This is a genomic window from Burkholderia sp. BCC0506, from assembly GCF_902833145.1.
Lineage (GTDB): Bacteria > Pseudomonadota > Gammaproteobacteria > Burkholderiales > Burkholderiaceae > Burkholderia.
The window spans coordinates 56,982-114,233 of record NZ_CADFEN010000007.1; the positions used below are offsets into that span (position 1 = coordinate 56,982).

Sequence of the window (57,252 nt, forward strand, 5' to 3'; positions counted from 1 at the left end):
CGCCGTCGTGCTGTGCGACGCGCAGATCGATCACGTGACGGGCCTGCTGATGCTGCGCGAGCGTTCGACGCCGCTGCCGCTCTACGCGAGCGCGCCGGTGCTCGACGACCTGTCGAGCGGCTTGCCGCTCGTGCCGCTGCTCGGCCATTACTGCGGCGTCGCCGCGCACACGATCGTGCCCGGCGAGCCGTTTGCGGTGCCGGCGGCGAGCGGGATCCGTTTCACCGCGATCGCCGTCGACAGCAAGCCGCCGCCGTATTCGCCGCGACGCGCGTCGGCCGTGCCCGGCGACAACATCGCGCTGTCGATCGAGGACGTCGCGAGCGGGCGGCGCGCGTTCTACGCGCCGGGGCTCGCGTCGGTCACCGACGACGTGCGCGCGGCAATGGACGGCGTCGATCTCGTGCTGGTGGACGGCACGTTCTGGACCGGCACCGAGATGATCGATCTCGGCCTGTCGGGCAAGCACGCGGCCGACATGGGGCATCTCGCGCAGTGCGCGGAACACGGGCGGCCCGGCATGATCGACTGGCTCGATACGTTGCCCGCGCGCACGCGCAAGGTGCTCACGCATATCAACAACACGAACCCGATTCTCGACCCGCATTCCGTCGAACACGCGCACCTGCGCGCGCACGGCATCGACGTCGCACACGACGGCATGCAATTCCAGGTCTGACGATGAACGCACCGATTTCCGCTACGGCGTTGCACGCGACGCCTTGGACCGCGACCGAATTCGAGGCGCGCCTGCGTGCGCTCGAAGCGCGCTATCACATCCATCATCCGTTCAACCGGCGGCTCAACAGCGGCGCCTGTTCGCCCGCGCAGATCCGCGGCTGGGTCGCGAACCGCTTCTACTATCAGATCTGCATCCCGCTCAAGGATGCGGCGATCCTGTCGAACTGCCCGGACCGCGATACGCGGCGCCGCTGGATCCAGCGGCTGATCGACCACGACGGCCAGGGCGACAACGAAGGCGGCATCGAGGCGTGGGTGCGGCTCGGCGAAGCGTGCGGTCTGACGCGCGACGAACTGTGGTCGCTCGAGCACGTGCTGCCCGGCGTGCGCTTCGCGGTGGATGCGTACGTGAACTTCGCGCGGCGCGCGCCCTGGCAGGAAGCCGTGTGCTCGTCGCTGACCGAGATGTTCGCGCCGCAGATCCATCTCGACCGGCTCGCGGGCTGGCCGTCGCATTACCCGTGGATCGAGCCGGCCGGGCTGCATTATTTCCGCAGCCGCGTGCCGCTCGCGCAGCGCGACGTCGAGCATGGGCTCGCGGTCACACTGCAGCATTTCACGACACCGGACGCGCAGCAACGCGCGCTCGGCATTCTGCAATTCAAGCTCGACATCCTGTGGTCGATGCTCGACGCCGTCGAAAAGGCCTACCCGTAATGAACGCGATCGAAGCCGCCAGCGGCGTGCCGCTGCGCCCCTGCCTCAGGGGCATGTACCGCCTGCAATGGGAGGCGGCCCAGGATGCATACGTGCTCCTCTATCCGGAGGGCATGGTCAAGCTGAACCCGAGCGCGGGCGAGATTCTCGCGCGCTGCGACGGCACGCGCGAACTGGACGACATCATCGGCGAGCTCGAACGCCTGTTCATGCAGTCGGATCTCGCGACCGACGTCTATCGCTTTCTCGATCATGCGCGACTGCGCGGCTGGCTGGACTGACATGGCGCCCGACACTTCCCGTCCGTCCGCGCCGCTGTGGCTGCTCGCGGAACTCACGTACCGCTGCCCGCTGCACTGCGCGTTCTGCTACAACCCGGTCGATTTCGCGACGCACGGCGCGGAACTCGACACCGACGCGTGGCGCACGGTCATCGGCGATGCGCGCGCGCTCGGCGCCGCGCAGATCGGCTTCTCGGGCGGCGAGCCGCTGCAGCGCGGCGACCTCGAGACGCTCGTCGCGCATGCGCGGGGGCTCGGCTTCTATACGAACCTGATCACGTCGGGCATCGGGCTGAACGTCGCGCGCATCGAGCGGCTCAAGGCCGCCGGGCTCGACCACATCCAGTTGTCGCTGCAGGATTCGACGCGCGAGCTGAACGATTTCCTGACCAGCACGCGCACGTTCGAACTGAAGCGCGACGTGGCGCGGCTGATCAAGGCGCACGGCTACCCGATGGTGCTCAACTGCGTGCTGCATCGCTACAACCTGCCGCACGTGGGGCAGATCATCGAGATGGCGCTCGATCTCGGCGCGGATTACCTCGAACTCGCGAACACGCAGTACTACGGCTGGGCGATGCTCAATCGCGACCAGTTGATGCCGACCATCGAGCAGGTGCGCGAGGCCGAGGAAACGGTCAACCGCTATCGGAAGCTGATCGGCGAGCGTTGCAAGATCCTGTTCGTCGTGCCCGACTATTTCGAGCGCCGCCCGAAGGCCTGCATGAACGGCTGGGGCTCGGTGTTTCTCGGCGTCGCGCCGGACGGCACCGCGTTGCCGTGTCATGCCGCGCGGTCGCTGCCGGGGCTCGCGCTGCCGAACGTACGCGACCGGTCGTTGCGGGACATCTGGTACGACAGCGATGCGTTCAACGCGTTTCGCGGCGACGACTGGATGCGCGAGCCGTGTCGCACCTGCGACGAGCGGCATGCGGATCACGGCGGTTGCCGATGCCAGGCCTACTTGCTGGCCGGCGACCCGAAGGAAGCCGATCCGGTGTGCGCGAAGTCTGCCCATCACGGCCAGGTCGAACAGGCCGTGCAGTTCGCGCGGCGTCATGCGCCGCGCGACGAACGGCCGCTGGTGTTTCGCAGCAAGGAGAATTCGCTCGCGCAATGCGGCGCGGCGTGCGACGGCTGACAGGACGCCGTGCGCCGCATGTGGAAAACGGTGCGCCGCCGCCGATGCGCGCGCGTACCGTTCACGTTCGATTTCGATGAATGACCGCGCAGTTGCGCGGCATCACCCGTCATCCGCCTTCGCCTGCAAATCCTTCAGCCCCTGAATCACGACCAGCAGCGCGCGCCCGTGCTCGTCCGAGCCGTCCCACGCGTCGACGATCGCGTCGCGCAGCAGGTCGTTGTACCGTCGGCGCGACGGTTGTGTCTCGACACCATAGAAACTGCATAGCTTGTTGAATGGCGCGCTGCGGCGCAGCCGGCGCCCGTTCGACAGCCGAAGGCGCGACACGGTGGGCTGGCTGACCCCGGAAAGTCGCGCGATTTCGCTAGACGAGCGTGTATCTGCCATCAGGCGGCGCAACAGGTCTTGAACGGGAAAATCGTGGTCCGGGGCTTCCATGCGATGCATTATACCTATACAGTTACGGCTGTTGAATGGGCTTGCTGTCACCGGCGAGGCTGTATCGCGAGAAAGTTGATGACACTGAAACACCTCCCTCCCACGTTCTGCTGGACGAAGATCGGTACCGAGTCCGGCGAGGAACTGCCGACCGTCGTGCTCCGCAAGGAATGGGAGCGCCGGCTCGGGGGCGGGCGTTTTCTGTGGGGCATCAACCAGCCGCTCGGCAGCAGCGCGCAAGTCGCCGCGCATCGCACGGGCTCGCTGCTCGCGCTGTTTTCGCCGGTCGCGTCGCGTCCGCGCACGGGCGCACGCAAGGACGCGCTGCTGTGGAATGCGTGGATCGACGCCAGCGGGCAGGTGCGGCCGTTGCCGCCGCATACGTTCATCGCCAGCCGCTCGACGTTGCCGTCGGGCCGGCGTCGCGAGCAGCACTACGCGCTCGTGTGCGCGTCGTCCACCGCGCTGACGGTCGGCACGCAATTGCGCGTGTTTCCCGATCACCTGCGCAGCGTGAGCACCGGCAAGCCGCTGGGCGCCGCGCAGGGGGCGGCCGTGGTCGACTGCATCGGGCGTGCGAAGGAGCAGACGGGCAAGAGCTACCCGCTCGCGCTGTCGGTCGAGCTCGAGGCACCGTATTTCGTGCGGCTTGCGCAGCCGTGCGTGCTGAAGGCGCGCGATCTCGCGGAAGTGAACAAGGCCACGCGCGCGGGCGATTTCGATCGCTTCGTCGAGCTGGTCGCGTGCCTGCGCGGCCGTTCTCCGACGGACGCCGTGCGCGGCGTCACGCGCGATCTGTTCGACGTGCCGCCGCTCGAAACGGCCGCCGCGTATGTGGCGCCCACGCATGTCGCGCGCCTGCGCAACCGGCCGGCGGCCGAGCATCCGCGCGATCTCACCGGCGATCTGTTCGACCTGTCGCCGGGCGAGGCGGCCGCGTTCGCGGGGCTGGCGCACCCGCGCGTCGGGCGCGCGTGACGCCGCACGGGAAGCCGTTCGCGCAAGAATTTGTTGCAATCTCGCCGTAGCGGATCGACGAGCGCGGAGCGACAATCGGCACGAAGCCCGCGGTGCGGCGGCCGGTGCGTCGACACGCGGCGAGCCGCGGTTCACGCCGCCGACATGCGCACCACGCACACTGAGCGTCGGCGTGCTTCACACTGCAATCCCGAGGGAGGAGTGTCGATGTCGACCCACACCTGTTCGCCGGAAGCCCGGGCCGCACAACGCTTCGTCGAAGCGACGCGCAACGTCGATCAGGCGTTTCGCGCGGTGCGCGGCGAAAGCGACGACGACGGCTCGTCGGCCGAATACGCACGCGCGATGTCGCGTCTCGATCGCGCGCTCGACGAGCTGGCGCGTGCCCAGGAATTCTTCGATCGCGTCGTCGGCGCGGACACCACGCACGGCAACTGACCGATTCGTCGCTTTCGTTTGCCGCGCGCGTCGGGCGACGCGCGTTCGTCTTCCTGCCGGGCGCGCTGCCCGGCATGCCGGTTCGTCATCCCGTTTCGATGCCCGACGTCAGCCCGCGCGCGTCATGCCCGGCGCGGCGGGCGCGGCACGATACGCGTAGCCGCGATGCTGGAACGACGTCGCGAAGAACCGCATCTGGTAGCGGATCGCATTCGCCCAGTAATCCCACGTATGGCCGCCCGGCCGCTCTGCATAGTCGTGCGGCACGCCGAGCGCGACGAGCCGTTCGTGCAGCGTGCGGTTCGAGTCGACGAATGCATCGTCGCGGCCGCAATCGATCGTCAGGTCGAGATGCGCGCGCACGAACGCCCGCGCGCTTTCGACGATCACGTTGCGATTCCAGAACGACGGATGGCGGTCGGGATCGCCGAACACGTGGGCGATTCCCGGCTCGTCCGTGCAGCAGCGCGGATCGACCGCGCCGCTGATGCTGCCGACCGCGCCGAACGTGTCGGGCCGGTCGAGCGCGATGCGCAGCGCGCCGAAGCCGCCCATGCTGAGCCCCGTGATCGCGCGCGCGTGCTGGGCCGCGATCGTGCGGAAATGCAGGTCGACGTAGGACACGACTTCATCGCCGATGAAAGTTTCGTAGCGGCTGCCCGAATCGAACGGGCTGTCGATGTACCAGCTTTCGTGTCCGCCGTCGGGCATCACGAGGATCACGCGGTAGCGGTCGGCCAGCGCGGCGATGTGCGTGTTCGATGTCCAGTCGGTATGGTCGCCGCCGGAGCCGTGCAGCAGATAGACGACCGGGTAGCGTTCGCCGTGGTTGTCGCGCGCGTAATCGTCGGGCAGCACGATGGTGGCCTTCAGCGTCTCGCTCATCGCCGCGCTCGGAATCGCGACGACCCGCGCATGGAACGCGAGGGCGGGGCTCGTGACCGCGAGCAGCAGGAGTAGCCAGAAGGTACGTGCCAGGTTCATCGATCCTTGCATGTGTCGGTCCAGTCCGGCGCGGGACACCGGGAAAACCCTGTTCCGGCGACTCTAGCAACCGCGCCTTTCAACCATATTTCGGCGAATCCTACGAGTTGTCAGCCGGACGGCTTGCATACGATGCGCGCGATGGCCGCGCGCAACGCATCGGGCCGCTCGGCCGCGATCAGGTGCCCGCAGCCCGCGATCGTGTCGAAGCCGGCGCAGCGTGCGAGCGCGTGCTCGGGCACGTGCCAGCCCGTGCGCGAGCGTTCGCCGGCGATCAGCCAGACGGGATGACGCTCGAACACCTGCGCGAGCGCCGGCAGGTAGCCCGCGGCGCCGGTCGTCTCGACCACCGAGCGGCCCATCGCGCGCAGCGTCGATGCCGGTTGATGCGCGAGCCAGCGGCGTGCGTCGGCGAGCTGGCCCGGCGACGGTGCGTCGATCGCGCCGCGCAGCCAGTCGAGCGGGGCCGCGCGCAGGCCGTCGAGCATCGCGTCGGCCTCGTCGGGCGTCATGCGGCCGACCGATGCGGACCAGAACGCGTCGTCGAGCGTGAAATTGCCTTCGACGTTGACGATGCGCCGCACGCGCTCGGGGTGCGCATGCGCGAACAGCATCGCGATCGCGCCGCCGACCGAATGGCCGACGACATCGACCGGCTGCATGCCGAAGTGCGTCTCGACGGTTTGCCGCATGTGCTCGACCTGCGCGGCAAGCGAGATCGCGTCGGGCGGCGCGGCGCGATGCACGCCGTAGCCGAGCAGGTCCGGGCAGAGCTGCGGGCCATTCCATCCGCGCACGTCGAACGTGCCGATGAAACCGTGAATGAAGACGACGGGCGTGGACGGGATCATGCGGCATGCGCTGAAGGAAGCGGCGGCAATTCGAGTTCGGCAAGCAGTTCGTCGAGTTCGAGCAGGTGCGTGCGGTCGTGGTCGAGCAGCTCGCGCACGAGCTCGTCGAGCGACATGCGACGGATGCCGTCGCGCAGCCCGCAGCGGGCGAGTTGCGCCGGTTCCAGCGCGGCCGCGGTGGCGCACAGCGCGGCGCGGCCGGTGCGGAACGCCGCGACGGCGAGATCGAGCGGCTGCGCGAGATAGTCGCGTTGCGCGGCGAGCGCGGTGCCGTCGACCGATTCGATCACGGGCAGCTCGGCGGTGCGCACGGCGTCGATGCGCGCGGCGAACACCGCGTCGAGATCGCGCAGGTGGCATGCATGTTCGACGAGCGAGAAGCCGGTGCCGGCCGGCCGGCGCGTGGCCAGCGCGGCCGGCACATGGGCCGCATACGCGGCGAGCCGGGCCGGCAGGCGCGCCAGTTCGGCGACGACGTCGGCGAACGGCAGCCGCTGCGGGTATGCGCTGAACACCGCGCCATAGCTGAACAGCGCGCCGCCGAGCCGCCCGCGCGCCTGCACGACTGCGTGGCCGCGGCGACGCATGACGTCGGCGACCATCGCGCCGCAGAACTGGCGGGCCGTCGTGTCGGCTTCGACTTCGGGGAATTTGCGCGCGATCTCGTCCTGGATCGCGCCGATCGCCGCGACGCCGACGCGCGAGAGCGCCGCGAACTCGAGATAGCGCCCGGGCTGTTCGATCAGCGCCTCGAGCTGGGCGCCGAGCGCGGTCAAGCGGAAACGGTCGAAACGGGAATGCATGACGGCGCCCTGACTAGTAACGTAACAAAACGATACGTTACGATTCAGGGCGCCGTCAACCGGCTCATTCGGGTACAAGCGGGCTGTGCCCGCACCGCCCGCTTGCCCGGTTCAGGGCTTCTGCCGCGTCGATTTCCGCGACGATGGCCGCTTACGGTTTCTGCAGCCCGGGGGTGAATGCGGGGCTGAAATCCTCGGCCTCGAACAGCGGGCGGATCTCGATGTCGGAGTCGCCGGGCATCGGGTTCGGGCAGCGCTTCACCCATTCGACGGCCTCGTCCATCGATTTCACGCGCCAGAGCCAGTAGCCGGCGATGAGTTCCTTCGTTTCGGCGAACGGGCCGTCGATGACGGTGCGGTTCTTGCCGGAAAAGTGCACGCGCTTGCCGCGGCTGCTCGGGCGCAATCCGTCGGCGGCGAGCAGGATGCCGGCTTTCATCAGTTCCTCGTTGAAGCGGCCCATTGCGGCCATGCATTCGGTGTCGGGCATCCGGTCGGATTCGGAATCGGCGGTGGCTTTGACGATGACCATGACGCGCATTGTCGTATCTCCTTGAAAGGGAACAGGGCGTTTGCCGGTTATGCGACGGCAAAACGATCGGTTACGACAAGACGACGCGCGACGGCCGCACGAATCGACATCGCGGGCGAGAAATTTTCACGCGCGATCGAGACGGCGGGCCGCGCGGCCGCTGTCACGGAGCGCATCGGCAAAACTGGTATGCTGATCCGCATCACGTGTACGTGGAGGGCGCCATGGCTGCTAAGGAAGTGTCGAAAAAGAAGTACCTGAAAATCCTGAACAAACGCCTGCGCGCGGAGCCGGCGGCCCCGGCCGGCGCGTCGTTCGTCTTTTTCCCGCTGGGCGCGAAGGCGAAGCACGCGACGGGCGTCGTGTCCGGCGACGCGCGCAGCAAGCGCGAACTGGCCGTGATGGCCGCGGTCCAGCGCAAGGCGGCCGAAGAGTTCGTCGTCGCCGACGCCTGACGGGCTCCGGCCGTACCCTGCCGGATGACCGCCGCCGCGGCTTACGCGGCGGCGGCTTCGCAGTGAGTGATCGCGCCGGCGAGCATGCGCGGAATGTCGTCCGTGATCGCCGGGCCGTGCATCGTCAGCATGATGTCGAGATCGAGCGCCCGGATGCGGCTCGAAACGGCTTGAAAACCCACCCCGCGATCAGGACGCCTTGTCCGCCGCCGCCGGATACCGGCCGCTGCCGCCCGCTTCATCGCCTGCCGCCAGTTGCTCCAGCGCGAGCCCCTTCGTCTCGATCCCGAGCGTCCACACGGCGATCGCCGCCGCGACGAACGACAGCGCGCCGAGCGTGAACACGCCGCCCTGGCCGAACACCGGCAGCACGACGCCGACCACGTAAGGCCCGATCAGCGAGCCGATGCGGCCGATCGCCGACGCGAAGCCCGAGCCCGTCGCGCGCGCGCCGGTGCCGTACAACTCGGGCGTGTACGTGTACAGCGCCGCCCACATCCCGAACAGGAAGAACTGCATCGCGAGGCCCGTGACGATCAGCAGCGTCGTGCTGCCGCCGTACAGCGCGCTCTGGCCGTACGCGTACGCCATCGCGCCGCCGCCGATCAGCGACGCGATGCAGGTCGGCTTGCGTCCCCACCGCTCGACGAGCCATGCGGCGCACAGGAAGCCCGGCACGCCGCCGAGCGAGATCAGCACCGTGTAGAAGACGGACTTCGTGACTTCGAAGCCGGCCTGCTGCAGCAGCGCGCCGAGCCACGACGTGAGGCCGTAGAAGCCGAGCAGCGCGAAGAACCACAGCAGCCACACCATCACCGTGCGGCGGCGGTACACGCCGCTCCAGATTTCGCGCAGCGCGCCGCGACCGCGGGCGGCGGCCGGCTCGGCGAGCCGCGACGGCGGCGGCAGCGTCGTGACGCCGGCCGAGCGCATCACCTTCGCCTCGATCGCGTGCATCACCGTGTCGGCCTCCGCGTGCCGGCCCGCATGCTCGAGCCAGCGCGGCGATTCCGGCACGATGCGGCGCACGACGAGCACGAACACGGCCGGAATCGCGAGCAGCGCGAACACGGTGCGCCAGCCGAACTGCGGCAGCACGAAATACGCGACGATGCCGGCCGTGATGAAGCCGAGCGGCCAGAAGCCGTCCATCAGCGCGATCAGGCGGCCGCGTTTTTCGGTCGGCACGAATTCGGACAGCAAAGTCTGCGCGACCGGAAACTCCATCCCCATCCCGATGCCGAGCAGCACGCGGTAGACGATCAGCGCGTCGACGCTCTGCGCGGTCGAGCACAGGTACGACGCGGCGCCCCACAGCACCATGCTCCACTGGAACACGGGCCGGCGGCCGAACCGGTCGGCGAGCAGGCCGGCCACGGCCGCGCCGAGCACCATCCCGAAGAAGCTGGCGCTCGCGACGAGGCCGGCGGCCGCGGTCGACAGCCCGAACTCCTTGCGGATCGAGCCGAGCACGAACGTCATCGTGCCGAGATCGACCGAGTCGAAGAAGAACGCGATCGCGATGATCAGGAAGATGCGCTTGTGATAGCCGGAGAACGGCAGACGTTCGAGCCGGGCGGCGGCGGAGGCGGGAGCGGTGGCGGCGGGCATGGCGTCCTCTGAAATGAAAAAGGGGCCGCGCAGCGCATGCTCGAGGGCCCCGATGCTTCGTATTCAGTAGACGCGACCACAAACTGCCGCATCGGAGGAAAAGCGCCGCCCGCTTGCCGAAATGCGTCATCGGCGGGCGGCGCGTGACGCCGGGCAGCGTCAGTTCGTCAGCTTGTAGCCGGTGCGGAACATCCACGCGACGATCGCGAGCAGGACCACGAGGAACAGCGCGGTCGCGGCGAGGCTGATCCACACGTGCACGTCGGCGATCCCGTAGAACGACCAGCGAAAGCCGCTGATCAGGTAGACGATCGGGTTGAACAGCGTGACGACGCGCCACGCGGGCGGCAGCATGTCGACGGAGTAGAAGCTGCCGCCGAGGAACGTGAGCGGCGTGATGATCAGCAGCGGCACGAGCTGCAGTTTCTCGAAGCTGTCGGCCCAGATGCCGATCACGAAGCCGAACAGGCTGAACGTGACGGCCGTCAGCACCAGGAACAGCACCATCCAGAACGGATGCAGGATGTGTAGCGGCACGAACAGGCCGGCCGTGGCGAGGATGATCACGCCGAGCAGGATCGACTTCGACGCGGCCGCGCCGACGTACGCGATCACGATCTCCCAGTACGACACGGGCGCGGACAGGATCTCGTAGATCGTGCCGGTGAAGCGCGGGAAGTAGATGCCGAACGACGCGTTCGAGATGCTCTGCGACAGCAGCGACAGCATCACGAGGCCCGGCACGATGAACGACCCGTAGCCGATGCCGTTCACGTCGCTGATGCGCGAGCCGATCGCGGAGCCGAACACGACGAAATACAGCGACGTCGAGATCACCGGCGCGATGATGCTCTGCATCAGCGTGCGGCGCGTGCGGGCCATTTCTGCGCGATAGATCGCGCGGATTCCATGCCAGTTCATGGGTCAGGCTCCTTGCGCGCCGTTGCGGCGGTTGTCGATCAGGCTGACGAAAATGTCCTCCAGCGAGCTCTGCGTCGTGTGCAGGTCGCGAAAGCCGATGCCGGCCGAGCCGAGCGCGTTGATGAGTTTCGCGATGCTCGCGTCGTCGCGCTGCGAGTCGTACGTATAGACGAGCGCGGCGCCGTCTTCCGCGCGTTCGAGCCCGAACGGCGCGAGCGCGGGCGGCACGTCCGCGAGCGGCTGCTCGAGCTGCACGGTGAGCTGCTTCTTGCCGAGCTTGCGCATCAGTTCGTGCTTTTCCTCGACGAGCACGAGCTCGCCGCCGAGGATGATGCCGATCCGGTCAGCCATCTCCTCGGCTTCCTCGATGTAGTGCGTGGTGAGCAGGATCGTCACGCCGCTTTCGCGCAGCGAATCGACGAGCTTCCACATGTCGCGGCGCAGCTCGACGTCGACGCCGGCCGTCGGCTCGTCGAGGAACAGGATGCGCGGCTCGTGCGACAGCGCCTTCGCGATCATCACGCGGCGCTTCATGCCGCCCGACAGCGTCATCAGCTTGTTGTCGCGCTTGTCCCACAGCGACAGCGCCTTCAGCGTCTTCTCGATATACGCGGGATCGGGCGCCTTGCCGAACAGGCCGCGGCTGAACGACACAGTGGCCCAGACCGTTTCGAACGCGTCGGTGGTCAGCTCCTGCGGCACGAGGCCGATCATTTCGCGAGCCGCGCGGTATTGATCGCGGATGTCGTGGCCGCCGACCGTCACGCGGCCTTCGGTCGGCGTGACGATGCCGCAGATCGAGCCGATCAGCGTCGTCTTGCCGGCGCCGTTGGGCCCGAGCAGCGCGAAGATCTCGCCGGGGCGGATGTCGAGTGTCACGTGCTTCAGCGCCTGGAAGCCGGACGCGTAAGTCTTGGAGAGGTCGGAGACGGAAAGGATCGGTTGCATGCTCACGGATGGCACGGCCGGCCGGCGCGACGGCGGGCGCCGCGCGTGCCCGGCGCCGCCGCTGCGAAGCGGCCGGGAACGGGGACGGCATGGCGAACGGGCGTCATGTCGAACGGCAGGGTGGTGCGGGATCGCGGGACCGCCATATTAGCAATCGGCAGATCGAAATGCATTCTGGTGGGAAGGTCGGGCCGTGTCGGCGTCGGATTTGCGCGAATTGCGGCGATATCGCTCGATGGATCGATGTTTTATTTGTGTGGCGCGAACAATTGGCGCCGGGCAGATGTCTCTCGCGCATGCCGGCACGCGCCACGCGGTGCTGCCCGGCAGCGACGGCACGCTCGCGATCGTCGACGTGTAAGGTTGCACCGCAACATGCTTGCGGGCCGCCGAAGGCCGGCCCGCCTGGCTCGGCGTGAATCGGCGGCCGCCGTTCAAACGCGTGTTCCACGGCCCGGTATTTGTCTGAGCAAATAAAATGAAGGCCGTTTGAAAATCTGTTAAATACCGTATGAACGCTAGGATCGCGCGGGTTCATTCGTTTGGAACTCTGCATCCATTTACTTGCGGGAAGGGGCCGCTCATAGTCTCGACACACGACGCATCACGATAACGAATCAAGCGTACGTATGGAGACCGAACCATGAGACGCCTATCCGCGGGGCCAGCGGGACTGCCGTTTCCCGATTTTTCGCTGAATGCAGGTGCGATGCAGGTCGCGCGCCTGCATCGTCGCCTCGCCGCGTAGCGGCGAACCAGCGGCAAGCCACTTTCCGTTTCGATCGTTCCGACGGCGCCGTGCCGCATGACGGCGCTGCGGGAGCGCGTTTGTCTGCCGCCGCGGCATGTGCCGCGTATGCCTGACTTGCCTCGCGGCAGTTTTGCGTGCATGTCATGCGCCACGCACTCGTGCGGCGGTGCGATACCAACCGGCGGGCCATGCAGCCCGGCCGGACGAGACTTGTCGTACCTGAAAAGGAGGGGTTGATGATTTGCATTCCTGAATGGCGGAAGGCGATCCTGTCGTGCGCGGTGCTGGCGCTGCCGTTCGTCGCCGGTTGCGGCGGCGGCGACGATCCGGGGCCGATCAACGTGCCGCAATGCTCGGGGAGCGCATGCGGGCCGAGCGGCGCCGAAACGACGCCGCCCGTCGTGACGAAGCTGTGCCCGGACGCGCTCGACTACACGACGACGTACACGGGCGGCGCCGGCAGCGGCGAGTACGTGAAGGTGAAGTTCGACACGACGAAGCTCACCTATCAGATGCAGTTCATCGAATCGTCGGTGCCGACGTCGGCGGGGCAGGTCAACGACACGCGCGCGGGCCTGACGATCAGCGGCGCGTTCCATCATCCGACCCATCTCCCGACCGCCGAGCAGAACCGCTGCGCGTTCGTGCTCGACAGCGGCGCGACGAGCGACGGCGCGTATTCGGTGACGATCAACCGTGCGGATCCGCCGATGCTGTTCGTCGGCAATGGCGTGGTGGGCGGCGGGATTCCGGGGGCGACGATTGCGTACAAGGGCCTCGAGCCGATTCCGGGTCTGGTACTCGGCGTGGTGCCGTCGCGCACGTTCGATTTCTATCCGTTCATCGGCTTCACCGAAACGGAAACCGACTTCACGAAGGTTGCGGGCAACTACAACGAGGTCGGCATTCACCTGTCGCCGGTCGGCTCCAACTATCAGAATTTTCTGGGGCCGGTCGGCTGGCAGCCCGACGTGATCAACTGGAACCAGACGCTCAACGCGGATGGCTCATGCACGATTACGCCGAACAGCGACTACTCGTGTCAGACCACCGGAACGCCATGGACGCTGCGCAAGAACGCGGACGGTTCGGCCGACAATGTCTTCGTGAGCAATGCGAAAGCCAGCGCGCTCGGCCCGGTCGTCTATCCGTTCGCCGGGCAGGGCTCGGCGATCGTGATTCTGGCTCCCAGCCAGGCGAAGGGCATCATGATCGTCGGCAAGCTGAATGGCGTGCTGGTGCCGGTCGTGATTCGTGTCGGTTACACGCATGTCGATGAGAGCAACGTCCTTGCGTCGGTTGCCGACGCGGAAGTCGGCATTTCGATGCTCTCGTCGACGAAGGCGATCGCGGCGAATTCGCTGAAAGGCGGGTATATCGGCGCAACCAGCGCGTCGGCGTGCGGTGTCGTGATGTCCAGCGGACCGACGGGTGCCATTGCGACAGGCGGCCCGAGCTTCGACATCAATATTGCGCATCCGGACCTGCCGGGTACCTTCAACGGCAGTTTCTTCATGCCTGAAGCCGGAACCTGCAACGACGGCACCGCCGTGTCGACGCTGGCCGCGAACTATACGTCCACGCTGTTCCAGGGCAATACCGCGGCGTTCATCGATCCGCAGACGTCGTCGGTCACCTCGCAGTTCGCGCTGGACTATGCGCAGGCCACACCCGGCAAGATCAAGGTGACCGCCACGCAGGACTTCAACGCGAAGGGCGCGAACGGCAACGTGGCGATCTTCAGCAAGGGCGACACGGGCTGGCTCGTGACGGCCGGCAACGTCTACGCGATGGTCGTCGACAACAACAAGGTCAACCCGTTCTTCACGGTCGGCGCGTTCGTCCAGTAACCCCGCATTGAACAGGTCACGCCGGCGGCGCATGCGTCGCCGCCGGCGAATCGAATTTCAAGAGGATTCCTATGAATGTGAAGCATTGGATGGTTACGGCGTCGCTCGCGCCGGTGCTGGCCGCATGCGGCGGCGACGGCGACCCGCCGCCCGCGCCGGTGGTCCGGCTGTGCCCGCAGACGATCGACTACAACACGGTGTTCATCGGTGGCTCCGGGTCGGGCGAGCTCGTGAAGGTGCAGCTCGACACGACGAAGATGACGTACCGGATGACCTACCTCGCATCGCCGGTGCCGACCGCCACGGGTACCGTGCAGCCGACGCGCGACACGGCGCCCGCGAACGTGGTCGACGGCACGCTGGCCGACGAGACGGGACTGCCGACGGTGAAGCTGAACCAGTGCACGTTCCGGATGCAGAACGCGAGCCTCGATCCGAACCGGCCCGCGCGGCTGTTCCTCGGCGAGGGCGTGCTCGGCGGCGCGATCCCCGGCGCGACGATCCAGTTCGACGGCGTGATCGGCGTCGGCAAGATCCCGAAGACGACGTTTCCGTACTACCCGTTCATCAGCTTCTCGTCGCTGGAAACCGATCTGACGAAGATCGCCGGCACGTACAACCAGCTCGGCTATCACCAGGTGCCGTCGCAGAACTTCCAGCCGGTGGCGCTCGACCAGAAGGTGACGATCAACGCGGACGGCAGCTATACGGAAACCGACAACTTCGGCAAGAAGAACGGCGGGCAGCCGCTTGCGTCAAGCGCGATCGTGAACCAGCCGTTCACGCTGCGCGCCGATGCGCCGGCATTCCAGTCGCTCAACTATCAGCCGCAGATCCCGCCGACGCTCGCCGCGCTCGATCCGGCGAAGGCCGGCAAGGGAATCCTGATCGTCGGCAAGCTGCGCAACCAGCTCGTGCCGATCTTCATCCGCACCGGCGCCGCGAACGCGGACCTCACGCAAGGCCCGCCGAGCGCGGACGACGAATCGGGCATCTCGTTCCTGAGCCCGCGGACGGCGATCGCGCAGGGCTCGCAGGACGGCGAGTACACGGGCGTCGACAGCGCGTTCAACTACCGCGCGACCGCACTCGTCGGTGCGCAGGCGACGCTGCTCGATCCGTTCAACGCGTCGCAGGCCGCGCTCACGCGTGCGCTGAACCTCGACTACACGCAGAAGGTGCCGGGCGTCGTGACGACCGTGCATGCGGACGCGGCGTCGGGGCCGGCGACCGGCAAGTTCGTGTTCACCGGCGGCGTGTTCGGGTTCCTCGACATGGCCGATACGAGCAACCCGTACTTCACGGTCGGCGCGTTCGTGCAGTGATCGCGTAGGGATGGAGACACGGCGGCGCCGCGCGCGCATGCGCGGCGCGCCGACAGAATGAGGGGGAGACTTCATGAAGAAGCTGATTGTCGCGGGTGTCGTCGCCGGCGTGTCGACGCTCGCATCGGCCCAGCAGGCGGGCGACAACGTCGCGACGCTGGGCTGGCTGCACATCATGCCGCAGGATTCGACCAACGGGCTCACGACGAATCTCGCGAACATGCCGATCAACGGGCCGCTGCGCCTGCCCGGTTCGTTCACGTCGCCGGGCACGAGCCTGACGGTCAACAACGCCGATACGGTCGGCCTCACGCTCACGCACTTCTTCACCGATCACATCGCGGTGACGTCGGTGCTCGGCATACCGCCCGAGTTCACGCTGACGGGCCATGGCGTGATCAGGCCGCCCGGGCCGGCCGGCGCGCTCGGCAACGTCGACATGGACAAGTCGGCGAACCAGCCGGCCGTGAAGAACGCGCGGCAGTGGAGCCCGACGGTCATCCTGCAGTACTACTTCAATTCGCCGACGGCGAAGTTCCGTCCGTTCGTCGGGATCGGCGTGGCCTACAGCTGGTTCAGCAACATCGAACTGAACGGCAACTTCGCGAAGGACATCAACGAGAACCTCGGCAGCGTGCTTGCCGCCGGCGCCGGCAAGCCGGGCGCGACGTCGGTCGAGGGCAAGGCGTCGTCGTCGTTCACGCCGGTCTACAACGTCGGCGCGAGCTACGCGATCGACAAGCACTGGGGGCTCACGGCGACGCTGACGTACATGCCGCTGAAGACCTACTCGTCGCTCGTGATCAAGGCGGCCGACGGTTCGACGCTCGCGACCACGCGCACGCGGCTGAAGGCCGATCCGCTGATCACGTTCGTCGGCATTTCCTACAAGTTCTGAGCCGAGCGGCGCGCATGACGCGTGCCGGCGGCTTCCTGCGACCGGCTGGCCGGATCTTCCGGCCGGAAGGTCGCGTTCCTGGCGGCGTGCCGCCATATGTGAAGAGAGGGGGCAGTTCAAATGAGCATTCGCACAATCGTATCGCTTGTTGCTGCAGTGGCTTTCACCGCGGTTTCGGCCGCGCCTGCTTTCGCCGTCACCGTCTCGCGTGCCGATGGCCAGCCGATGAATCCGAACGGCGAGCCGTTCTCGGCGACGGGGCTCACGAATCTCAGCAAGGGATCGATCAGCGCCAGCTGCAACGCGACCTTCAACGGCACGATCACGTCGACCGGCATCGTCAACATCACGTCGACGACGTTCTCGGGCGGCGCGACGTGCGGCCTGATCAGCGGCAGCGCGAGCAGCACGTCGCCGTGGACGGGGCAGGCTGACAGCACGACGCAACTGTCGATCAATAACGTGAAGGTCAACGTCACGCTGCTCGGCACCTGCGGGCCGAGCAAGGTCGTGACCGCGTGGAGCGACGCGAACTCGTCGCTCACGTTCAACAACGCCACGCTGACGCCGGACTGTACGGTGGGCGGTACCGTGCTGACGTCGCCGAAGTTCCACGTGCAGTAAGCATCGCACGATCGAAGCGGGGCCCGCCGCGCGCGAGGGCCGTGCGGTATGCGCGGCAGGCTTCCGCGGCGTCGATGGGTTCGTGCCGTCGCGTGTATCGGCGCGGCGGCCGGATTCACGGGGCCGGGCGGGGCGCGTTTCTGCGGACAAGGATACTGACGATGTGGCGGAACTTGCGACGTACCCGTGTCGTCCTGCTTATCCGCGTGACGGCAGGCTGACCGCCCGTGTCGCGATCCGATACGGGCGGACTTCCGAGGTCGGCGTGGCGTACCGCGCCTCCCGATCCGATTGAAACGAAACCAAGCCAATTGGCCTGAACCATCCCGGACGACCCATGCTGACCGATCCAGCCACGTATGGCGATGCCCGCGGCGCGACGCCCGACCGGCTGCGCACGGCCGCGTGGCTGCAGTACCTGATCGACCATCTCGACATGGCGGTTGGCACGGTGGCCGCGGCCGACGTCGGCAACACACCCGTCGTCGCGTCGCAAGCGACCCGTGCGGGAACCCGCGCGAACCTGTCCCGCGAAGCGACGGCCGTGCTTCACCGGCTGGTCCCGTGGATCGCACCGGACGGCGGCGGTTGCGCATGCGACCCGACCGATCCGCTCGGCGCATGCGCGCATGTGCCTTGCGCGCCGCAGCTCGCTGAAGCCGAACACTGGTGCCCCGGCTCGCGTACCGTATTCGACACCGCGCACGGCTTGATCGATGCGTGCGCATTCGACGATCCCGACGTCGGCTGGGCCGCGCTCGAACGGATCGCCGATGGCGTCGAATGCGGCGGCGAAGGCGCGGGCACACTCATCGCGAACGAACACGACAGGCTGCGCGAGGCGCCGCCTGCGAAGAACCTGAGAGAAAGGCTGACCGCTGCCGTCGCAACGAGCGCCGAAACGCCGGCCCGCCCCGGCGCCGTCATCGATGCGATCGTGCTGCGCGCATGCGGCCCGCGCAACGACGCGGCGCGTGTCGACGAGATGGCTGCGCTCGCGATGTTCTCGGCCGAGCTCGCCACGGGCGGCGGGGTTTCCGTGGCCGCGTACGGTGGCCGGCACAATCTCGTCGCGCGGGCGATCCGCACGCATCGCGCCGATCTCGCGTCGGCGGACGGGCTGCGCGCGGCGCTATCCGTATGCCGGCTCGATCGACTGACGGGCGCCGGCAGTTTCTGGGCGTACTACCTGCTGGCAGGCATCATGATCGCCGCGCCGGACGCGGTTCGGGAAATCGGCCGCCGCTTCCATGGCGACACGTGGCAAGCATGGCTCGACCACGTGCTCGCGTGGCCGGCGGTCAGCCGCTTCGGGCCGAAGGAGGATCGCGCATTCGACCGTCTGCGCGACGCGATGAGCCTGACGTCGCGCTGGAACCCGATCGTCCGAACGAAACGGATGCGGACGCGGGGCGTGGCGATCCCCCGGTTCGGCGAGGACGAGGGCAGGAGCGGCTGACGCGGGCATGAAAAAAACGCTGCCGGCATCCGTGTCGGCAGCGTTTCATCAGGACACCCTGAGAGGTCGGGCAGGCGCCCGTTTTCGTCAAACCGTCTCGGGTTGCCGCACGGCCTTCGCGACATTGCGCGCCGGTGCGCCGTTCGCGACGAAGTACGGCACGTCGGCCCGCGCGAGCGGCGTGCGGCCGCGGATCTTGTCGGCGATCTTCTCGGCGATCATGATCGTCGGCGCGTTCAGGTTGCCGGTCGTGATGATCGGCATGATCGACGCATCGACGACGCGCAGCCCGTCGAGCCCGTGCACGCGGCCTGCTTCATCGACCACCGCCATGTCGTCGTAACCCATCTTGCACGAGCACGACGGGTGGAACGCGGTTTCCGCGCGGGCGCGCACGAACGCGTCGAGCTCCTTGTCGGTCTTGCAGTCGGCGCCCGGGTTCAGCTCGCGGCCGCGGTAGCGGTCGAGCGCGGGCTGCCGCATGATCTCGCGCGTCGCGCGGATCGCATCGCGGAATTCGCGCCAGTCGAGCGCTTCGGCCATGTAGTTGAACAGGATGCTCGGATGGTCGTTCGGGTCGCGCGAGCGCAGCTTCACGCGGCCGCGGCTCGGCGAGCGCATCGAGCCGACGTGCGCCTGGAAGCCGTGCATCTCGATCGCGTTCGAGCCGTTGTAGTTGATCGCCACCGGCAGGAAGTGATACTGGATGTTCGGCCACGGGTCGTCGTCGCGCGTGCGGATAAAGCCGCCCGCCTCGAAGTGGTTGCTCGCGCCGAGGCCGGTGCCGTTCAGCATCCATTCGAGCCCGATCTTCGGCTGATTCCACCACTTGAGCGCCGGATACAGCGACACGGGCTCCTTGCACTCGTACTGGATGTACATCTCCAGGTGGTCCTGCAGGTTCTGGCCGACGCCGGGCAGATCGAGCACGACCGGAATGTCGAGGGCCTTCAGCCACGCGCCGGGGCCGACACCCGAGCGCTGCAGCAGTTGCGGCGACGCGATCGCGCCGCTGCACACGAGCACTTCGCGGCGCGCATGCACGGTCGCGCGCTCGCTGCCGCGCAGGTACGTGACGCCCGATGCGCGCTTGCCGTCGAACAGGATGCGATCGGCGAGCGCGTGCGTGACGATCTCGAGGTTCGGCCGCGCCTTCGCCTGGTCGAGGTAGCCGCGCGCGGTGCTCGCGCGACGGCCCTTCGGCGTGACGGTGCGGTCCATCGGGCCGAAGCCTTCCTGCTGATAGCCGTTCAGGTCGTCGGTGCGCGGATAGCCGGCCTGCACGCCCGCGTCGACCATCGCCTCGAACAGCGGGTTCACGCCCGGCTTGCTGGTTGTGACCGACACGGGGCCGCTGCCGCCGTGATAGTCGTTCGGGCCGATGTCTCGCGTTTCGGCTTTCCTGAAGTACGGCAGGCAGTCGAGATACGTCCAGTTCTCGAGGCCCTTGTGCGTCGACCAGTTGTCGTAGTCGAGCGCGTTGCCGCGGATGTAGCACATCCCGTTGATCAGCGACGAGCCGCCGAGCCCCTTGCCGCGGCCGCACTCCATCCGGCGGTTGTCCATGTGCGGCTCGGGATCGGTCTCGTACGCCCAGTTGTAGCGGCGGCCCTGCAGCGGGTAGGCCAGCGCCGCCGGCATCTGCGTGCGGAAGTCGAAGCGGTAGTCGGGGCCGCCCGCTTCGAGCAGCAGCACCGTGACGTCCGGATCTTCCGTCAGGCGCGTTGCGAGCACGTTGCCCGCGGAACCCGCGCCGCAGATGATGTAGTCGTATTCGCGTGTCGTCATGACGGTCAATCTCCTTTCCTGATTCTCAAAACACCGGGTTGTAGCGGCCGAGCTCGACCTGCACCGACTTGGTTCGAGTGTAGTGCTCGAGCGTCGTGATGCCGTTCTCGCGTCCGACACCGGATTGCTTGTATCCGCCAACCGGCATCTCGGCCGGCGATTCGCCCCACGTGTTGATCCAGCAGATGCCGGCTTCGAGGCGATGGATCGTGCGGTGCGCGCGCGACAGGTTCTCGGTCACGACGCCGGCCGCGAGGCCATAGTGCGTGTCGTTCGCGCGGGCGATCACTTCGTCCTCCGATTCGAAATCGAGGATGCTCATCACCGGCCCGAAGATCTCTTCGCGCACGATCTTCATGTCGTCGCGGCAGTCGCCGAACACGGTCGGCGCGACGTACTGGCCGTTGGCGAAGTGGCCGTCGGTCAGGCGCGCGCCGCCCGCGAGCAGCTTCGCGCCTTCGGCCTTGCCGCTTTCGATGAAGCCGAGCACCTTGTCGAGCTGCGCGGCCGACACGAGCGGGCCGAAGTTGGTGTCGGCGTCGGTCGGCTTGCCGACGCGGATGCGCTTCACGCGTTCGAGCACCTTCTGCGTGAACGCGTCCTTGATCGAGCGGTGCACGAACACGCGCGTGCCGTTCGTGCAGACCTGGCCCGAGCTGAAGAAGTTGGCGGTCACCGCGATGTCGGCCGCGCGGTCGAGGTCCGCATCGTCGAACACGATCAGTGGCGACTTGCCGCCGAGTTCCATCGTCACTTCCTTCAGCGACGATGCGCCGGCCAGCGACATCACCTTCTTGCCGGTCTCGACGCCGCCGGTGAACGACACCTTCGCGATGTCCGGATGGCTGGTGAGCAGCGCGCCGACCGAGCCGTCGCCCTGCACGACGTTGAACACGCCGGCCGGCACGCCGGCTTCCGTATAGATTTCCGCGAGCTTCAGCGCGGTGAGCGGCGTGACTTCGCTCGGCTTGAACACCATCGCGTTGCCGGCCGCGAGCGCGGGCGCCGTTTTCCAGCACGCGATCTGGATCGGATAGTTCCACGCGCCGATGCCCGCGCACACGCCGAGCGGTTCGCGGCGCGTGTACACGAACGATTCGGCGCGCAGCGGCACCTGCAGCCCTTCGATCGCGGTCGCGAGGCCCGCGTAGTACTCGATCACGTCCGCGCCGGTGACGATGTCGACCGCGAGCGTCTCGGCGATCGGCTTGCCGGTGTCGCGCGTCTCGAGCGCCGCGAGTTCGTCGTTGCGTTCGCGCAGCAGGTCGACCGCGCGGCGCAGGATGCGCGAGCGCTGCATCGCGGTCATCGCCGCCCATTCGCGCTGGCCTGCCTGTGCCGACGCGACCGCGCGGTCGACGTCGGCCGCGCTCGCTTGCTGCACCTGCGCGAGCAGTTCGCCGGTGGCGGGATCGAAGGTGTCGAAAGTCTTGCCGCTGGTGGCATCGACGTAACCGCCGCCGATGTAGAGGCGCTGCAAACCGTATACGGACATGGGGATCTCCTTGAGGGCGACTGCGTCGCGCGTCAGTCGGACGCGAGCAGCAGGTCGATGTAATCGTGGGCGAGCTTCAAAGCGGCCCGGGTGTCGATCGGGCCGCCGGCGAGTGCGCCGCGCAGCCACAGGCCGTCGATCAGCGCGGCGAGGCCGCCGGCCGCTTCGCGCGCTTTCGTGCGCGGCAATGCCTTCGCGAACTCGGCGCACAGGTTCGAATGGAGGCGCCGCGTGTTCACGTGCTGCAGGCGCTTGAGCATCGGGTCGTGCATGCTCTGTGACCAGAACGCGAGCCACGTCTTCATCACGGGCGCGCTGACCTGCGTGTCGTCGAAATTCGCGGCGACGATTGCGCGCAGCCGCGAACGCGGGTCCTTGCGTGCGGCGACGCGGCGGCGCGTGGTGGCCGACCACAGGTCGCGCAGCACGTGCCGCATCGTCGCTTCGAGCAGGCCGTCCTTGTCGCCGAAGTAATGGCTGACGATGCCCGTCGAGATGTTCGCGCGTTGCGCGACCGATGCGAGCGTCGTGCCGGGCAGGCCCGCTTCGTCGATCGAACGCAGCGTGGCATCGATCAACTGCGCGCGGCGTATCTCCCGCATTCCGACTTTCGGCATCGCGACTCCTTCGCCTGGATGGGCGGCCATGGAAGTCGAGAGCTTAGCGGTTTTTTATTGATCGTTCAATCAACAAAAAACGAGGCCGAACGGGAGGCTGCGTTCCAGACGGGCGGGATTTTTTCCGTCCCGAGCCATGTGCAGGTGCGGAAAAATGAATTGAAAGAAGGTTAATTAAGTTTGAATCTGTTTAAAACGGCGCGTGAAAAGATGACGCAATGCGGAGGACTGTTTCTACACCCGATTTCATTACAAATCGAAAGAGTGTCGAAATCTGCAATATTATTCACGATGTGAAATTGTCAAGACGGATTGTGAAGGCGCACGATTTTCTAAAAAGCGTTTCAATCGGGTGATTGATGTTGCATAACGCACTGAAATTAAATGACAATGTGGAATTTTTGAACGCTGGATCGGATTGCTCGCAAACGATTGCACGCTTCTTTTTCGAGATTCTGCATACCATAGAAATCGAAGAAAAAATTTGAATCCGGCGTATTTCCGGAGCGAGTAGAGGGATTTTTGGAATGACTTGAGTAAGTAATCTTGCGCGTATTAGTATGGCGCCGCACCACGAGGAATGAATGGCGCCGCCGCTAATTGCCGCGGTGCGTCGGCAACGGGCGCGTCAATCGACCGCGTACGCGGCCGGCGCCGGCCATTGTGCACCTGCAGCATGCCGCGACGTCGAGACGCCGCATCCACCGGAGAACGACGATGCCGACCGAAAAACATGTGGTCCCGCTGCCGAATGGTCTGAGGGTTTACGTCGAACGGAACGTGTTCGACCCGGCGTTCGACACGGCGATGCTCGTCAACGGCGCGCTCGCGACGACCGCATCGTTCGGCCAGACCGTCCAGTATCTCGGCGAGCGGATGAACACGATCTGCTTCGACCTGCCGTATGCGGGGCAGTCGCGCCAGCACAACCCCGGCTGCTCGATCCTGACCAAGGACGACGAAGCCGCGATCCTCCAGTACCTGGTCGAGCGCTTCGCGCCGGCGTTCCTCGTGTCGGTGTCGTGGGGCGGCGTCGCGTCGCTGTTCGCGCTCGCGCGCGGTTGCCCGAGCGTGCGGCGGGCGGCGATCTGTTCGTTCTCGCCGTTCCTGAACGACGCGATGGTCGACTACGTGACGCGCGCCCGCGACCACATCGCGGCCGGCGAGAACCTGAAGGCCGCGCAGTTGCTGAACGATACCGTCGGCCGGTATCTGCCGCGCATCATGAAGCTGTACAACTACCGGTATCTCACGCGCCTGCCGCGCGACGAGCAGGACCAGGTGGCGTTCCACGTCGACCAGATCCTGTCGCTGCAGCCCGAGCGCTACTTCAGCGAGTTCTCGAACATCGGCTGCGAGTTGCTGTTCCTGAACGGCGAGCGCGACGAATACACGACGCCGGCCGACGTGCGGCAACTGGGCGCGCACGTGCCGCGTGCGCGGTTCGCGACGGTGCCGGACGCCGGCCATTTCCTCGACATCGAAGGCCGTGCGCAGCGCGAATCCACCCGTGCCGCGCTGCTCGATTTCTTCTGTGGCGAGGCGCCCGTCGCGGCCGGCGTCGCACGCGCGGCCGCGCATGCGTGCATGCCCGCGCCGATGCACGCGCTGCCGTCGTGACGCCGCCCGCCGTGCAGCGCGCTCGTCCCGCACATCCGAATTCCCATCCCAACGAGGCAGGCCAGCCGTGAATATCGTTCAGACCATCGCCATCGTCGTTCCGTGGGCCGCGTGGCTCGCGTACTGGATCGCCACGTCGCGGGGCGTCAAGACGACCGTGCGCAAGGAGGCGTCGCGCTCCCGCACGCTGCAGTCGATTCCGCTGATCGTCGGCGGCGCGCTGATCATCCTGCCCGATCCGTCGTGGCAGGCGCTCGTGCCCGACTGGCAGCGCTTCGGCCTGCAGGCGCAGTGCGGGCTCGCGGTGCTGGTGGCCGGCCTGCTGTTCTCGGTGTGGGCGCGGCTGCATCTCGGCACGAACTGGAGCGTGTCAGTCACGCTGAAGGAAGACCACGAACTCGTGCGCACGGGGCCGTACGCGCTCGTGCGTCACCCGATCTACACCGGCTGCCTGATCGCGCTGGTCGGCGCCGCGCTGATCGGCGGCGAATGGCGCGGCGCGATCGGCGTGCTGCTCGTGTTCGCGTCGCTCGCGTACAAGGTGCGCGTCGAGGAGAGCTGGTTGACCGGCTATTTCGGGCCGGCGTATACGCAGTACCGCCGCGAGGTCGCGGCGCTGATTCCCGGCTTCTACTGACACCCGCGAGGCGCGCGATGGCGAAGATGATCGTGACCGCGATCGGCTCGGCGGGCGACGTGCATCCGCTGCTCGGCATCGCGCGCACGCTCGCGGCGCGCGGCCACGACGTCGTGTTCTGCACGCATGCGCCGTTCGAGGCGGCCGTGCGCCGCTGCGGGTTCGCGTTCGTGCCGGTCGGCACCGCGGCCGAGTACGACGCGGCGATGGCGAACCCGGCGCTGTGGGATCCGCGCACGTCGTTCCGCACGCTGTGGCAGGTGATCGCGCCGACCCTGCGCCCGCACTACGACGCGCTGCGTGCGCTGACCGACGCCGACACGGTGCTGATCGGCACCTTGTGGGCGTTTTCCGCACGTTTCATGCAGGAACTGCACGGCACGCCGTACGTGTCGGTGCAGGTTTCGCCGTCGACGCTGCTGTCCGCGCATGCGCCACCGACCCATCCGCGCCTGACGATTCCCGCACGCTGGCCGTTGCCGGTGAAATCGGCGCTGATGACGCTGATCGAGCGCCAGGTGCTCGACCGCGTGTGCGGCCCGGCGCTCGACGCGGTGCGCCGCGAACTCGGGCTTGCGCCCGCGCGGCGCGTGCTCGGCCGCTGGCTCCATTCGACCGACGGCGTGCTGTGCCTGTTTCCGCGCTGGTTCGCGCCGCCGCAGCCCGACTGGCCGTCGAACCATCTGCAAAGCGGTTTTCCGCTGTTCAACGATATCGCGCCCGCCGACGACGATGGCGCGCTCGATGCGTTTCTCGCGGCCGGCGAGCCGCCGGTCGTGTTCACGGCCGGGTCGACGCTCGTCGATCACGCGGCGTATGCGCGCGCGGTGGCGCACGCGCTGCGCGCGACCGGCGCGCGCGGGATCCTGCTGACACCGCACGATGCGGTGCAGGGCGACGATCGGCTGCTCGTACGCCGCTTCGTGCCGATGCGCACACTGCTGCCGCGTTGCCGCGCGCTCGTGCACCACGGCGGGATCGGCACGGCGGCGCTCGCGTGCGAAGCCGGCATCGTGCAGGTCGTCACGCCGTTCGCGCACGATCAGTTCGACAACGCGCAACGCGTCGTCGCGAACGGCTGCGGCGTGCGGGTCGACGGCCCGCTCGACGGCGCGCGGCTCGGCGCGGCGCTCGCACGCGTGCTCGACGAACCCGCGATCGCGTTGCATGCGAAGCGTACGCGCGCGCTCCTTGCGGCCGCGCCGGACGGCTGCATCGCCGCGGCCGATTTCATCGAACGCTTCGTGCCGAAGCGTGGGCGCGCGGCCGCGCGGGCCGCTGTCGCGGCGGCCGGCGCATGAGCGCCGCGTCGCCGCTTCACGACGGGCCCGTCGCGCCGTCCGCATTCGACGCGCTGGCGCCGACGCCCGCCGCGCAGCCGGTGCGCGGCATCCGGCTCGCGCTGCTGACGTTCGCGCTGTCGCTCGCGACCTTCATCGAGGTGCTCGACTCGACGGTGACGAACGTCGCGGTGCCGGCGATTTCCGGCAGCCTCGGCGTATCGAACAGCCAGGGCACGTGGGTGATCAGCTCGTATTCGGTCGCGGCCGCGATCGCGGTGCCGCTCACCGGCTGGCTCGCACGCCGCGTCGGCGAGCTGAGGCTGTTCGTCGGCGCGGTGCTGCTGTTTACGCTGACGTCGCTGCTGTGCGGGCTCGCGCGCGACCTGCACGTGCTCGTGATCTGCCGCGCGTTGCAGGGGCTGTGTTCGGGGCCGATGGTGCCGCTGTCGCAGACGATCCTGCTGCGCAGCTTTCCGCCGACCAAACGCACGATCGCGCTCGCGCTGTGGGCGATGACGGTGCTGCTCGCGCCGATCTTCGGGCCGGTGGTCGGCGGCTGGATCGTCGACAACTTCTCGTGGCCGTGGATCTTCCTGATCAACCTGCCGATCGGGCTGTTCTCGTTCGCGGTGTGCACCGCGATGCTGCGTCCCGACGCGCAGCGCGGCGCGGCCGGCCCGATCGACGTGCCGGGCATCGTGCTGCTCGTGATCGGCGTCGGGTCGCTGCAGGCAATGCTCGATCTCGGCCACGATCGCGGCTGGTTCGATTCGCCGCTGATCGTCACGCTCGCGGTGGTCGCGGCGCTCGCGATCGTGTCGCTGCTGATCTGGGAAGCGGGCGAAGCGCATCCGGTGGTCGACCTGAGCCTGTTTCGCGACCGCACGTTCTCGTTCTGCGTGCTGATCATCTCGCTCGGGATGATGAGCTTCTCCGTGGTCGGCGTCGTGTTCCCGCTGTGGATGCAGGCCGTGATGGGCTACAACGCGTTTCATGCGGGCCTGGCGACCGCGTCGCTCGGCGTGCTCGCGCTCGTGTTCTCGATCCTCGTCGGGCTGCATGCGCACCGCTTCGACGCGCGCGTGCTCGCGACGTTCGGCTTCCTCGTGTTCGCGGCCGTGCTCGCATGGGATGCGCATTTCACGCTGAAGATGACGTTCGCGCAGATCGCCGCGCCGGGGCTGATCCAGGGGATCGGGCTGCCGTGCTTCTTCATCCCGCTGACCGCCGCGACGTTGTCGCGCATTCCGGACGACCGGCTCGCCGCCGCGTCGAGCCTGTCGAATTTCCTGCGCACGCTGTCGGCCGCGTTCGGCACCGCAATGAGCGTGACGCTGTGGGACAACCGCGCGACCTATCACTACGACGTCGTGTCGCAATCGGTCACGCACGCATCGGCGAACACGCAACGCTTCGTGCATGCGCTGAACGCGATGGGCGTGGACGGCGTGCGCGAGCTGACGACGCTGCATCACGTCGTGATGCAGCAGGCGTACATGATGGCGACCAACGACATGTTCTGGATGGCGAGCATGACGTGTCTCGCGCTCGCCGCGATGATGTGGCTGACGCGGCCGAAGCGCGGCGCGGCCGCGTCGTTCGGCCATTGAGGAGCGGACCATGACGACACTCGGCGCACTCGTGATCCTGTATCACCCGAGCGACGCGCAGCTCGACGCGCTGCGCGGATGGCGGCACGCGTGCGATGCGCTGCTCGTCGTCGACAACACGCCGCAGCCCGATGCGCGGGCCCGCGCGCTGTGCGCGCGCGAAGGCATCGCGCTGCTGCATCACGGCAATCGCGGCGGCATCGCGGGCGCGTACAACGCGGGGCTCGCGGCGCTGTTTCGCGACCGCGTCGACGCGGTCGCGCTGTTCGACCAGGATTCGTCGGTGCCGGCCGCGTATTTCCCGACGATGCGCGACGTGTGCGCCGGGCTCGCCGGGCGCGCGTTCCTGGCGGGCCCGCGCATCTTCGACGAGAACGCGCGCAGCTTCCTGCCCGAACTCGCGACGAACGGCATCGGCTTGCGCCGCCTGCGCATCGAGCCGGGCACGCCGATGCAGCGCTGCGCGTTCCTGATCTCGTCGGGCTGCGTCGTGTCGCGCGCCGCGTTCGACGTGCTCGGCCGTTTCGACGAGACGCTGTTCATCGATCACGTCGACACCGAATACAGCTTTCGCGCACTGTCGCGCAACGTGCCGCTCTATGTCGTGCCGTCGCTGGTACTGCCGCACCGGATCGGCGCGAAACGCCGGCATGCGATCGGCCCTTTCGAAATGACGTCGATGAATCACTCGTGGCAACGGCGCTACTACAGCGCACGCAATGCGGTGCAGCTCGGGATGCAGTACGGGCTGCGGTTTCCGGTGGCGCTCGTGCCGAACCTGCTGACGGTGTGGCAGGTCGTGCAGATCGCGCTCGTCGAGCGCGACAAGCGCGCGAAGCTGGCCGGCATCCTGTTCGGCGTCGCGGACGGCCTGTTCGGCCGGCTCGGCCCGCTCGAGCGCGCGCGGCCGCGTCTGGTCGCGCGGGCGCAGCGCGTTCGGCAGGGGTGACGATGCGGCGGACGATTCAAGCGGCGGGTTCGGTGCGTGGTGTGAAGGGCGGCACGATGATCGCGGCGGCCGCGGCATTGCTCGCACTGGGCGGATGCGTGCCATCGGGCTTCCTGCCGTCGCTGTCGCTGCGCGCGCCGGCCGACGATGCGCTCGCGCATACCGCCGGCCCGGGCGCGAACGGCGCGTGGCCGGCGCCCGACTGGGTGAAGCAGTTGCAGGATCCGCAACTCGACGACCTGGTCGCCGAGGCATCGCGGAACAACCCCGATCTGCAGGTCGCGCAGGCGCGGCTGCGGATCGCGCAGGCGCAGCTTCAGCAGTTCGATTCGCTCACCGGGTTGACGGGCACGGCCGGCGCGACGATCAGCCGGGCACGGATGCCGAAGCCCGGCGACATCGCCGACGTGACGGCCGGCGGCTACCGCGTGCCGGTGCAGATTTTCGGCGATCCGAACGTGTCGCCGTCGTCGATCTTCGTGGGGCTGAACTACCAGCTCGACCTGTGGGGCAAGAACCGCGCGGCGACGAAGAGCCTGATGTCGCTGCGCGACGCGGCCGGCGTCGAGGCCGAACAGGCGCGGCTCACGCTCGCCGTCGCGATCGTCACCGTGTATTGCCAGCTCGACCAGGCGTACGCGATACGCGACCTGTTGCAGCAGAAGCTGACGATCAGCCAGCGCGTGACCGCCGTGCTGCGCGAGCGTACCGCGCGCGGCCTCGACAACGCGTACGACGCGAGCGATGCGTCGATCAAGCGCAGTCGGCTGCTCGAACAGATCGCGCTGAACGACGAGCAGATCAAGCTTGCCCAACTGCAACTCGGCGTGCTGTCGGGCCGTGGCCCGGAGCGCGGGCTCGCGCTGCAGCGGCCGCGCGTGGGCGCGTTCGCGGGCGGCGCGGTGCCCGCGCGGCTGCCGGCCGACCTGCTGGGCCGCCGGCCCGACATCGTCGCCGCGCGGCTGCGGGTCGAAGCCGCGTTCGCGAATGCCGACTCGACGCGCGCGCAGTTCTATCCGGACGTGAACCTGGTCGCGCTCGGCGGCGTGTTCGCGCTGACGCCCGCATCGCTGTTCTCGCGCGATTCGCTCGCCGGCTCCGTCGGCCCGGCGATCTCGCTGCCGATCTTCGATCGCGGCCGGCTGAAGGCGAAGCTCGGCGCGGACGTCGCGCAGGCGGACGTCGCGATCGGGCTGTACAACAAGACCGTCGACGACGCGCTCGGGCAGGTCGCGCAACTCGTCACGTCGCTGCAGACGTCGCAGACGCTCGTCGCCCAGCAGCAGGACGCGGTCGCGGCCGCGCAGAAGATCGTGCAGATCGCGGCGGATCGCCACCGGCGCGGCGTGCTGATGCAGAAGGACGTCGACGTCGCGGATCTCACGCTGATCGACGAGCGCGCGCAGATGATCGCGCTGCTCGGCAAGCAGCGGACGCTGCGGGTCCAGTTGATCGGTGCGCTGGGCGGCGGCTTCGATGCGGGTGCAACGGTCGCGCAGGCGCGGACGCCGGCTGCGCAGCGAGCGCAGGGTGGGGCGGCGCGGCGCGGGGCAGCTGCTGCCGTGGCCGCGAACCGGGCAGCCGGCGCGGCCCCTTCGAACGATTCGCGCATGGGGAGCACGGCAATGTCGCCGGCCGCCGCCGCGACGCGGGCCGCGCCTGAATCCGCACGACGCGACGACAGGGCGCGCCCGTCGACGGTCGGCGCGACCCACCCCGACGCGACGCCGCGCGGCACGCCCGATCTCGCGCGCACGGCCGCGGCGAGCCCGACCCGGGGCGCGCCGGCGATGCCTGTGATTCCCGTCTTCCAGCACGATCGTCTGATCGTTACGCAAAGCGACTGATGCACCACGACAACCTTCATTCCGCCGCGCCGCCGGCCGCGCTGAACGACCCGGCACTCGACGCGCGCCGCGCGACGCGCCGCAAGCGCTTCGCGGCGTTCTTCGCGATCGTGCTGCTGGCCGCGATCGCGTGGACCGCCTACTGGCTGCTGAGCGACCGCTATTACGAAGACACCGACGACGCGTACGTCGCGGGCAGCGTCGTGCAGGTTGCCGCGCAGATTCCCGGCGCCGTGACCGACGTGCTGGTGGCCGATACGCAAGCCGTGCGCGCCGGGCAGACGCTCGTGCGGCTCGACGACACCGAGGCGTCGGTCGCGTTCGCGCAGGCGAAGGCGCAGCTCGCGCAGGCCGTGCGCCAGGTCGCGAACGCGAAGATCTCGAACACGATGTACGTCGAGGCCGTGAATGCGCGGCGCGCCGACCTGTCGCTCGCGCAGCGCGCGCTCGCCGCGCGTTCGGGCGCATCGGTCGAGATCGTCGCGCCGGAAGAATTGGCGCGGGCGCGCGCGGCGGTGGCCGGCGCGCAGGCGAACCTCGCGGCCGCGCAAGCGCAGCTCGACGCGGCGCGCGCGCTCGGCAGCAAACTGCCCGTCGACGAAAGCCCGGCCGTCGTGCAGGCGGCCGCGCAGTTCAAGCTCGCGTACCGGAACCTGAAGCGCACGACGATCGTCGCGCCCGTCGACGGCACGATCGGGCAGCGCTCGGTGCAGGTCGGCCAGCAGGTCGGGCCCGGCGTGCCGCTGATGTCGATCGTGCAGCTCAACCGGCTGTGGGTCGAGGCGAATTTCAAGGAAGGGCAGATTCGCCACATGCGCGTCGGCCAGCCGGTCGAGGTCGTGTCGGATCTCTACGGCTCGCGCATCGCCTATCGCGGCCGCGTGCAGGGCTTCTCGGCAGGCACGGGCAGCGCGTTCTCGATGCTGCCGTCGCAGAACGCGGCCGGCAACTGGATCAAGGTCGTGCAGCGCGTGCCGGTGGTGATCGCGCTCGATCCGCGCGATCTCGCCGCGCATCCGCTGCGCGTCGGGCTGTCGATGCGCGCGACGGTCGACACGCACGACCGCAACGGCCACGCGCTCGACAGCGAGCCGCCGACGCCGGCCGTCAGCACGCGCGTGCACGACGGCGTCGCGAGCGAGGCCGAGGCGGCCGCCGCCGCGATCATCCGCGAGAATCAGGGCGGATAGGCGCTTGCCGTCGCGCCGCGGCGGGCGGCTGTGCGGGCCGGTCCGGCCCCGGTGCGTGTCACCCCGGCGCGCCGCCGCCGTTTCCGCCCGACTTTCGTATTTCCGCCATCGATGTCGGCGCCGATCAAACGCATGTCGCGTTTGAGACATCGGCGCCCCTGCCTCCCGGACTACTCTCGAACAGCACGTTGCGCGTGCGCCGCATGGCGCCGGCGCGCCGCGGCGCCATCCAACGAGACATGGAGACAATACGATGAGCAGCAATCGAGGTGTCGTCTATCTTGGGCCGGGCAAGGTCGAAGTCCAGAAAATCGATTATCCGAAGATGGTCGACCCGAGCGGCCGCGCGATCGGCCACGGCGTGATCCTGAAGGTGGTCAGCACGAACATCTGCGGGTCCGACCAGCACATGGTGCGCGGCCGCACGACCGCGCCGATCGGCCTCGTGCTCGGTCACGAGATCACCGGCGAAGTGGTCGAAGTGGGCCGCGACGTCGAGACGCTGAAGATCGGCGATCTGGTGTCGGTGCCGTTCAACGTCGCGTGCGGCCGCTGCGCGATGTGCAAGGACACGCATACGGGCGTGTGCCTGAACGTGAACCCGTCGCGTGCCGGCGGCGCGTACGGCTACGTCGACATGGGCGGCTGGATCGGCGGCCAGGCCGAGTACGTGCTTGTCCCGTATGCCGATTTCAACCTGCTGAAATTCCCGGATCGCGACCAGGCGATGGCGAAGATCCGCGACCTGACCTGCCTGTCCGACATTCTGCCGACCGGTTATCACGGCGCGGTGAGCGCGGGCGTGAAGCCCGGTTCGACGGTCTATATCGCGGGCGCGGGCCCGGTCGGGATGGCGGCCGCCGCGTCGGCGCGCCTGCTCGGCGCGGCCGTGACGATCGTCGGCGACATGAATGCGGAGCGCCTCGCGCACGCACGGGCGATGGGGTTCGAGACGGTCGACCTGTCGAAGGACGCGTCGCTCGGCGAGCAGATCGCGCAGATCCTCGGCGTGCCCGAGATCGACTGCGCGGTCGATTGCGTCGGCTTCGAGGCGCACGGCCACGGTTCGTCGGGCCATGCGGAGGAAGCGCCCGCGACGGTGCTGAACTCGCTGATGGAAATCACGCGCCCGGCCGGCGCGATCGGCATCCCGGGCCTGTACGTGACGGACGATCCGGGCGCGAAGGACAAGGCCGCGCAGCACGGCAGCCTGAGCATCCGCTTCGGCCTCGGCTGGGCGAAATCGCATTCGTTCTTCACGGGGCAGACGCCGGTGCTCAAGTACAACCGCAACCTGATGCAGGCGATCCTGTTCGACCGGCTGCCGATCGCGAAGATCGTCAACGTCGAAGTGATCTCGCTCGACCAGGCGCCGGAAGGCTACAAGAAGTTCGACGGCGGCGCGCCGCGCAAATTCGTCATCGACCCGCACGGGTTGCTGGCGGCGTGATGCGCTAGCGTTCGACACGCGTCGCACGAGGCGGGCGGCTCCGGAAACGGGTCGCCCGTTTTTCGTTGCGGGAGCGAAGGCGTGGCGGCGCAACGCGGCGAATCCCGATGCCGGACGCGCGCAATTGCTGCGATAATCGTCGCCCGTTCCCGAACCCTCCACCGCTCGCGCGGCGGCGCTCCACGGATGGCCAAGTCACTTCCCCTCGCCGCGTTGCACACGTTCGTCGAAGTGGCGCGTTGCGGCAGCATGAAACAGGCGGCCGACCTGCTCTGCATTTCGCCGGGCGCCGTCAGCCAGCATGTCCGCAATCTCGAGGATCGCCTCGCCGTGCGCCTGTTCGAGCGCACCGGCCGCGAACTCGAGCTGACCGGCACTGGCCGCGCGCTGTTCGACCAGCTCGCCGGCGGCTTCAACGAGATCGAGGCCGCATGGGCGAACGTGCACGGCGCGAACCGGCGCATCGTCCGCCTCGCGGTGACGACCACCGCATCGTTCGCGAACACGTGGCTCGTGCAGCGGCTCGGTGCGTTCCAGGCCGCGTATCCCGAAATCGAAATCACCGTCGAGACGCGCGCGCAGCTCGTCGATCTGCGCCGCGACTACGTCGACGTCGCGATCCGGCACGGATTGGGCCGCTATCCCGGCCACGCATCGTTCCGCATCTGGACGCCGGAGCTGTGGCCCGTGTGCAGCCCGCAGCTGCTCGATCCCGCGCGCCCGATCGACGCGCCCGCCGACTGCCTGTCGTACCCGCTGCTGCAGGACGCCGACCGCGCCGACTGGGCACTGTGGCTGCGCGCGCAGGGGATCGAGGATGCGCGTGCGCCGCGCGGCGCGAGCTTCAGCGAGGATGCGTTGCTGATCAAGGCCGCGGTCGCCGGGCAGGGCATCGCGCTGGTGCGCGACATCTATGCGCGCGACGAAGTCGCGGCCGGGCGGCTGGTTCGCGTGCTCGTGCGGCCGTGGCCGACCGAGTTTTCCTATTACGTCGTGTGCAGCGAAGCGCGCCGGCACGAGTGGAAGATCGCCGCGTTTCGCGACTGGCTGGCGGGGGAGATCGGCGGCGACGATCGCGACGCGCCCGATCTACTGGCGTGACCCGCGCACGGCAGCCGGCGCGAAGCCCTTGAGCTTGCCCGTCGCGAGCGCGGTGCCGAGCAGGATGATCGCGCACCCGGCGACCGTCTGCACGGTGATCGTCTCGTGCAGGAAGATCGCACCCCACACCACGCCGAAGATCGGAATCAGGAACGTGACCGATGCCGCGTATTGCGCGCCCGCGTTGCGAAGCAGCCCGAAATACAGCAAGTAGGCCACCGCCGTGCAGATCGCGCCGAGCAGCACCACCGCGATCCACGCGGACGCATGCACGGGGCCGTGCGGCCACATCGGCAGCGCGAGCGGCACGAGTGCGATGGCCGCGAACAACTGGCTGCCGAAGGCGGACACGAACGGCCGCACGTTCGCGAGCTTGCGCTTCGAGTAGTGCGCGGCGAACCCGTACGACAGCGTCGCGAGCATCGCGGCGGCAATCGCGCGCGGCGCACCGGGCGTGCCGGTGCCGAGCGCCGAGCCGGCGAGCACGACGACGCCGCCGAAGCCGAGCGCGAGGCCGATCGCCTGCGGCTTCGTCAGCGGCGCGCGCAGCCACACGTACGCGACGATCGCGGTCCATAGAGGGGTCGTCGCATTCAGGATCGAATCGGTGCCGGCCGTCACGAACAGGGCCGCATAGGTCAGCAGGCAGAACGGCAACGCCGAGTTCGCGATGCCGACGACGAACAGCGGCACGACGTGCGAGCGGAATTCATGCCGCGCTTGCGCGTGGCGCAGCACCGGCGACAACAGCACGGCCGCGATCGCGACGCGCAACGCGATCAGCGGGACGACGCCGAATTCCGGCGCGCCCATGCGCATGAACAGGAAGGACGCCCCCCAGATGGCAGCCAGGGTCACGAGCTGCAGTGCATTCATCGACAGACTCCGTTCGGTGGATCGGCCGGCCGGCGTGCGATAAGTGCCGGCGCGCGAATGACCCATTGAACGCCAGTCGTCCGTCGCGACACAAACGAGGTTTTTCGACGGGTGGTTTAGAAAATTGAATCGACCGGCGCGCGGGCCCGCATCGCGCGCTCAGTGGCCGCGATAGAGTTTCGCGAGTTCGGCGTTGCTGGTCGCGGCGCGGCGTGGACGCCCGGTGTGCAGGCTGACGCGGCGGATCGCACGCGTGCGATGGACGGTGTCGCGGTTGCCTTTCCAGTCGGCCACGCGGACTGCGCCGGTGCGTGTCCGGTCAGGCGCGCGCAGCGACGGCGCGGCGCGCGCAACCGCCATCCTGCGAGCGGGTTGGGCGGCGAGCGGAGCGGCCGATGGTGCATGGGCCGCCGCCTGCGTGCCATCGGACGAACGAAACGGGTAGACGGGGGCCGGCACGACCGGTATCAAGGGTTCGTTCGACGCTTGCAGCACGGCTTCGGTCGCGATCGCGGCCGGCGGCGCAGCGGGGCCGCGGCAGACGGGGTCGGCCTTGCAGGTCTGGTCGACCGTCACGTAGCCGCCGACCAGCAGCACGAGCGTCAGGATGCTCAGGATCGGCGCGCTCGATGCGCGTGGCCGCTGCAACGCCGCGTTGCGCAGCGCGCGGGCGACGCGCGACGACCACGTGTGGAACGAGCGCGGCGCCTGCGCGGCACGTGCATCGGCCGGCGTGCGGCCGATCGGCTCGAACGGCCAGTTCCACCGACCGCAGACGGGGCAGTGCTCGAGCGCGCGGAACGCCACGAAACCGCATTCGCGGCAGCGGCAGCACGTGGCGTGTCGCGATTCGGCGCGCGCATTCAGCACGGCGCGCCAGGCATCGCGCGCGCGGACGCTCCGGTTGGGCAGCACGCGCATCGTCAGCGACCGGCGGGTGCCATCGTCGGGTGATGCATCGGCGCTCGTTTGCATTCGGTGTTCATGTGGATTCTCCATAACATCGGACGCTTGAAACGCGTTCGTTCGCAGCCGCCTGCCGCTTCATTCTTGGTCGTTCGCGCGTGAAACGCAAGGCGCACGTCGCGCGTCGCGTGTCGCACGTTTCGTGCCGCCCGTCTTGTGCTAGCTACCGCGCCGCTGCCGGGCCGCGAGCGTGCCGAGCGTTTCCAGCGCACGCTCGACGGCCGGTGTCCACGGCCGCCCGTAGTTGAGCCGCAAATAACGGCGGAACCCGCCGGTCGCGGAAAAGATCGGCCCCGGCGCGATGCTGACGCCGCTTTCCATCGCATCGTCGAACAAATGCATCGCATCCAGGTGCGGTGGCAACTCGATCCACAGAAAATACCCGCCGCGCGGCGCGAACACTTCGGTGTCAGCCGGAAAATACGCGCGCACGGCCGCGAGCATCTGCGCCTGGTGCGCGGCGAGATTGCGTCGCAGCTTGCGCAGGAACCGGTCGTATGCGCCGTCGCGCAGGTAGCTCGAAATCGCCATCTGCGCGGGTACGTCGGCGGCTGGCGCGCTCGCGCCTTTGGCCTGCCGGATCTGCCGCGCGAAGCGGCCGGCCGCGACCCAGCCGATCCGGAACCCGGGCGCGAGACACTTCGAGAACGATCCGCAATGCAGGACGAGCCCGCTGTCGTCATACAGTTTCGCGGGGCGTGTGGGTGCCGTGTCGAACTGCAGCTCGCCATACACGTCGTCCTCGATCAGCGGCACGCCGCGCGACGCGAGCAGGTCGATCAGCGCGCGCTTGCGCTCGTCGGTCAGCGTCGCGCCGGTCGGGTTGTGGAACGACGTCATGAACCAGCATGCGCGTACCGGATGCGTGTCGAGCGCTTCGGCGAGCGCGTCGAGGTCGAGGCCCGTGCGCGGATCGACCGGAATCTCGATCGCCTTCAGATGCAGGCACCGGACGGCCTGCAGCACCGCGTGGAAAGCCGGCCGTTCGATCGCGACGATGTCGCCCGGGCGCGTGAGCGCCTGCAGGCTGAGCGTCAGCGCTTCGGTCGCTCCCGTCGTGACGACGATTTCCTCCAGCGGCAGCGACGCGCCCGCGCTCAGGTAGCGCAACGCGATCTGGCGGCGCAGCGCGTCGTAACCGGGCGGCAGGCCCGCCAGCAGCTTCGTGCGATCCATGTTGCGGGCCGCCGACGCGACCTGACGCCACAGGCCGTTCATCGGAAATAGCGAATAGCTCGCGAATGCCGAGCCGAGCGGCACGATGTCGTCGCATCGGAGGGAGTCGAGCAGGCGGAACAGCGCATCGTCGTCGCCGGTTTGCGTGGCCGCCGGCTTGCGGGGCGGATCGTGGCCGAACCGTACGCGCTTGTCTTCCAGGTTCGCAACGAAATAACCGGACCGCGCCCGCGCGACGATCAGGCCCTCGCTTTCGAGCGCGTAGTACGCGCGAAACACCGTGGACGGGCTCACGCGATACGCACGGCATGCCGCGCGCACGGTGGGGATGCGCGCGCCGGGCGCCAGGTCGCCGCGCCGGATCGCGTCGGCGATCGTCTTTGCCAGCACCGCATAGCGCTTCATGCGTGCCTCCCGGCCGTTGGACCTCGATGACAAAGAGTAGTACGGCAGCCGTCACGTGCAAGCGCGCCCCAAATCGCTGATCCGTATGTTTCAAGCGCGCTCTGATCCTTTTCTTTCGTCTGACCAGAAGGCAAACTGCCGCAAGTTTTGTTCCCGATGTCCGACCGATACGGAATTCACGCTCCCCGACGGCGGATCCGTGACGCCCGCGCGTGCCGCGTGGGTCCTTGTCTGCGGCGTCCTTACCTTAGGAAGCATCCAGCGTGAAACTGAAGACCCTCGTCGCGGGCCTCGTGGCCGGCATCGCCCTCAACCAGTTCAGCGGCGTGGCAGCCGCGGCCTGCGTCAACAATCCCGCCGCCCAGCCGAATGCGACGTTCCCCGCCGCGCTGACCGGCAAGCTCGTCTACCACAGCTACGTCAAGTACGGCGACGGCACGAGCCAGCTGTTCCTCTACGATTTCTCCGCCCATACGCTGACGCAACTCAGCAAGAGCGCGTGGGGCATCACCGATCCGATGAACGGCGTGTTCAGCCCCGACGGCAAGTGGCTCGCGTTCATGGGCATCAGCAACGGCGCATGGAACGTGTTCATGCTGCAGCTCGGCGCCGGCACGCCGCCCGTCAACATGACGAATAGCACAGGCGCCACGCGCAACGAAGACCCGAAGTTCAGCGCGGACGGCAAGACGCTCGTGTTCAAGCAGAACGGCGACGTCAAGCAGGCGACGCTGTCGTACACGAGCGCGGGCCCGGCGTTCACGTCGGTCGTGAGCCTGACGAACGCGCCGGCCGGTGCCGAATACTCGATGCCGTTTCTCGCGCCGGACGCGAGCGCCGTGTACTACGCGACCGGCACCGGCTCGAACATGGGGCTGATGAAGCGCACGATCGCGACCGGCGCGACCGCCGTGTTCGATCGCCCGGCCGGGCTGCAGACGTACTACCCGATCGTGCGCGCGGACGGCATGGTGTACTACGCGCGCTGGAAGGACAGCGGCGGCGCCGACCAGATCTACGCGAAGACGGCCGACCCGGCCTCGACGCCGAGCGCGCTGGCGCTCAACGACTGCATGAGCAACAACTCCGACCCGGCGCCGGTAAGCGGGACCAACTATCTGTTTTTCTCGTCGACGACGGCGGGCGGCTATCAGCTCTACGTCGGCGACGTGACGACGGGCCAGCGCTGGAGCCTGTCGCAGTTCGGCGTGAATGCGGACGCGACGAAGGCGAAGCTCGGGGCGAACTACTACGGCGGGCCGGCTGTCGCACGTACGCTGCTGTCGCAGGGGCGGCCGGCAGCGGCATCGGCGAGCTACAACGCGTCGCTCACGCCGGACAAGGCGTTCGACGGCAACACGACGAGCACGCGCTGGGATTCGCCGGAAGGCACGGGTGTCGATCCGCAATGGATCTCGGTCGATCTCGGTGCGACGAAGACCATCAGCAGCATCGATCTGTACTGGGATGCGGGCGCGCTCGTCTATCAGATCCAGACGTCGAACGACAACGCGAACTGGACGACGATCTACTCGACGAGCAACGGCGTGTCGTACGGGCACGTGACGCTGCCGAACCTGAACGGGCATGGCCGTTACGTGCGGATGCTCGGCACGAAGCGGGCGACGCAGTGGGGGTATTCGCTCGACGAAATGCAGGTTTGGGGATCGTGAGTGCAAACAGAAAGCGGCCTTCAAGGCTGCTTTTTTGCCTCAGGTATTGGACCCTTCACGCATGCAGCACATGCGCCGGAAATGCCGCCCCCGCACTCGTCGCACCCTGCGCCAGCGGCGCAACCTGCTTGCGCCGTTCGCGCGTCGGCGCGACGCCGAACGCATCGCGATAGCTCTTGCTGAAGTGGCAGGCCGACTGGAAGCCGCATGCCATCGTGATGTGCATGATCGACATGTCGGTCTGCAGCAGCAGCTCGCGTGCGCGGCGCAGCCGCAGCGTCAGGTAGTAGTGCGTCGGCGTCATGCCGAGATGTTCGCGGAACAGGCGCTGCAATTGCCGCTGCGACATGTTCGCGAGCCGCGCGAGCTCCTCGCGCGACAGCGGCTCTTCGATGTTGTTCTCCATCAGCGAGATCACTTCGAACAGCGACTTGTTCGCCGAGCCGAGGCGAGCAACGAGCGGCATGCGCTGTTGCGCGCTCGTGTCGCGCACGTGCTCGACGATGAACTGTTCGGCGATCTGCGTGACGCGCGCGGTGCCGACGCGCGCGGCGATCAGGTTCAGCATCATGTCGAGCGGCGCGACGCCGCCCGTGCACGTGATGCGGTCGCGGTCGATCACGAACAGTTCCTTCAGGAAGCGCGTGTCCGGAAACTCCTCCTTCAGCGCCGACATGTTCTCCCAGTGGATCGCGCATGCGTAGCCCGCGAGCAGCCCCGACTTCGCGAGTGCATAGGTGCCCGTGCACAGGCTGCCGAGCGGGATGCCCGAGCGCGCGAAGCGGCGCAGCGTCGACAGATGGGCCGGCGTCGTCGCACGTTGCACGTCGACGCCGCCGCACACGAACACGATGTCGGGTTGCCCCGCGCATTCGGCCGGGCCCGTGTCGACCGTGAGGCCGTTGCTCGCCGTGACCGGGCCGCCGTCCGGGCTGATCACCGACCAGCGGTAGAGCGGCTGGCCGCTCAGGTAGTTTGCCATCCGAAGCACCTCGATCGCATTGGTGAACGCGATCATCGTGAAGTTCGGTAACGGCATGAACGCGAAGTGGGACAGCGACGCTGTGCGGTCGGGCGACATGGGGAGCGTTCCTTGAATCTCTAATAGCTTTTGGCCCGGGGCACGGATCGGGCTGCGGTATTGTGTGAGCGAGTGCAACAAGCGTGCCATACGGCTAAACCCTAGCTCCATACGTTGTCTGGGCGTCGGGCCGTTGCTGCACTGCACCGTATCCGGGAGACGCCGCACGCGAACGTGCGGCAAACGCACTGCCGGTGTGCGTGTCCATAGGTGAACAGCCGACACCGTTTCACGCGGCCCTCCCGAAAAGCACGACCGGTCACTTGTATAAAACGGACGCGCATGGCGGAAAAGGCAAAGAACGCGTCTAAATTCATCAATCCGCCGAAAATCCGAACGACAAGAATAGAGCCGTCGGCAGCCTTGCACTGGACGAGCGGGAAACCCAGGCACGGCGGGCCTTGAGCTTCGGTTGCAGCCCTTTATTCTTCGTCACGGACGCACTATGTCGAACACCCAGCCTTTCTTCTCGCAGCCCCTTGCCGAGCGCGACGCGCCGGTGCGCAGCGCCATCCTGAAGGAACTCGAGCGTCAGCAGTCGCAGGTCGAGCTGATCGCGTCGGAAAACATCGTGTCGCGCGCCGTGCTCGAGGCGCAGGGCTCGGTACTGACCAACAAGTACGCGGAAGGCTATCCCGGCAAGCGCTACTACGGCGGCTGCGAATTCGCGGATGAAGTCGAGGCGCTCGCGATCGACCGCGTGAAGCAGATCTTCAACGCCGGCTATGCGAACGTGCAGCCGCACTCGGGCGCACAGGCGAACGGCTCGGTGATGCTCGCGCTGGCGAAGCCGGGTGACACGGTGCTCGGCATGTCGCTCGACGCGGGCGGCCACCTGACGCACGGCGCGAAGCCGGCGCTGTCGGGCAAGTGGTTCAACGCCGTCCAGTACGGCGTGAACCGCGACACGATGCGCATCGACTACGACCAGGTCGAGGCGCTGGCCCACGAGCACAAGCCGAGCCTCATCATCGCCGGCTTCTCGGCGTACCCGCGCGCGCTCGACTTCGCACGCTTTCGCGCGATCGCCGACAGCGTCGGCGCGAAGCTGATGGTCGACATGGCGCATATCGCGGGCGTGATCGCCGCGGGTCGCCACGCGAACCCGGTCGAGCACGCGCACGTCGTCACGTCAACCACGCACAAGACGCTGCGCGGCCCGCGCGGCGGCTTCGTGCTGACCAACGACGAGGAGATCGCGAAGAAGATCAACTCGGCCGTGTTCCCCGGCCTGCAGGGCGGCCCGCTGATGCACGTGATCGCCGGCAAGGCGGTCGCGTTCGGCGAAGTGCTGCATGCGGACTTCAAGACCTACATCGACAACGTGCTCGCGAACGCGCAGGCGCTCGGCGACGTGCTGAAGGCCGGCGGCGTCGATCTCGTCACGGGCGGCACCGACAACCACCTGCTGCTGGTCGACCTGCGTCCGAAGGGCCTGAAGGGCGCGCCGGTCGAGCAGGCGCTGGAACGTGCGGGCATCACGTGCAACAAGAACGGCATCCCGTTCGATACCGAGAAGCCGACCGTCACGTCCGGCATTCGCCTCGGCACGCCGGCCGGCACGACGCGCGGCTTCGGCGTCGCGGAGTTCCGCGAGATCGGCCGCCTGATCCTGGAAGTGTTCGACGCGCTGAGGGCGAACCCGGAAGGCGACCCGGCAACCGAACAGCGCGTGCGCCGCGAGATCTTCGCGCTCTGCGAGCGCTTCCCGATCTACTGATCGGCCCCCCACAAGAACAGTCACACGAGCGAGAGCAGATATGAGCACGCTGCATCAGGACAGCATCATCATCGACGGGCTGAACATCTCGAAGTTCGAGAAGCCGGTGTTCGAGGACATGCGAAAGGGCGGTATCACGGCCGCGAACTGCACGGTGTCGGTGTGGGAGAACTTCACCAAGACCGTCGACAACATCGGCGTGATGAAGAAGAAGATCCGCGACAACGGCGAGCTGCTGACGCTCGTGCGCACGACGGACGACATCTTCCGCGCGAAGAAGGAAGGCAAGACCGGGATCATCCTCGGCTTCCAGAACGCGCATGCGTTCGAGGACAACATCGGCTACATCGAGGCGTTCGCAGACATGGGCGTGCGCGTCGTGCAGCTTTGCTACAACACGCAGAACCTGGTCGGCACCGGCTGCTACGAGCGCGACGGCGGCCTGTCGGACTTCGGCCGCGAAGTGATCACCGAGATGAACCGCGTCGGCATCATGGTCGACCTGTCGCATGTGGGCGGCAACACGTCGTCGGAAGCGATCGCGTTCTCGAAGAAGCCGGTGTGCTACTCGCACTGCCTGCCGTCGGGCCTGAAGGAACATCCGCGCAACAAGAGCGACGCGCAGCTGAAGGAGATCGCCGATGCGGGTGGCTTCGTCGGCGTGACGATGTTCGCGCCGTTCCTGAAGCGCGGCATCGAAGCGAACATCGACGACTACATCGAGGCGATCGACTACGTCGTGAACCTGATCGGCGAAGACGCGGTCGGCATCGGAACGGACTTCACGCAGGATTACGCGAAGGAGTTCTTCGACATGCTGACGCACGACAAGGGCCGCTATCGCCAGCTGACGAACTTCGGCAAGGTGATCAACCCGGACGGCATCCGCACGATCGGCGAATTCCCGAACCTGACGGCCGCGATGGAGCGCCACGGCTGGAAGGAGTCGCGCATCCGCAAGATCATGGGCGAGAACTGGGTGCGCGTGTTCAAGGACGTGTGGGGCGCGTAAGCACCCGCCGGGCCGAACCGCTCCCTTCGTTTCAACATAAAAAAATCGGGACGTGCCAGCGCTTGCCGCGCGGGCACGCGGACGATGTCGCGCCTGCGCACTGAGCCGCGCGGCCAATTTCCTCACGGAGTCACCACGATGCAACCGCAACTGCCGATCAACGTCGATCCCGATACCGGCGTCTGGACCACCGACGCGCTGCCGATGCTGTACGTGCCGCGCCACTTCTTCACGAACAATCACGTCGCCGTCGAGGAAGCGCTCGGCGTCGAAGCGTACGCCGAGATCCTCTACAAGGCCGGCTACAAGTCTGCCTACCACTGGTGCGACAAGGAAGCGAAGCAGCACGGCATCGCCGGCATGGCCGTGTTCGAGCACTACCTGAAGCGCCTGTCGCAACGCGGCTGGGGCCTGTTCTCGATCATCGAGGCCGATCCGGCGAGCGCACGCGCGAAGATCGAGCTGCGCCACTCGTCGTTCGTGCTCCAGCAGCCGGGCAAGGAAGGCAAGCTCTGCTACATGTTCGCCGGCTGGTTCGCCGGCGCGATGGACTGGGTCAACGACACGACGCCGGAAGGCAAGGGCGCGCCGCGCGCGTACTCGAAGGAAGTGCAGTGCGCGGCCGAGCATCACGACCACTGCGTCTTCGAAGTGTCGCCGATCGCGCACTGATGCATTGATTCACCGAAGCAGAACAACACCCGCAACACGAGACATTCGAACGCCAGAGGTCGCCAGCGATGCGTTATCCCCACCTGTTCAAACCCATGCAGCTGAACCAGCTGACGCTGCGCAACCGGATCGTCAGCACCGCGCATGCGGAGGTGTATGCCGAGCCGGGCGGCCTGCCGGGCGACCGCTACATCCGCTACTACGAAGAAAAGGCGAAGGGGGGCGTCGGCCTGGCCATCTGCGGCGGCTCGAGCCCGGTGTCGATCGACAGCCCGCAAGGCTGGTGGAAATCGGTGAACCTGTCGACCGACAAGATCATCGATCCGCTCACGCGTCTGGCCGACACGATGCACAAGCACGGCGCGAAGATCATGATCCAGGCGACGCACATGGGCCGCCGCTCGTCGTTCCACGGCGAGCACTGGCCGCACCTGATGTCGCCGTCGGGCGTGCGCGAACCCGTGCACCGCGGCAACGCGAAGATCATCGAGATCGAGGAAATCCGCCGCATCATCGGCGATTTCGCGGCGGCTGCGAAGCGCGTGAAGGCGGCCGGCATGGACGGCATCGAAATCTCCGCCGCGCACCAGCACCTGATCGACCAGTTCTGGAGCAAGCGTTCGAACCATCGCACCGACGAATGGGGCGGCAGCCTCGAAAACCGCCTGCGCTTCGGCATCGAAGTGCTGACGGCCGTGCGCGAGGCGGTCGGCAAGGATTTCTGCGTCGGCCTGCGCATGTGCGGCGACGAATTCCACGAGGACGGCCTCGATCACGAAGCGCTGAAGGAGATCGCGCAGGCGATGTCGGAGACGGGCCTGATCGACTACCTGAGCGTGGTCGGCTCGGGCGGCGACACGCACAACACGATCGCCAACTGCATGCCGCCGATGGCGCTGCCGCCGGAGCCGTTCGTGCACCTCGCGGCCGGCATCAAGTCGGTCGTGAAGATTCCGGTGATGCACGCGCAGAGCATCCGCGATGCGGGCCAGGCCGAGCGCCTGCTCGCGAACGGCATGATCGACCTGGTCGGCATGACGCGCGCGCAGATCGCCGATCCGCACATGGTGATCAAGATCCGCGACGGCCGCGAGGACGAAATCAAGCAGTGCGTCGGCGCGAACTATTGCATCGACCGCCAGTACAACGGCCTCGACGTGCTGTGCATCCAGAACGCGGCGACATCGCGCGAAGCGACGATGCCGCACATCATCGAGAAGTCGCGCGGCCCGAAGCGCAAGGTCGTGGTGGTGGGCGCCGGCCCCGCGGGCCTCGAGGCGGCGCGCGTCGCGAAGCTGCGCGGCCACGACGTCGTGCTGTTCGAGAAGAACGCGGAAGTGGGCGGCCAGGTGATGATCGCCGCGAAGGCGCCGCAGCGCGAACAGATGTCGGGGATCATCCGCTGGTTCGACATGGAAACGAAGCGCCTGGGCGTCGACCGGCGTCTCGGCGTGGCCGCCGACGAGAAGATGATCATGGCCGAGAAGCCGGACATCGTCGTGCTCGCGACGGGCGGCTCGAGCTTCACGTGGCAGGTGCCGGCGTGGGGCGTGGCCGAAGGCCTCGCCGTCAGCTCGTGGGACATCCTGACCGGCAAGGTCGAGCCGAAGCAGAACGTGCTCCTGTTCGACGGCGTGAGCACGCATGCGGGCGCGGGCGTGGCCGACTTCATGGCGAGCCGCGGCTCGAAGGTCGAGGTGGTGACGCCCGACGTGAAGGTGGCCGACGACTGCGGCGGTACGACGTTCCCGATCTTCTACCGGCGCCTGTACGCGTTCGGCGTGATTCCGACGCCGAACACGATGCTCGACCGCGTCTATGAAGAGAACGGCAAGATGATCGCCGTGCTGCGCAACGAGTACACGGAAGAACTGGAAGAGCGCGCGGTCGACCAGGTGGTGATCGAGAACGGTTCGTCGCCGAACGACGAGCTGTACTGGAAGCTCAAGCCGGAATCGGTGAACCGCGGCCAGATCGATCCGCACACGCTGTTCGCGGCCGAGCCGCAGCCGTGCCTGTCGGAAGAGCTCGGCAACGGCCGCTTCCTGCTGTTCCGTGTCGGCGACTGCATCTCGATGCACAACGTCCACGGGGCGATCTACGACTCGCTGCGTCTCGTCAAGGATTTCTAAAAAATGAATCCGGCTTTCCTCATTACCGCACTGCTGTGGCTGTCGGTGGCGGGGCTCGCGTTCGCGGTCGCGAAGCGCTCGTCCTACTGGCGCCTGGGCCGCGCCACGGCGCCCGGCTCGTTCGGCGTCGCGAACCTGTTCGCGATTCCGAAGCGTTACTTCGTCGACCTGCACCATGTGGTCGCCCGCGATCCGTACATCGCGAAGACCCACGTCGCGACCGCCGGCGGCGCGATCGGCGCGCTTGCGCTGGTGTTCGTCAACTACGGGCTCGCGATCTATTCGCCGTGGCTCGACAAGCTGATCTTCCTCGCGGCGCTCGCGATGCTGGTCGGCGTGGTGTTCGTATGGCGCCGCCGCGCGGCGAAGAACGTGCCGGCGCGTCTGTCGCGCGGCCCGTGGAATACGCTGCCGTGGCTGCTCGGTTCGTTCGCGCTCGGCCTCGTGCTGTTCATGCTGGTGCCGACCGGTGCGATGTCGGGTGCGTTCGCGGTGCTCTGCGCGCTGCTGATCGGCATCGGCGCGTTCACGATGACGGTCGGCGCCGCGAAGGGCGGCCCGATGAAGCATGCGATCGCGGGCCTGCTGCACCTCGCGTTCCACCCGCGCCAGGAGCGTTTCGCGGCGACGCGCGAATCGTTCACCGGCAACGGCACGGCCACGCCGCCCACTGCGCTGAAGCTGCCGGACATCGAGCATCAGGAATACGGCGTCGCGAAGCCGGTCGAATTCCGCTGGAACCAGCTGCTGAGCTTCGACGCGTGCGTTCAGTGCGGCAAGTGCGAAGCCGCGTGCCCCGCGTTCGCGTCGGGCCAGCCGCTGAACCCGAAGAAGCTGATCCAGGATCTCGTCGTCGGGATGGCCGGCGGCACCGATGCGGCGTATGCGGGCAGCCCGACGCCGGGCCTCGCGGTCGGCCAGCATCGCGGCGAGCCCAACGGCCCGATCGTGTCGGGCCTGATCGAGGAACAGACGCTGTGGTCGTGCACGACCTGCCGTGCATGCGTGCAGGAATGCCCGATGCTGATCGAGCACGTCGACGCGATCGTCGACATGCGCCGCAACCGCACGCTCGCGCACGGCACGGTGCCGGGCAAGGGGCCGGAAGTGCTCGCGAACCTGCGCGAGACGGGCACGATGGGCGGCTACGACACGGCCGCGCGCTACGACTGGTCGGTGGACCTGAGCGCACCGGTCGCGCAGCCGGGCAAGCCGGTCGACGTGCTGTTCGTCGCGGGCGAAGGCGCGTTCGACATGCGCTACCAGCGCACGCTGCGCGCGTTCGTGAAGGTGCTGAACAAGGCGGGCGTCGACTACGCGGTGCTCGGCCCGAGCGAGACCGACACGGGTGACGTCGCCCGCCGCCTCGGCGACGAAGCGACGTTCCAGCAGCTGGCGAAGCGCCTGATCGGCACGCTCGGCACGCTGTCATACCGGCAGATCGTGACGGCCGACCCGCACGTGATGCACAGCCTGCGCAACGAATACCGGGCGCTCGGGCTGCGCGTGACGGTCAAGCATCACACGACCTATCTGGCCGAACTGGCCGACAGCGGCAAGATCGCGCCGAAGGCCGTCGAGGCGCTGCAGGAGAAGCGCACCACCTATCACGATCCGTGCTACCTCGGCCGCTACAACGGCGAGACCGAAGCGCCGCGCAAGCTGTTGAAGACGATCGGCATCCAGGTCGTCGAGATGGAGCGCAACGGCATGCGCGGCCGCTGCTGCGGCGGTGGCGGCGGCGCGCCGCTGACCGACATCCCCGGCAAGCAGCGCATCCCGGACATCCGTATCGCCGACGCGCGCACGATCGGCGCGGACGTGGTCGCGGTCGCGTGCCCGAACTGCACGGCCATGCTCGAAGGCGTCGTGGGCCCGCGCCCCGACGTGCTCGACGTCGCCGAACTCGTTGCCGCCTCGCTGGAGTGAATCGATGAATACGATCAAACGAATCGATCCGCGCCGGCCGTTCATCATCACGGCCGCCGGCCTGAAGCGCATCACGCTCGGCGAGGAAGGCAGCGCCGATGCGAGCGCCGCGCAGTGGTCCGCGCACGGCCATGGCGCCGCGGCCGCGAAGCCGCGCCGCGCACTGCAGGACCCGAAGCGCGTGATGCTGGTGGTCGCGCACGGCGAACGCGGTGCGCTCGACGACCATTCGCGGCAGGCAATCGCCGCCGCGGCCCTGCTCGCCGATGCGCAAACCGAGGTCGCGCTGCTCGCGTTCGGCGAACTGAAGGACGACGTGGCGGAACTCGGCGTCGACAAGCTGCTCGAGCTGACCGGCTTCGATCGCCGTGCGTTCGATCCCGAAAGCGAACTGCAAGCATTGCAGGCCTGCGTGGCCGCGCTCGCCCCGAAACACGTGTTCGTGCCGGACAACGCGACGGGCGACGGCGATCTCGGCCGGCGTTACGCGGCGGCGGCCGGCGCGAGCGTCGCGACCCACGTCGTCGAGATCGACGCGAAGCATGTCGGCGCGTATGCGCAGGCCGGCCGCGCGTTTGCGACCCGTGCGCTGCCCGACGTGATCCTGCTCGCGCAGAACGCCGTCGACGCGAAGCTGCCGTTCGTCGGCGCGGGCGAGCGCGTGGCCGCCGATTTCATCCGCCCGGCGCATGACGCCGCGCAGCCGTACCGCGATCTCGGCCTCGACGAAATCGACGCGGCCCAGGTCGCGCTCGAGGAAGCCGATTTCATCGTGTCGGCCGGCAACGGCGTGTCGGACATCGGCGCGTTCGAGCGGCTGGCCGGCGTGTTCGGCGCGGCGATCGGCGCGAGCCGCGTCGCGGTCGACAACGGTCACTTCACGCGCGACAAGCAGGTCGGCGCGACCGGCAAGACGGTCGAGGCGAGCGTGTACATCGCGTTCGGCATCTCGGGCGCGGTGCAGCACCTGCAGGGGATCAAGGACTGCCGCCACGTGATCGCGGTGAACCTCGACGGCAGCGCGCCGATCGCGAAGCGCGCGAACCTGACGGTGGTCGGCGACGCGCAGGCGACGATCGCCGCGCTGATCGAGCAGGTCCAGGCCGCGCGGGCCGCGCGCGGCGAATCGCCGGCCGCGGTCGGCACCCGTGAACCCGAAGGAGTCGCCGCATGAACGCCCCTCGCCCCTTGCAACGCATCGCGGTGCTCGTGTCCGTCGGCCGCCATCCGGTCAGCGGCGTCGCGCGTTACAGCCGCAACGATGCGGCCGCGCTCGAAACTGGCCGCCAGCTCGCGGAGCGGCATCGCGCGACGCTCGACGTGATCCATGCCGGCGACCCCGCGAATGCGGCGCTCGCCGAGTATCTGGCGCTCGGCGCGCGGGAGGTCGAAGTACTGGCCTGCCGCGACGGCGACGACGCCGTGCACGCGCTCGCCGCGCGCATCGAGGGCTACGACCTCGTGCTGACCGGCACGCGCGCCGAGGGCGCGTACGACACCGGGATGCTGCCGTACCGCATCGCGGCCGCGCTCGGCTATCCGCTCGTCGGTTCGGCCGTCGACGTGACGGTCGACGGCGGCCGCGTGGCGGTTCGGCAATTTTTGCCGAAAGGGCTGCGGCGGCGTGTCGACGCGGCGCTGCCGGCCGTCGTCGCCGTCCACCCGCTCGCCGGTGTCGAGCCGCGCTATGCGTATGCGCGGCAGCGTGCCGGCGCGATCCGGCCGGCGCTCGCGGCGAGCGGCGCGGACGCCGACGCCGCCGCGTGGACGGTCGGCCCGGTCGAGCGCAAGCCCGTCAAGCTGGTCGCCGCCGAGAAGCGCTCCGGGCATGCCCGGATGCTGTCCGCGACGACGACCGAAAGCCGCGGCGGCAACGTCGTAAATGAAGGGAGTTCGGTCGAAAAAGCACAAGTGATCCTCGCGTATTTGCGCGAGCATCAGCTCATCGACTACTGATTTTGATGCCTGTCGGCAAGAACCCAGGGATGCAAGGAATCCGGAGCAAACGATGAAAGTATCGGCAGACATTCGTGCATTGATCGAGCGGCGCAAGGAAGGGCACAGCCTCGAAGCGCCGTTCTACACGAGCGAGGACATCTTCGCGCTCGACATGGAGGCGATTTTCCGCCAGCACTGGATCCAGGTGGCGATCGAACCGGACATTCCCGAGCCGGGCGATTACGTGACCGTGCAGTTGGGCAACGATTCGATCCTGATCGTGCGCGACGACGACATGGCGATCCGCGCGTTCCACAACGTGTGCCGTCACCGCGGCGCGCGCCTGTGCAACGAGGACAAGGGCTCGGTCGGCAACATCGTGTGCCCGTACCACAGCTGGACCTACAACCTGACGGGCCAGCTGATGTTCGCCGAGCACATGGGCGAGAAGTTCGACCGCTGCAAGCACAGCCTGAAATCGGTGCACGTCGAGAACCTCGCCGGCCTGATCTTCATCTGCCTCGCCGACGAGCCGCCGGTCGATTTCGCGCAGATGCGCGCAGAGATGGAGCCGTACCTGCTGCCGCACGATCTGCCGAACACGAAGATCGCCGCGCAGATCGACATCATCGAGGAAGGCAACTGGAAGCTCACGATGGAGAACAACCGCGAGTGCTATCACTGCGTCGCGAACCATCCGGAGCTGACGATCTCGCTGTATGAATACGGCTTCGGCTACCAGCGCTCCGACGCGAACGCCGAAGGCATGGACGCGTTCGCCGAAACCTGCGTGCGGCGCGGCAAGGAGTGGGCCGAGATGGGCCTGCCGTCCGCCGAAATCGAGAAGCTGCTCGACGTGACGGGTTTCCGCACGCAACGCCTGCCGCTCGACCGCCACGGCGAATCGCAGACGCTCGACGCGAAGGTCGCGTCGAAGAAGCTGCTCGGCGGCTTCGACAAGGCCGACCTCGGCGGGCTGTCGTTCTGGACCCAGCCGAACTCGTGGCACCACTTCATGAGCGATCACATCGTGACGTTCTCGGTGATTCCGCTGTCGGCCGGCAAGACGCTCGTGCGCACCAAGTGGCTCGTGCACAAGGACGCGAAGGAGGGCATCGACTACGACGTGAAGAACCTGACGGCCGTGTGGAACGCGACCAACGACCAGGATCGCGCGCTCGTCGAATTCTCGCAGCGCGGCGCGACCAGCAGCGCGTACGAGCCGGGCCCGTATTCGCCGTACACGGAAGGGCTCGTCGAAAAATTCTCGGCCTGGTACATCGGCCGGCTCGCCGAACAAACCGGCGCGTAGTCAGCAGACAGCAAGCGGAGTTACACATGATGCGAGATGCGGCCAATTTCGAGCCGGCGGACAGCCGGGTGACGCGCCCGGCGTTCTGGAACGCGCTGCCCGAGCGCTGGACGAGCGACGTCGAGGAAACGCTGGTGTGCTGCCACGTGCGGCAGGAAACGCACGACGTGAAGAGTTTCTTCTTCCGTTCGCCGGAGGGCCGCACGTTCTCGTTCGAGCCCGGGCAGTTCGTCACGCTCGAGCTCGACATCGACGGCGAAACGATCAACCGCTGCTACACGATCTCGTCGTCGCCGGCGCGGCCGCACACGATCTCGATCACGGTCAAGCGCGTGCCGGGCGGCAAGGTGTCGAACTGGTTGCACGACAACCTGCAGCCAGGCGCGTCGGTGCGCGTGCTCGGCCCGGCCGGCGAATTCACGTGCGCGCGGCATCCGGCGCGCAAGTACCTGTTCCTGTCGGCCGGCTCGGGCGTCACGCCGCTGATGTCGATGAGCCGTGCCCACCACGATCTCGCCGAGGATCGCGACATCGTGTTCGTGCACAGCGCACGCACGCCGGACGACATCATCTTCGCGCGCGAGCTCGACCTGATCGCGTCGAATCATACGAATTTCCGCACGTCGTTCGTCGTCGAGCGCGTCGGCGCCCGCACCAACTGGCCGGGCGTCACGGGCTTCCTGACGCTGCCGCTGCTCAAGCTGATCGCGCCGGACTTCATGGAACGCGAGATCTTCACCTGCGGCCCCGCGCCGTACATGAAGGCCGTGCGCGACCTGCTCGACGAAGCCGGGTTCGATCGCAAGCAGTATCACGAGGAAAGCTTCTCGTTCGAAACGCTCGCGCAAACCGCGAGCGACGACGTGCTCGCCGAACTCGTGCCGGCCGCCGACGGCGTCGACACCGCAACGAAGCAGTACACGGTCAGCTTCGCGAAGAGCAATCGCGAGATTTCGTGCGGCTCCGGGCAGCACGTGCTGGACGCGGCGCGCCAGTCGGGCGTGCGGCTGCCGGCATCGTGCACGCAGGGCATGTGCGGCACCTGCAAGGTGAAGCTCGTGTCGGGGCAGGTCGAGATGAAGCACAACGGCGGTATCCGCCAGCGCGAGATCGATCAGGGGATGGTGCTGCTGTGCTGCAGCAAGCCGCTGTCGGATCTCGTGATCGACAAGTAGTCGAAACATGCGATCGGCTGTCCGGGCGCGTCGCGTCCGGACAAGCTTCCGTCGGAAAACAACGATACCGCGGATTTGTGGTTGAAGAACCTAGAGAGACAACGCGCACGGTGCGCAGACCAAGGAGATCGACCATGAAACTGTTCGGAAAACTGTTTTGGACCGGCACCCTGTCGGCCATGGTGGCATTGAGCGCATCGGCGCTCGCCGATACGAAGCCGACGCTGAAAATCGGCTACGTCGAAGGCTGGGACGACAGCGTCGCGACGTCGAACGTCGCGGCCCGCGTGATCGAGAAGAAGCTCGGCTACGAAGTGAAGCTCGTGCCGGTCGCCGCCGGGATCATGTGGCAGGGCGTCGCGCGCGGCGATCTCGATGCGACGCTGTCCGCGTGGCTGCCGGTCACGCACGGCTCTTACTGGGACGAGTACAAGACCAAGGTCGTCGACCTCGGCGCGAATTTTCCCGATGCGAAGATCGGCCTGATCGTGCCCGCGTACGTGAAGGCGAAGAGCATCGACGATCTCAATGCGGAGAAGGGCAGCTTCGGCGGCCGGATCGTCGGCATCGATGCGGGCGCCGGCGTGATGCGCAAGACCGACGACGCGATCAAGAGCTACGGGCTGAGCTACACGCTGATGCCGAGCTCGGGCAGCGCGATGACGGCCGAGCTGTCGCGTTCGGTCAATGCGAACAAGCCGGTGATCGTGACGGGCTGGGCGCCGCACTGGATGTTCGCGAAGTGGAAGCTGCGCTTCCTCGAGGATCCGAAGAAGGTGTTCGGCGGCGCGGAGCACGTCGACAGCGTCGTGAATCCGGGGCTCGAAGCGAAGGCGAAGCCGGTCGTCGCGTTCCTGAAGAAATTCCAGTGGAAGCCCGGTGAAATCGACAGCGTGATGCTCGCGATCCAGAACGGTTCGAAGCCGGAAGCGGCCGCCGACGCGTGGATTGCAGCCCATGCGGACCGCGTGAATTCGTGGACCGAAGGCGCGCAGTAAACGCTTCGAAATACGTCGTACGAATCATCATAAAAACACGCCGGGAATGGCATGCAGGAATCCGAAATAATCGGAATGAAATGCGGCCATATCCCGGAATTCTTTTTCGGATTCTGCAAAAAAAGCGCGTAAGTTGTTACACTAGCGCCCTTGTGCGGAGTCATCACAGCTTTGCATCGGACCAGAGTAAGCGCTAAAGCGCTAACACTGATCGAGAGGAGGAATTGGATGAGTCAAGCAGGACTGCGTGCGAATCGCACCAGTGATGTCGAGGCAACCATCTCACATGATTCGACGGGCCACACGCTGCATCGTGGCCTGACCTGGAAAGACGCTTTTTGGGTGACGAGCGGCGTGCCGGCAGGCGTGCTGTTCACGATCGGCGGCGTATGCGCGACGATCGGCCAGCCCGCGTGGGCGATCTGGATCGCCGCGATCACGATGGGGCTGATTCAAAGCGCGACTTATGCGGAAATATCGGGGCTATTTCCTCATAAATCGGGCGGCGCGTCCGTGTATGGCGCGATTGGCTGGGTGCGTTACAGCAAGCTGATTGCCCCGGTTTCCGTGTGGTGCAACTGGCTCGCGTGGTCGCCGATGCTCGCGCTCGGCTGCGGCCTCGCGGCGAGCTATGCGCTCACGAGTCTCTTTCCCGCCGATGCGGCGGTGCTGCACTGGCAGTTCAAGGTCGCGGATCTCGGGTTCATCAAGCCGGGTCTGTCGCTGCGAATCAACGCGACGTTCATCATCGCGACGATTCTGCTTCTCATCACGTTCAAGCTTCAGCACAGCGGTGCATCGAAGGCCGCGCGTACGCAGCGCATCCTCGGCATTGCCTCGCTCACGCCGCTCCTGATCGTCGGCATCGTGCCGTTCGTCACCGGCGACGTGCCGATGTCGAACCTGCTCCCGCTGCTGCCGCTCGGTCACGACGCGCAGGGCAACCTCACGGCCGCGACCTTCGGCTCGTGGAACGGGCAGGGCGTGACGATGGCGCTCGGCGCGATGTTCATGGCGGGCTGGGCGTCGTACGGTTTCGAGACGGCCGTCTGCTACACGCGTGAATTCCGCGATCCGCGGCGCGATACCGCCAAGGCGATCTTCTGGTCGGGCGCGCTGTGTCTCGTCGTGATGACGCTCGTCCCGATGGCGTTCCAGGGCGCGCTCGGCACGCAGGCGATGCTCGATCCGGCGATCGGGGACGGCACCGGCGTCGCGGCCGCGATGGCGAAGATCGTCGGCGGCGGCGCGTGGGTCGCGAATGCGGTCGTCGTGATGCTGATGCTGTCGATCCTGCTGATCGTGATGACGTCGATGATGGGCTCGTCGCGCACGCTGTACCAGGCATCGGTCGACGGCTGGCTGCCGAAGTACCTGTCGCACGTGAACGAGCACGGCTCGCCCACGCGCGCGATGTGGACCGACCTCGGCTTCAACCTCGTGTTGCTGATGATGTCGGATTACATGACGGTGCTGTCGATCTCGAACGTCTGCTACATGCTGTTCGTATTCCTGAATCTCCAGTCGGGCTGGATTCACCGGATGGATCGCGGCAACTGGGATCGCCCGTTCCGCTGCCCGACCTGGCTGCTCGTCGCGGGCTCGATCTGCGGTTATGCGAACCTCGTCTACGTCGGCGCGGGCGCGAACCTGCAGGGCGAAGGTACGCTGCGCAACGGGCTGATCGCGATGCTGCTGATCGTGCCGGTGTTTCTCTATCGTCACTACTGGCAGGATCGCGGCCGCTTCCCCACGCAGATGCAGCGCGACATGGAGCTGGAGGTGCCGAAGCGCGCACTGTGGCTGAGCCTGATGCCGTATGCGGCGCTGATCGGTGCGGCGCTGACGATCTGGTTGTCGTATTACTTCGCGTGGGTGAAATAGAAGCAGGCGCGCGACGCAACGAGCAACTGCACGAAAAAAACCGACCGGCTGATTACCGGTCGGTTTTTTCTTGACGGCTCGCTGAACGCAGGCGCTTACGGAAACACCACCGTCCGGTCGCCGTTCAGGAACACCCGTCGCTCGATGAACGCCTTCACCGCGCGCGCCAGCGTGAGGCTTTCGACATCGCGCCCCACCGCGAGCAACTGCTCCGGCCGCAGCGCATGATCGACCCGCTCGACGACCTGCTCGATGATCGGGCCTTCGTCGAGATCGTCGGTGACGAAGTGCGCGGTCGCGCCGATCAGCTTCACGCCACGCGCATGCGCCTGGTGATACGGCTTCGCGCCCTTGAAGCCGGGCAGGAACGAGTGATGGATGTTGATCGCGCGGTTCGCGAGCTTCGCGCTCGTCTCCTGCGACAGCACCTGCATGTAGCGCGCGAGGATCACAAGCTCGGCGCCGCTCGATTCGAAGAAGTCGAGCCACTGCGCTTCCTGCTGCGCCTTGGTATCGGCCGTGATCGGGAAATGCCGGAACGGCAGCCCGTGCTGCGCCGCGAGCGGCTCGAAGTCGGGGTGGTTCGACACGATGCCGACGATGTCCATCTTCAGCTCGCCCATCCGCCAGCGGAACAGCAGGTCCGCGAGGCAGTGCTCGAGCTTCGACACCATGATCAGCACCTTCGGCCGCGCATTGACGTCGTGGATCGCCCATTGCATGTCGGCAGCCTGGCCGCCGAGCGCGGCCGCGATCGGCGCGAACTCCTGGCGCAGCGCGTCGATCTGCAGCGTCTCGTCCGTCGGATGAAAGACGCAGCGCACGAAGAAGCGGTTGCTGAGATCGTCGTCGAACACGTTCAGCGCATCGACATAGCAGCGATGGCGATCGAGAAAGCCGACGACGGCGGCGACCTGGCCGGCCGCGCTCGGGCACGACAGTGTCAGGACGAATTGATCGGGGCGGTGCTCGGCGGTCATGAGACTCCTCGGATGGCAGGGGCGCACGGCCGCGCGGCGGCGCACCACAGTGCCACGCCGCGCGGGTAGCGGGAGGCTCAAGTAAATCAGGACGATTTCGGCGCGGATAGAACTAACGCGCCGTGTGGCTGGTATCGGTGCGCCAGCGGGCCGGGCGCGGGGGCAGGGCGGGCGCGCTGCGTCACGCCGCCGCGCACGCGTCGAGCAGCCAGCGCCGGAACACATGGGTCGCGTCCGGCTCGGGCCGCTGCGGCGGGCGCACCAGGAAGTAGCCGCGCGACGTGACGACGGGCGCATCGACCAGCTTCACGAGCTGGCCCGACGCGACGAGCTCGTCGACGAGCGGCGACCAGCCGAGCGCGACGCCCTCGCCGAGCAGCGCCGCATGGATCACGAGCGCATAGCTGTTGAAGGTCACGCCGCGGGCGGTGGCCGGCGATTCGAGCCCGTGTGCGTCGAACCAGCCCGCCCAGGACAGCCAGCGCTCGGGGCGCGTCGGCTGCACGTGCAGCAGCGGCAGGGCGAGCAGATGCTCGGCCCGCGCGACATCCGGGTGCGCGTCGCGGAAGGCGGGCGAACAGACGGGGGTGACGGATTCAGGAAACAGCCGCGCGGCCGTGCACGACGGCCAGTGGCCGTCGCCGAACAGGATCGCGATGTCGCCGTGGTCGCGCTGCGCGTCGTAATCCTGCGACGTGACGACGCGCACGTCGACGTCCGGCATCACGCGCTTGAGCCCGGCCAGGCGCGGCATCAGCCAGTAGGTCGCGAACCCGAAGTCGGTGACGATCGTGAGCGCACCGTGCTCGCGGCGCGCGCGCAGCGTCGCGGTCGCGCCGCGCAGCGTGTCGAGGCTCAGCCGCACGGCTTCGTACAGGCACTCGCCGTCGGCCGTCAGCGTGACGCCGCGCGGGCTGCGTTCGAACAGCGGCACGCCGAGTTCGGCTTCGAGCTGGTACACCTGCTGGCTCACGGCCGGCTGCGTCGAGCCGAGCTCGCGCGCGGCGGCCGTGAAGCTCGCGAGCCGGGCGGCCGATTCGAACGCGC

Annotated in this window: 51 protein-coding genes (2 of these 51 running past the window's edge); 33 read left to right on the plus strand and 18 right to left on the minus strand. The window is 67.5% G+C overall.

What is annotated here, in order from left to right; all coding sequences use genetic code 11:
- The 4 genes in view from pqqB to pqqE are tightly spaced (at most 2 nt apart) and all read left to right on the plus strand, a layout consistent with a single transcriptional unit that may run on beyond the window.
- Window positions 1–679, plus strand: partial view of a pyrroloquinoline quinone biosynthesis protein PqqB gene (pqqB, locus tag HWX62_RS17650; RefSeq protein ID WP_175931536.1) — the 3' portion only. 245 nt of this gene lie to the left of the window's left edge; only the last 679 of its 924 coding nucleotides appear in the window; the start codon falls outside the window, past its left edge; its stop codon occupies window positions 677–679.
- A gap of 2 nt (window positions 680–681) precedes the next feature.
- On the plus strand, window positions 682–1,398 hold the full coding sequence (pqqC, locus tag HWX62_RS17655) for a pyrroloquinoline-quinone synthase PqqC (RefSeq protein ID WP_175931535.1): 717 nt from the start codon (window positions 682–684) through the stop codon (window positions 1,396–1,398).
- Entirely contained in the window at window positions 1,398–1,679 is a 282-nt protein-coding gene (gene pqqD / locus HWX62_RS17660) for a pyrroloquinoline quinone biosynthesis peptide chaperone PqqD (RefSeq protein WP_006480620.1), read from the plus strand. Before pqqC ends, pqqD begins: the two co-directional genes overlap by 1 nt.
- A 1-nt stretch (window position 1,680) precedes the next feature.
- Window positions 1,681–2,820, plus strand: a complete 1,140-nt coding sequence (pqqE, locus tag HWX62_RS17665) for a pyrroloquinoline quinone biosynthesis protein PqqE (RefSeq protein ID WP_175931534.1) — start codon at window positions 1,681–1,683, stop codon at window positions 2,818–2,820.
- Window positions 2,821–2,922: 102 nt separating this feature from the next.
- On the opposite strand, the gene HWX62_RS17670 is transcribed toward pqqE, so the two are convergent.
- Entirely contained in the window at window positions 2,923–3,261 is a 339-nt protein-coding gene (locus tag HWX62_RS17670; RefSeq protein WP_175931533.1) for a helix-turn-helix transcriptional regulator, read from the minus strand.
- Window positions 3,262–3,339: 78 nt separating this feature from the next.
- Between HWX62_RS17670 and HWX62_RS17675 the strand changes: the two genes are divergently transcribed.
- The gene (locus HWX62_RS17675; RefSeq protein WP_175931532.1) at window positions 3,340–4,239 is read left to right on the plus strand and encodes a hypothetical protein; all 900 of its coding nucleotides are present in this window, start codon (window positions 3,340–3,342) and stop codon (window positions 4,237–4,239) included.
- A gap of 207 nt (window positions 4,240–4,446) precedes the next feature.
- Window positions 4,447–4,677: a hypothetical protein gene (locus tag HWX62_RS17680; RefSeq protein ID WP_175931531.1), complete on the plus strand. Its 231-nt coding sequence runs from the start codon at window positions 4,447–4,449 to the stop codon at window positions 4,675–4,677.
- A gap of 108 nt (window positions 4,678–4,785) precedes the next feature.
- Here the strand turns inward: HWX62_RS17680 and HWX62_RS17685 are convergent, their stop codons facing one another.
- The 4 genes from HWX62_RS17685 to HWX62_RS17700 form a co-directional block, all read right to left on the minus strand.
- A complete protein-coding gene (locus tag HWX62_RS17685) occupies window positions 4,786–5,661 on the minus strand; it encodes an alpha/beta hydrolase family protein (protein ID WP_175931530.1) in 876 nt (291 codons plus the stop codon).
- Window positions 5,662–5,771: 110 nt separating this feature from the next.
- Window positions 5,772–6,512: an alpha/beta hydrolase gene (locus HWX62_RS17690; protein WP_175931529.1), complete on the minus strand. Its 741-nt coding sequence runs from the start codon at window positions 6,510–6,512 to the stop codon at window positions 5,772–5,774.
- On the minus strand, window positions 6,509–7,315 hold the full coding sequence (locus tag HWX62_RS17695) for a DinB family protein (protein WP_175931528.1): 807 nt from the start codon (window positions 7,313–7,315) through the stop codon (window positions 6,509–6,511). The genes HWX62_RS17690 and HWX62_RS17695 overlap by 4 nt, the downstream gene beginning before the upstream one ends.
- A 151-nt stretch (window positions 7,316–7,466) precedes the next feature.
- Window positions 7,467–7,856 (minus strand): YciI family protein, encoded by a 390-nt coding sequence (locus HWX62_RS17700; protein ID WP_175931527.1) that lies wholly within the window; start codon window positions 7,854–7,856, stop codon window positions 7,467–7,469.
- Between the two features lie 215 nt (window positions 7,857–8,071).
- Between HWX62_RS17700 and HWX62_RS17705 the strand changes: the two genes are divergently transcribed.
- Window positions 8,072–8,302 (plus strand): hypothetical protein, encoded by a 231-nt coding sequence (locus tag HWX62_RS17705; protein WP_011547073.1) that lies wholly within the window; start codon window positions 8,072–8,074, stop codon window positions 8,300–8,302.
- Window positions 8,303–8,343: 41 nt separating this feature from the next.
- Here HWX62_RS17705 and HWX62_RS17710 read toward each other — a convergent pair whose 3' ends face one another.
- From HWX62_RS17710 to HWX62_RS17725, 4 genes are all read right to left on the minus strand, one after another.
- Window positions 8,344–8,484: a hypothetical protein gene (locus HWX62_RS17710; protein WP_244136054.1), complete on the minus strand. Its 141-nt coding sequence runs from the start codon at window positions 8,482–8,484 to the stop codon at window positions 8,344–8,346.
- Between the two features lie 7 nt (window positions 8,485–8,491).
- Window positions 8,492–9,913, minus strand: a complete 1,422-nt coding sequence (locus HWX62_RS17715; RefSeq protein ID WP_175931526.1) for an MFS transporter — start codon at window positions 9,911–9,913, stop codon at window positions 8,492–8,494.
- A gap of 159 nt (window positions 9,914–10,072) precedes the next feature.
- The gene (locus HWX62_RS17720) at window positions 10,073–10,834 is read right to left on the minus strand and encodes an ABC transporter permease (protein WP_175931525.1); all 762 of its coding nucleotides are present in this window, start codon (window positions 10,832–10,834) and stop codon (window positions 10,073–10,075) included.
- Between the two features lie 3 nt (window positions 10,835–10,837).
- Entirely contained in the window at window positions 10,838–11,782 is a 945-nt protein-coding gene (locus HWX62_RS17725; RefSeq protein WP_175931524.1) for an ABC transporter ATP-binding protein, read from the minus strand.
- A gap of 987 nt (window positions 11,783–12,769) precedes the next feature.
- On the opposite strand from HWX62_RS17725, the gene HWX62_RS17735 reads away from it, so the two are divergent.
- The 5 genes from HWX62_RS17735 to HWX62_RS17755 all read left to right on the plus strand — a co-directional run bounded on the left by HWX62_RS17735 (window position 12,770) and on the right by HWX62_RS17755 (window position 18,689).
- Window positions 12,770–14,383: a DUF2957 domain-containing protein gene (locus tag HWX62_RS17735; protein WP_175931523.1), complete on the plus strand. Its 1,614-nt coding sequence runs from the start codon at window positions 12,770–12,772 to the stop codon at window positions 14,381–14,383.
- Between the two features lie 71 nt (window positions 14,384–14,454).
- On the plus strand, window positions 14,455–15,708 hold the full coding sequence (locus tag HWX62_RS17740) for a DUF2957 domain-containing protein (RefSeq protein ID WP_175931522.1): 1,254 nt from the start codon (window positions 14,455–14,457) through the stop codon (window positions 15,706–15,708).
- A gap of 73 nt (window positions 15,709–15,781) precedes the next feature.
- Window positions 15,782–16,606, plus strand: coding sequence for an OmpW family outer membrane protein (locus HWX62_RS17745; protein ID WP_175931521.1), 825 nt, complete (start codon window positions 15,782–15,784; stop codon window positions 16,604–16,606).
- A gap of 120 nt (window positions 16,607–16,726) precedes the next feature.
- On the plus strand, window positions 16,727–17,230 hold the full coding sequence (locus HWX62_RS17750) for an activator protein (protein ID WP_175931520.1): 504 nt from the start codon (window positions 16,727–16,729) through the stop codon (window positions 17,228–17,230).
- A gap of 337 nt (window positions 17,231–17,567) precedes the next feature.
- On the plus strand, window positions 17,568–18,689 hold the full coding sequence (locus HWX62_RS17755; RefSeq protein WP_175931519.1) for a hypothetical protein: 1,122 nt from the start codon (window positions 17,568–17,570) through the stop codon (window positions 18,687–18,689).
- 87 nt (window positions 18,690–18,776) lie between these two features.
- Here the strand turns inward: HWX62_RS17755 and betA are convergent, their stop codons facing one another.
- The 3 genes from betA to betI are packed head-to-tail and all read right to left on the minus strand — an operon-like array spanning window position 18,777 to window position 22,589.
- On the minus strand, window positions 18,777–20,477 hold the full coding sequence (betA, locus tag HWX62_RS17760; protein WP_175931518.1) for a choline dehydrogenase: 1,701 nt from the start codon (window positions 20,475–20,477) through the stop codon (window positions 18,777–18,779).
- Window positions 20,478–20,502: 25 nt separating this feature from the next.
- Window positions 20,503–21,972, minus strand: a complete 1,470-nt coding sequence (gene betB / locus HWX62_RS17765; protein WP_175931517.1) for a betaine-aldehyde dehydrogenase — start codon at window positions 21,970–21,972, stop codon at window positions 20,503–20,505.
- Between the two features lie 32 nt (window positions 21,973–22,004).
- Window positions 22,005–22,589, minus strand: a complete 585-nt coding sequence (betI, locus tag HWX62_RS17770) for a transcriptional regulator BetI (RefSeq protein WP_175012491.1) — start codon at window positions 22,587–22,589, stop codon at window positions 22,005–22,007.
- A 717-nt stretch (window positions 22,590–23,306) separates the two neighbouring features.
- Between betI and HWX62_RS17775 the strand changes: the two genes are divergently transcribed.
- From HWX62_RS17775 to HWX62_RS17815, 9 genes are all read left to right on the plus strand, one after another.
- Window positions 23,307–24,209, plus strand: coding sequence for an alpha/beta hydrolase (locus HWX62_RS17775; protein WP_175931516.1), 903 nt, complete (start codon window positions 23,307–23,309; stop codon window positions 24,207–24,209).
- A gap of 67 nt (window positions 24,210–24,276) precedes the next feature.
- Entirely contained in the window at window positions 24,277–24,846 is a 570-nt protein-coding gene (locus tag HWX62_RS17780; RefSeq protein WP_175931515.1) for an isoprenylcysteine carboxylmethyltransferase family protein, read from the plus strand.
- 17 nt (window positions 24,847–24,863) lie between these two features.
- Window positions 24,864–26,147: a nucleotide disphospho-sugar-binding domain-containing protein gene (locus tag HWX62_RS17785; protein ID WP_175931514.1), complete on the plus strand. Its 1,284-nt coding sequence runs from the start codon at window positions 24,864–24,866 to the stop codon at window positions 26,145–26,147.
- Entirely contained in the window at window positions 26,144–27,739 is a 1,596-nt protein-coding gene (locus HWX62_RS17790) for a DHA2 family efflux MFS transporter permease subunit (RefSeq protein WP_175931513.1), read from the plus strand. Before HWX62_RS17785 ends, HWX62_RS17790 begins: the two co-directional genes overlap by 4 nt.
- A 10-nt stretch (window positions 27,740–27,749) precedes the next feature.
- A complete protein-coding gene (locus HWX62_RS17795; protein WP_175931512.1) occupies window positions 27,750–28,688 on the plus strand; it encodes a glycosyltransferase family 2 protein in 939 nt (312 codons plus the stop codon).
- Window positions 28,689–28,690: 2 nt separating this feature from the next.
- Window positions 28,691–30,535, plus strand: coding sequence for an efflux transporter outer membrane subunit (locus HWX62_RS17800; RefSeq protein WP_175931511.1), 1,845 nt, complete (start codon window positions 28,691–28,693; stop codon window positions 30,533–30,535).
- Entirely contained in the window at window positions 30,535–31,725 is a 1,191-nt protein-coding gene (locus tag HWX62_RS17805) for an HlyD family efflux transporter periplasmic adaptor subunit (RefSeq protein WP_175931510.1), read from the plus strand. The genes HWX62_RS17800 and HWX62_RS17805 overlap by 1 nt, the downstream gene beginning before the upstream one ends.
- 253 nt (window positions 31,726–31,978) lie before the next feature.
- Window positions 31,979–33,175 carry a formaldehyde dehydrogenase, glutathione-independent gene (gene fdhA / locus HWX62_RS17810; protein WP_175931509.1) on the plus strand — a complete coding sequence of 399 codons (1,197 nt, stop codon included), beginning with the start codon at window positions 31,979–31,981 and terminating at the stop codon, window positions 33,173–33,175.
- A gap of 186 nt (window positions 33,176–33,361) precedes the next feature.
- Window positions 33,362–34,276, plus strand: a complete 915-nt coding sequence (locus tag HWX62_RS17815) for a LysR substrate-binding domain-containing protein (protein WP_175931508.1) — start codon at window positions 33,362–33,364, stop codon at window positions 34,274–34,276.
- Here HWX62_RS17815 and HWX62_RS17820 read toward each other — a convergent pair.
- From HWX62_RS17820 to HWX62_RS17830, 3 genes are all read right to left on the minus strand, one after another.
- Window positions 34,265–35,152: a DMT family transporter gene (locus HWX62_RS17820; RefSeq protein ID WP_175931507.1), complete on the minus strand. Its 888-nt coding sequence runs from the start codon at window positions 35,150–35,152 to the stop codon at window positions 34,265–34,267. The genes HWX62_RS17815 and HWX62_RS17820 overlap by 12 nt on opposite strands.
- A 159-nt stretch (window positions 35,153–35,311) precedes the next feature.
- Window positions 35,312–36,073, minus strand: coding sequence for a hypothetical protein (locus tag HWX62_RS17825; protein ID WP_175931580.1), 762 nt, complete (start codon window positions 36,071–36,073; stop codon window positions 35,312–35,314).
- Between the two features lie 204 nt (window positions 36,074–36,277).
- Window positions 36,278–37,699, minus strand: a complete 1,422-nt coding sequence (locus HWX62_RS17830) for a PLP-dependent aminotransferase family protein (protein WP_175931506.1) — start codon at window positions 37,697–37,699, stop codon at window positions 36,278–36,280.
- Between the two features lie 263 nt (window positions 37,700–37,962).
- Here HWX62_RS17830 and HWX62_RS17835 point away from each other — a divergent pair, with 263 nt between their 5' ends.
- Entirely contained in the window at window positions 37,963–39,372 is a 1,410-nt protein-coding gene (locus HWX62_RS17835) for a discoidin domain-containing protein (protein ID WP_175931505.1), read from the plus strand.
- 55 nt (window positions 39,373–39,427) lie between these two features.
- Here the strand turns inward: HWX62_RS17835 and HWX62_RS17840 are convergent, their stop codons facing one another.
- A complete protein-coding gene (locus HWX62_RS17840; protein ID WP_175931504.1) occupies window positions 39,428–40,543 on the minus strand; it encodes a GlxA family transcriptional regulator in 1,116 nt (371 codons plus the stop codon).
- A gap of 355 nt (window positions 40,544–40,898) precedes the next feature.
- On the opposite strand from HWX62_RS17840, the gene HWX62_RS17845 reads away from it, so the two are divergent.
- From HWX62_RS17845 to HWX62_RS17895, 11 genes are all read left to right on the plus strand, one after another.
- Window positions 40,899–42,173 (plus strand): serine hydroxymethyltransferase, encoded by a 1,275-nt coding sequence (locus tag HWX62_RS17845; RefSeq protein ID WP_175931503.1) that lies wholly within the window; start codon window positions 40,899–40,901, stop codon window positions 42,171–42,173.
- A gap of 40 nt (window positions 42,174–42,213) precedes the next feature.
- On the plus strand, window positions 42,214–43,185 hold the full coding sequence (locus tag HWX62_RS17850; RefSeq protein WP_175931502.1) for a dipeptidase: 972 nt from the start codon (window positions 42,214–42,216) through the stop codon (window positions 43,183–43,185).
- A gap of 138 nt (window positions 43,186–43,323) precedes the next feature.
- A complete protein-coding gene (locus tag HWX62_RS17855; RefSeq protein ID WP_175931501.1) occupies window positions 43,324–43,857 on the plus strand; it encodes a DUF5943 domain-containing protein in 534 nt (177 codons plus the stop codon).
- A 68-nt stretch (window positions 43,858–43,925) separates the two neighbouring features.
- Complete coding sequence (locus HWX62_RS17860) at window positions 43,926–45,989, plus strand: NADH:flavin oxidoreductase (RefSeq protein ID WP_006488987.1); 2,064 nt, start codon at window positions 43,926–43,928, stop codon at window positions 45,987–45,989.
- A gap of 3 nt (window positions 45,990–45,992) precedes the next feature.
- Entirely contained in the window at window positions 45,993–47,918 is a 1,926-nt protein-coding gene (locus tag HWX62_RS17865) for a (Fe-S)-binding protein (RefSeq protein WP_175931500.1), read from the plus strand.
- Between the two features lie 4 nt (window positions 47,919–47,922).
- Window positions 47,923–49,092 (plus strand): electron transfer flavoprotein subunit alpha/FixB family protein, encoded by a 1,170-nt coding sequence (locus HWX62_RS17870; protein ID WP_175931499.1) that lies wholly within the window; start codon window positions 47,923–47,925, stop codon window positions 49,090–49,092.
- Window positions 49,089–49,874 (plus strand): electron transfer flavoprotein subunit beta/FixA family protein, encoded by a 786-nt coding sequence (locus tag HWX62_RS17875; protein ID WP_175931498.1) that lies wholly within the window; start codon window positions 49,089–49,091, stop codon window positions 49,872–49,874. Before HWX62_RS17870 ends, HWX62_RS17875 begins: the two co-directional genes overlap by 4 nt.
- A gap of 52 nt (window positions 49,875–49,926) precedes the next feature.
- Window positions 49,927–51,168 carry an aromatic ring-hydroxylating dioxygenase subunit alpha gene (locus tag HWX62_RS17880; protein ID WP_175931497.1) on the plus strand — a complete coding sequence of 414 codons (1,242 nt, stop codon included), beginning with the start codon at window positions 49,927–49,929 and terminating at the stop codon, window positions 51,166–51,168.
- A gap of 26 nt (window positions 51,169–51,194) precedes the next feature.
- On the plus strand, window positions 51,195–52,343 hold the full coding sequence (locus HWX62_RS17885; protein ID WP_175931496.1) for a hybrid-cluster NAD(P)-dependent oxidoreductase: 1,149 nt from the start codon (window positions 51,195–51,197) through the stop codon (window positions 52,341–52,343).
- Window positions 52,344–52,477: 134 nt separating this feature from the next.
- Window positions 52,478–53,341 carry a glycine betaine ABC transporter substrate-binding protein gene (locus HWX62_RS17890; RefSeq protein ID WP_175931495.1) on the plus strand — a complete coding sequence of 288 codons (864 nt, stop codon included), beginning with the start codon at window positions 52,478–52,480 and terminating at the stop codon, window positions 53,339–53,341.
- A gap of 228 nt (window positions 53,342–53,569) precedes the next feature.
- Entirely contained in the window at window positions 53,570–55,225 is a 1,656-nt protein-coding gene (locus HWX62_RS17895) for an APC family permease (protein WP_175931494.1), read from the plus strand.
- A 95-nt stretch (window positions 55,226–55,320) separates the two neighbouring features.
- On the opposite strand, the gene purU is transcribed toward HWX62_RS17895, so the two are convergent.
- Entirely contained in the window at window positions 55,321–56,205 is an 885-nt protein-coding gene (gene purU, locus HWX62_RS17900; protein WP_175931493.1) for a formyltetrahydrofolate deformylase, read from the minus strand.
- 181 nt (window positions 56,206–56,386) lie between these two features.
- Window positions 56,387–57,252, minus strand: partial view of a LysR family transcriptional regulator gene (locus tag HWX62_RS17905; protein WP_175931492.1) — the 3' portion only. 40 nt of this gene lie beyond the right edge of the window; only the last 866 of its 906 coding nucleotides appear in the window; the start codon falls outside the window, past its right edge — the gene reads right to left on this strand; the stop codon is at window positions 56,387–56,389.

Coding starts and splice junctions, on each gene's coding strand:
- HWX62_RS17820 (WP_175931507.1), bottom strand. CDS start 35,152: ATGAATGCACTGCAGCTCGTGACCCTGGCTGCCATCTGGGGGGCGTCC.
- HWX62_RS17740 (WP_175931522.1), top strand. CDS start 14,455: ATGAATGTGAAGCATTGGATGGTTACGGCGTCGCTCGCGCCGGTGCTG.
- HWX62_RS17845 (WP_175931503.1), top strand. CDS start 40,899: ATGTCGAACACCCAGCCTTTCTTCTCGCAGCCCCTTGCCGAGCGCGAC.
- HWX62_RS17695 (WP_175931528.1), bottom strand. CDS start 7,315: ATGCATTCCCGTTTCGACCGTTTCCGCTTGACCGCGCTCGGCGCCCAG.
- HWX62_RS17790 (WP_175931513.1), top strand. CDS start 26,144: ATGAGCGCCGCGTCGCCGCTTCACGACGGGCCCGTCGCGCCGTCCGCA.
- HWX62_RS17690 (WP_175931529.1), bottom strand. CDS start 6,512: ATGATCCCGTCCACGCCCGTCGTCTTCATTCACGGTTTCATCGGCACG.
- HWX62_RS17885 (WP_175931496.1), top strand. CDS start 51,195: ATGATGCGAGATGCGGCCAATTTCGAGCCGGCGGACAGCCGGGTGACG.
- HWX62_RS17720 (WP_175931525.1), bottom strand. CDS start 10,834: ATGAACTGGCATGGAATCCGCGCGATCTATCGCGCAGAAATGGCCCGC.
- HWX62_RS17850 (WP_175931502.1), top strand. CDS start 42,214: ATGAGCACGCTGCATCAGGACAGCATCATCATCGACGGGCTGAACATC.
- HWX62_RS17775 (WP_175931516.1), top strand. CDS start 23,307: ATGCCGACCGAAAAACATGTGGTCCCGCTGCCGAATGGTCTGAGGGTT.
- HWX62_RS17785 (WP_175931514.1), top strand. CDS start 24,864: ATGGCGAAGATGATCGTGACCGCGATCGGCTCGGCGGGCGACGTGCAT.
- betI (WP_175012491.1), bottom strand. CDS start 22,589: ATGCCGAAAGTCGGAATGCGGGAGATACGCCGCGCGCAGTTGATCGAT.
- fdhA (WP_175931509.1), top strand. CDS start 31,979: ATGAGCAGCAATCGAGGTGTCGTCTATCTTGGGCCGGGCAAGGTCGAA.
- HWX62_RS17755 (WP_175931519.1), top strand. CDS start 17,568: ATGCTGACCGATCCAGCCACGTATGGCGATGCCCGCGGCGCGACGCCC.
- HWX62_RS17875 (WP_175931498.1), top strand. CDS start 49,089: ATGAACGCCCCTCGCCCCTTGCAACGCATCGCGGTGCTCGTGTCCGTC.
- pqqE (WP_175931534.1), top strand. CDS start 1,681: ATGGCGCCCGACACTTCCCGTCCGTCCGCGCCGCTGTGGCTGCTCGCG.
- HWX62_RS17840 (WP_175931504.1), bottom strand. CDS start 40,543: ATGGCACGCTTGTTGCACTCGCTCACACAATACCGCAGCCCGATCCGT.
- HWX62_RS17830 (WP_175931506.1), bottom strand. CDS start 37,699: ATGAAGCGCTATGCGGTGCTGGCAAAGACGATCGCCGACGCGATCCGG.
- HWX62_RS17800 (WP_175931511.1), top strand. CDS start 28,691: ATGCGGCGGACGATTCAAGCGGCGGGTTCGGTGCGTGGTGTGAAGGGC.
- betB (WP_175931517.1), bottom strand. CDS start 21,972: ATGTCCGTATACGGTTTGCAGCGCCTCTACATCGGCGGCGGTTACGTC.
- HWX62_RS17700 (WP_175931527.1), bottom strand. CDS start 7,856: ATGCGCGTCATGGTCATCGTCAAAGCCACCGCCGATTCCGAATCCGAC.
- HWX62_RS17705 (WP_011547073.1), top strand. CDS start 8,072: ATGGCTGCTAAGGAAGTGTCGAAAAAGAAGTACCTGAAAATCCTGAAC.
- pqqC (WP_175931535.1), top strand. CDS start 682: ATGAACGCACCGATTTCCGCTACGGCGTTGCACGCGACGCCTTGGACC.
- HWX62_RS17735 (WP_175931523.1), top strand. CDS start 12,770: ATGATTTGCATTCCTGAATGGCGGAAGGCGATCCTGTCGTGCGCGGTG.
- HWX62_RS17880 (WP_175931497.1), top strand. CDS start 49,927: ATGAAAGTATCGGCAGACATTCGTGCATTGATCGAGCGGCGCAAGGAA.
- HWX62_RS17745 (WP_175931521.1), top strand. CDS start 15,782: ATGAAGAAGCTGATTGTCGCGGGTGTCGTCGCCGGCGTGTCGACGCTC.
- HWX62_RS17715 (WP_175931526.1), bottom strand. CDS start 9,913: ATGCCCGCCGCCACCGCTCCCGCCTCCGCCGCCGCCCGGCTCGAACGT.
- HWX62_RS17895 (WP_175931494.1), top strand. CDS start 53,570: ATGAGTCAAGCAGGACTGCGTGCGAATCGCACCAGTGATGTCGAGGCA.
- HWX62_RS17805 (WP_175931510.1), top strand. CDS start 30,535: ATGCACCACGACAACCTTCATTCCGCCGCGCCGCCGGCCGCGCTGAAC.
- betA (WP_175931518.1), bottom strand. CDS start 20,477: ATGACGACACGCGAATACGACTACATCATCTGCGGCGCGGGTTCCGCG.
- HWX62_RS17870 (WP_175931499.1), top strand. CDS start 47,923: ATGAATACGATCAAACGAATCGATCCGCGCCGGCCGTTCATCATCACG.
- HWX62_RS17725 (WP_175931524.1), bottom strand. CDS start 11,782: ATGCAACCGATCCTTTCCGTCTCCGACCTCTCCAAGACTTACGCGTCC.
- HWX62_RS17680 (WP_175931531.1), top strand. CDS start 4,447: ATGTCGACCCACACCTGTTCGCCGGAAGCCCGGGCCGCACAACGCTTC.
- pqqD (WP_006480620.1), top strand. CDS start 1,398: ATGAACGCGATCGAAGCCGCCAGCGGCGTGCCGCTGCGCCCCTGCCTC.
- HWX62_RS17685 (WP_175931530.1), bottom strand. CDS start 5,661: ATGAACCTGGCACGTACCTTCTGGCTACTCCTGCTGCTCGCGGTCACG.
- HWX62_RS17890 (WP_175931495.1), top strand. CDS start 52,478: ATGAAACTGTTCGGAAAACTGTTTTGGACCGGCACCCTGTCGGCCATG.
- purU (WP_175931493.1), bottom strand. CDS start 56,205: ATGACCGCCGAGCACCGCCCCGATCAATTCGTCCTGACACTGTCGTGC.
- HWX62_RS17825 (WP_175931580.1), bottom strand. CDS start 36,073: ATGCGCGTGCTGCCCAACCGGAGCGTCCGCGCGCGCGATGCCTGGCGC.
- HWX62_RS17855 (WP_175931501.1), top strand. CDS start 43,324: ATGCAACCGCAACTGCCGATCAACGTCGATCCCGATACCGGCGTCTGG.
- HWX62_RS17815 (WP_175931508.1), top strand. CDS start 33,362: ATGGCCAAGTCACTTCCCCTCGCCGCGTTGCACACGTTCGTCGAAGTG.
- HWX62_RS17675 (WP_175931532.1), top strand. CDS start 3,340: ATGACACTGAAACACCTCCCTCCCACGTTCTGCTGGACGAAGATCGGT.
- HWX62_RS17750 (WP_175931520.1), top strand. CDS start 16,727: ATGAGCATTCGCACAATCGTATCGCTTGTTGCTGCAGTGGCTTTCACC.
- HWX62_RS17860 (WP_006488987.1), top strand. CDS start 43,926: ATGCGTTATCCCCACCTGTTCAAACCCATGCAGCTGAACCAGCTGACG.
- HWX62_RS17795 (WP_175931512.1), top strand. CDS start 27,750: ATGACGACACTCGGCGCACTCGTGATCCTGTATCACCCGAGCGACGCG.
- HWX62_RS17670 (WP_175931533.1), bottom strand. CDS start 3,261: ATGGAAGCCCCGGACCACGATTTTCCCGTTCAAGACCTGTTGCGCCGC.
- HWX62_RS17865 (WP_175931500.1), top strand. CDS start 45,993: ATGAATCCGGCTTTCCTCATTACCGCACTGCTGTGGCTGTCGGTGGCG.